Annotated in this window: 46 protein-coding genes, 3 pseudogenes and 1 riboswitch (2 of these 50 cut by a window edge); of the genes and pseudogenes, 30 read left to right on the forward strand and 19 right to left on the reverse strand. The window is 72.3% G+C overall.

What is annotated here, in order from left to right:
• A protein-coding gene (locus ACGFZQ_RS32345) for a SpoIIE family protein phosphatase (protein ID WP_393843304.1) crosses the window boundary here: on the reverse strand, positions 1–1,321 show its start. The gene continues 1,505 nt to the left of window position 1, outside the view; the window shows 1,321 of its 2,826 coding nt (coding positions 1–1,321); its start codon is at positions 1,319–1,321; its stop codon lies off the left edge, out of view.
• A 109-nt stretch (positions 1,322–1,430) separates the two neighbouring features.
• Positions 1,431–2,408: a cyclase family protein gene (locus ACGFZQ_RS32350; protein WP_393843305.1), complete on the reverse strand. Its 978-nt coding sequence runs from the start codon at positions 2,406–2,408 to the stop codon at positions 1,431–1,433.
• A 194-nt stretch (positions 2,409–2,602) separates the two neighbouring features.
• Between ACGFZQ_RS32350 and ACGFZQ_RS32355 the strand changes: the two genes are divergently transcribed.
• The 4 genes from ACGFZQ_RS32355 to ACGFZQ_RS32370 all read left to right on the forward strand — a co-directional run bounded on the left by ACGFZQ_RS32355 (position 2,603) and on the right by ACGFZQ_RS32370 (position 7,250).
• Positions 2,603–4,783: a SpoIIE family protein phosphatase gene (locus ACGFZQ_RS32355; protein ID WP_393843306.1), complete on the forward strand. Its 2,181-nt coding sequence runs from the start codon at positions 2,603–2,605 to the stop codon at positions 4,781–4,783.
• Positions 4,780–5,514: a hypothetical protein gene (locus ACGFZQ_RS32360; RefSeq protein ID WP_393843307.1), complete on the forward strand. Its 735-nt coding sequence runs from the start codon at positions 4,780–4,782 to the stop codon at positions 5,512–5,514. The genes ACGFZQ_RS32355 and ACGFZQ_RS32360 overlap by 4 nt, the downstream gene beginning before the upstream one ends.
• A gap of 27 nt (positions 5,515–5,541) precedes the next feature.
• Positions 5,542–5,970: an OsmC family protein gene (locus tag ACGFZQ_RS32365; protein WP_393843308.1), complete on the forward strand. Its 429-nt coding sequence runs from the start codon at positions 5,542–5,544 to the stop codon at positions 5,968–5,970.
• A 116-nt stretch (positions 5,971–6,086) separates the two neighbouring features.
• On the forward strand, positions 6,087–7,250 hold the full coding sequence (locus ACGFZQ_RS32370; protein WP_393843309.1) for a cytochrome P450: 1,164 nt from the start codon (positions 6,087–6,089) through the stop codon (positions 7,248–7,250).
• Between the two features lie 37 nt (positions 7,251–7,287).
• Here the strand turns inward: ACGFZQ_RS32370 and ACGFZQ_RS32375 are convergent, their stop codons facing one another.
• Entirely contained in the window at positions 7,288–7,650 is a 363-nt protein-coding gene (locus ACGFZQ_RS32375; RefSeq protein WP_393843310.1) for an iron-containing alcohol dehydrogenase, read from the reverse strand.
• Between the two features lie 143 nt (positions 7,651–7,793).
• A complete protein-coding gene (locus tag ACGFZQ_RS32380) occupies positions 7,794–9,485 on the reverse strand; it encodes a xylosidase (protein WP_393843311.1) in 1,692 nt (563 codons plus the stop codon).
• 235 nt (positions 9,486–9,720) lie between these two features.
• Between ACGFZQ_RS32380 and ACGFZQ_RS32385 the strand changes: the two genes are divergently transcribed.
• Complete coding sequence (locus tag ACGFZQ_RS32385; RefSeq protein ID WP_393843312.1) at positions 9,721–10,341, forward strand: hypothetical protein; 621 nt, start codon at positions 9,721–9,723, stop codon at positions 10,339–10,341.
• Positions 10,342–10,526: 185 nt separating this feature from the next.
• On the forward strand, positions 10,527–10,844 hold the full coding sequence (locus tag ACGFZQ_RS32390) for a DUF2218 domain-containing protein (protein WP_393843313.1): 318 nt from the start codon (positions 10,527–10,529) through the stop codon (positions 10,842–10,844).
• A gap of 1 nt (position 10,845) precedes the next feature.
• Here the strand turns inward: ACGFZQ_RS32390 and ACGFZQ_RS32395 are convergent, their stop codons facing one another.
• Entirely contained in the window at positions 10,846–11,655 is an 810-nt protein-coding gene (locus ACGFZQ_RS32395) for a hypothetical protein (RefSeq protein WP_393843314.1), read from the reverse strand.
• Between the two features lie 141 nt (positions 11,656–11,796).
• A complete protein-coding gene (locus ACGFZQ_RS32400; RefSeq protein ID WP_351703399.1) occupies positions 11,797–12,054 on the reverse strand; it encodes a hypothetical protein in 258 nt (85 codons plus the stop codon).
• Positions 12,055–12,214: 160 nt separating this feature from the next.
• On the opposite strand from ACGFZQ_RS32400, the gene ACGFZQ_RS32405 reads away from it, so the two are divergent.
• From ACGFZQ_RS32405 to ACGFZQ_RS32455, 11 genes and pseudogenes are all read left to right on the forward strand, one after another.
• Positions 12,215–12,346 carry a putative leader peptide gene (locus ACGFZQ_RS32405; protein ID WP_393843315.1) on the forward strand — a complete coding sequence of 44 codons (132 nt, stop codon included), beginning with the start codon at positions 12,215–12,217 and terminating at the stop codon, positions 12,344–12,346.
• A 129-nt stretch (positions 12,347–12,475) separates the two neighbouring features.
• Positions 12,476–13,348 (forward strand): glutathione S-transferase C-terminal domain-containing protein, encoded by an 873-nt coding sequence (locus ACGFZQ_RS32410; RefSeq protein WP_393843316.1) that lies wholly within the window; start codon positions 12,476–12,478, stop codon positions 13,346–13,348.
• 77 nt (positions 13,349–13,425) lie between these two features.
• A riboswitch (SAM riboswitch) is annotated at positions 13,426–13,549 on the forward strand.
• A gap of 390 nt (positions 13,550–13,939) precedes the next feature.
• Positions 13,940–14,920, forward strand: a complete 981-nt coding sequence (locus tag ACGFZQ_RS32415) for an amino acid ABC transporter permease (RefSeq protein WP_393843317.1) — start codon at positions 13,940–13,942, stop codon at positions 14,918–14,920.
• The gene (locus tag ACGFZQ_RS32420; RefSeq protein ID WP_393843318.1) at positions 14,917–15,699 is read left to right on the forward strand and encodes an amino acid ABC transporter ATP-binding protein; all 783 of its coding nucleotides are present in this window, start codon (positions 14,917–14,919) and stop codon (positions 15,697–15,699) included. The genes ACGFZQ_RS32415 and ACGFZQ_RS32420 overlap by 4 nt, the downstream gene beginning before the upstream one ends.
• Positions 15,700–15,782: 83 nt before the next feature.
• Positions 15,783–16,807, forward strand: a pseudogene (locus ACGFZQ_RS32425) (ABC transporter substrate-binding protein).
• Positions 16,808–16,831: 24 nt separating this feature from the next.
• Positions 16,832–17,545 (forward strand): GNAT family N-acetyltransferase, encoded by a 714-nt coding sequence (locus tag ACGFZQ_RS32430; protein WP_393843319.1) that lies wholly within the window; start codon positions 16,832–16,834, stop codon positions 17,543–17,545.
• A gap of 43 nt (positions 17,546–17,588) precedes the next feature.
• Positions 17,589–17,684, forward strand: a complete 96-nt coding sequence (locus ACGFZQ_RS32435; protein ID WP_351703418.1) for a putative leader peptide — start codon at positions 17,589–17,591, stop codon at positions 17,682–17,684.
• 66 nt (positions 17,685–17,750) lie between these two features.
• Positions 17,751–18,956, forward strand: a complete 1,206-nt coding sequence (locus ACGFZQ_RS32440) for an LLM class flavin-dependent oxidoreductase (protein WP_393843320.1) — start codon at positions 17,751–17,753, stop codon at positions 18,954–18,956.
• Between the two features lie 22 nt (positions 18,957–18,978).
• Positions 18,979–20,352, forward strand: a complete 1,374-nt coding sequence (locus ACGFZQ_RS32445; protein ID WP_351745791.1) for an NtaA/DmoA family FMN-dependent monooxygenase — start codon at positions 18,979–18,981, stop codon at positions 20,350–20,352.
• Complete coding sequence (locus tag ACGFZQ_RS32450) at positions 20,349–21,431, forward strand: LLM class flavin-dependent oxidoreductase (protein ID WP_393843321.1); 1,083 nt, start codon at positions 20,349–20,351, stop codon at positions 21,429–21,431. Before ACGFZQ_RS32445 ends, ACGFZQ_RS32450 begins: the two co-directional genes overlap by 4 nt.
• Positions 21,424–22,548, forward strand: coding sequence for an LLM class flavin-dependent oxidoreductase (locus tag ACGFZQ_RS32455; protein ID WP_393843322.1), 1,125 nt, complete (start codon positions 21,424–21,426; stop codon positions 22,546–22,548). Before ACGFZQ_RS32450 ends, ACGFZQ_RS32455 begins: the two co-directional genes overlap by 8 nt.
• A 3-nt stretch (positions 22,549–22,551) precedes the next feature.
• Here the strand turns inward: ACGFZQ_RS32455 and ACGFZQ_RS32460 are convergent, their stop codons facing one another.
• From ACGFZQ_RS32460 to ACGFZQ_RS32480, 5 genes are all read right to left on the reverse strand, one after another.
• The gene (locus ACGFZQ_RS32460) at positions 22,552–23,622 is read right to left on the reverse strand and encodes a phosphotransferase enzyme family protein (RefSeq protein WP_393843323.1); all 1,071 of its coding nucleotides are present in this window, start codon (positions 23,620–23,622) and stop codon (positions 22,552–22,554) included.
• Positions 23,619–24,380, reverse strand: a complete 762-nt coding sequence (locus ACGFZQ_RS32465) for an ABC transporter ATP-binding protein (RefSeq protein ID WP_393843324.1) — start codon at positions 24,378–24,380, stop codon at positions 23,619–23,621. Before ACGFZQ_RS32465 ends, ACGFZQ_RS32460 begins: the two co-directional genes overlap by 4 nt.
• Positions 24,377–25,141, reverse strand: coding sequence for an ABC transporter permease (locus tag ACGFZQ_RS32470; protein WP_382531818.1), 765 nt, complete (start codon positions 25,139–25,141; stop codon positions 24,377–24,379). The genes ACGFZQ_RS32465 and ACGFZQ_RS32470 overlap by 4 nt, the downstream gene beginning before the upstream one ends.
• Positions 25,138–26,175 (reverse strand): ABC transporter substrate-binding protein, encoded by a 1,038-nt coding sequence (locus ACGFZQ_RS32475; RefSeq protein WP_393843325.1) that lies wholly within the window; start codon positions 26,173–26,175, stop codon positions 25,138–25,140. Before ACGFZQ_RS32475 ends, ACGFZQ_RS32470 begins: the two co-directional genes overlap by 4 nt.
• Before the next feature lie 122 nt (positions 26,176–26,297).
• A complete protein-coding gene (locus tag ACGFZQ_RS32480) occupies positions 26,298–27,218 on the reverse strand; it encodes an ABC transporter substrate-binding protein (RefSeq protein WP_393843326.1) in 921 nt (306 codons plus the stop codon).
• 392 nt (positions 27,219–27,610) lie between these two features.
• On the opposite strand from ACGFZQ_RS32480, the gene ACGFZQ_RS32485 reads away from it, so the two are divergent.
• Positions 27,611–28,462, forward strand: coding sequence for a sulfurtransferase (locus tag ACGFZQ_RS32485; RefSeq protein WP_393843327.1), 852 nt, complete (start codon positions 27,611–27,613; stop codon positions 28,460–28,462).
• Positions 28,463–28,661: 199 nt separating this feature from the next.
• Here the strand turns inward: ACGFZQ_RS32485 and ACGFZQ_RS32490 are convergent, their stop codons facing one another.
• On the reverse strand, positions 28,662–29,741 hold the full coding sequence (locus ACGFZQ_RS32490; RefSeq protein ID WP_393843328.1) for a M12 family metallopeptidase: 1,080 nt from the start codon (positions 29,739–29,741) through the stop codon (positions 28,662–28,664).
• Positions 29,742–29,835: 94 nt separating this feature from the next.
• Between ACGFZQ_RS32490 and ACGFZQ_RS32495 the strand changes: the two genes are divergently transcribed.
• A complete protein-coding gene (locus ACGFZQ_RS32495; protein ID WP_393843329.1) occupies positions 29,836–31,563 on the forward strand; it encodes a LuxR C-terminal-related transcriptional regulator in 1,728 nt (575 codons plus the stop codon).
• 105 nt (positions 31,564–31,668) lie between these two features.
• On the opposite strand, the gene ACGFZQ_RS32500 is transcribed toward ACGFZQ_RS32495, so the two are convergent.
• Positions 31,669–34,233, reverse strand: coding sequence for a CHAT domain-containing protein (locus ACGFZQ_RS32500; RefSeq protein WP_393843446.1), 2,565 nt, complete (start codon positions 34,231–34,233; stop codon positions 31,669–31,671).
• Positions 34,234–34,382: 149 nt separating this feature from the next.
• On the opposite strand from ACGFZQ_RS32500, the gene ACGFZQ_RS32505 reads away from it, so the two are divergent.
• Genes ACGFZQ_RS32505 through ACGFZQ_RS32515 form a run of 3 tightly spaced genes read left to right on the forward strand, consistent with a single transcriptional unit; the run spans position 34,383 to position 36,933 of the window.
• Positions 34,383–35,822 carry a S8/S53 family peptidase gene (locus tag ACGFZQ_RS32505; RefSeq protein ID WP_393843330.1) on the forward strand — a complete coding sequence of 480 codons (1,440 nt, stop codon included), beginning with the start codon at positions 34,383–34,385 and terminating at the stop codon, positions 35,820–35,822.
• Between the two features lie 35 nt (positions 35,823–35,857).
• Positions 35,858–36,457: an RNA polymerase sigma factor gene (locus tag ACGFZQ_RS32510; RefSeq protein ID WP_393843331.1), complete on the forward strand. Its 600-nt coding sequence runs from the start codon at positions 35,858–35,860 to the stop codon at positions 36,455–36,457.
• Positions 36,454–36,933 carry a hypothetical protein gene (locus tag ACGFZQ_RS32515; protein ID WP_351745757.1) on the forward strand — a complete coding sequence of 160 codons (480 nt, stop codon included), beginning with the start codon at positions 36,454–36,456 and terminating at the stop codon, positions 36,931–36,933. The genes ACGFZQ_RS32510 and ACGFZQ_RS32515 overlap by 4 nt, the downstream gene beginning before the upstream one ends.
• A gap of 13 nt (positions 36,934–36,946) precedes the next feature.
• Here ACGFZQ_RS32515 and ACGFZQ_RS32520 read toward each other — a convergent pair whose 3' ends face one another.
• The 3 genes from ACGFZQ_RS32520 to ACGFZQ_RS32530 all read right to left on the reverse strand — a co-directional run bounded on the left by ACGFZQ_RS32520 (position 36,947) and on the right by ACGFZQ_RS32530 (position 41,563).
• Positions 36,947–38,170, reverse strand: coding sequence for a cytochrome P450 (locus ACGFZQ_RS32520; protein ID WP_393843447.1), 1,224 nt, complete (start codon positions 38,168–38,170; stop codon positions 36,947–36,949).
• Positions 38,171–38,303: 133 nt separating this feature from the next.
• On the reverse strand, positions 38,304–39,095 hold the full coding sequence (locus ACGFZQ_RS32525) for an N-formylglutamate amidohydrolase (protein ID WP_393843332.1): 792 nt from the start codon (positions 39,093–39,095) through the stop codon (positions 38,304–38,306).
• A gap of 251 nt (positions 39,096–39,346) precedes the next feature.
• Complete coding sequence (locus ACGFZQ_RS32530; protein ID WP_351745752.1) at positions 39,347–41,563, reverse strand: NADP-dependent isocitrate dehydrogenase; 2,217 nt, start codon at positions 41,561–41,563, stop codon at positions 39,347–39,349.
• Positions 41,564–41,766: 203 nt separating this feature from the next.
• Here ACGFZQ_RS32530 and ACGFZQ_RS32535 point away from each other — a divergent pair.
• Positions 41,767–43,343: pseudogene (locus tag ACGFZQ_RS32535) on the forward strand (M1 family peptidase).
• Between the two features lie 17 nt (positions 43,344–43,360).
• Here ACGFZQ_RS32535 and ACGFZQ_RS32540 read toward each other — a convergent pair.
• The gene (locus tag ACGFZQ_RS32540; protein WP_351745747.1) at positions 43,361–44,452 is read right to left on the reverse strand and encodes a mechanosensitive ion channel family protein; all 1,092 of its coding nucleotides are present in this window, start codon (positions 44,450–44,452) and stop codon (positions 43,361–43,363) included.
• 200 nt (positions 44,453–44,652) lie between these two features.
• On the opposite strand from ACGFZQ_RS32540, the gene ACGFZQ_RS32545 reads away from it, so the two are divergent.
• Genes ACGFZQ_RS32545 through ACGFZQ_RS32555 form a run of 3 tightly spaced genes read left to right on the forward strand, consistent with a single transcriptional unit; the run spans position 44,653 to position 48,559 of the window.
• Positions 44,653–46,098, forward strand: a complete 1,446-nt coding sequence (locus ACGFZQ_RS32545) for an FGGY family carbohydrate kinase (RefSeq protein ID WP_393843333.1) — start codon at positions 44,653–44,655, stop codon at positions 46,096–46,098.
• A complete protein-coding gene (locus ACGFZQ_RS32550; protein ID WP_393843334.1) occupies positions 46,095–47,477 on the forward strand; it encodes an FAD-dependent oxidoreductase in 1,383 nt (460 codons plus the stop codon). The genes ACGFZQ_RS32545 and ACGFZQ_RS32550 overlap by 4 nt, the downstream gene beginning before the upstream one ends.
• Positions 47,474–48,559, forward strand: a complete 1,086-nt coding sequence (locus ACGFZQ_RS32555) for an FAD-dependent oxidoreductase (RefSeq protein ID WP_393843335.1) — start codon at positions 47,474–47,476, stop codon at positions 48,557–48,559. Before ACGFZQ_RS32550 ends, ACGFZQ_RS32555 begins: the two co-directional genes overlap by 4 nt.
• Here the strand turns inward: ACGFZQ_RS32555 and ACGFZQ_RS32560 are convergent.
• The gene (locus tag ACGFZQ_RS32560) at positions 48,546–49,310 is read right to left on the reverse strand and encodes a crotonase/enoyl-CoA hydratase family protein (RefSeq protein WP_393843336.1); all 765 of its coding nucleotides are present in this window, start codon (positions 49,308–49,310) and stop codon (positions 48,546–48,548) included. The two genes, ACGFZQ_RS32555 and ACGFZQ_RS32560, sit on opposite strands and share 14 nt — an antisense overlap.
• Before the next feature lie 213 nt (positions 49,311–49,523).
• Here ACGFZQ_RS32560 and ACGFZQ_RS32565 point away from each other — a divergent pair.
• Positions 49,524–51,152, forward strand: a pseudogene (locus ACGFZQ_RS32565) (IS200/IS605 family accessory protein TnpB-related protein).
• Positions 51,153–51,158: 6 nt separating this feature from the next.
• On the opposite strand, the gene ACGFZQ_RS32570 reads toward ACGFZQ_RS32565, so the two are convergent.
• Positions 51,159–52,142, reverse strand: a complete 984-nt coding sequence (locus ACGFZQ_RS32570; protein WP_393843337.1) for a YbhN family protein — start codon at positions 52,140–52,142, stop codon at positions 51,159–51,161.
• A gap of 225 nt (positions 52,143–52,367) precedes the next feature.
• Here ACGFZQ_RS32570 and ACGFZQ_RS32575 point away from each other — a divergent pair, with 225 nt between their 5' ends.
• The 3 genes from ACGFZQ_RS32575 to ACGFZQ_RS32585 all read left to right on the forward strand — a co-directional run.
• Positions 52,368–54,233 carry an ABC transporter ATP-binding protein gene (locus tag ACGFZQ_RS32575; protein ID WP_393843448.1) on the forward strand — a complete coding sequence of 622 codons (1,866 nt, stop codon included), beginning with the start codon at positions 52,368–52,370 and terminating at the stop codon, positions 54,231–54,233.
• Between the two features lie 194 nt (positions 54,234–54,427).
• Positions 54,428–55,798: a lectin gene (locus ACGFZQ_RS32580; protein WP_393843338.1), complete on the forward strand. Its 1,371-nt coding sequence runs from the start codon at positions 54,428–54,430 to the stop codon at positions 55,796–55,798.
• Between the two features lie 20 nt (positions 55,799–55,818).
• Positions 55,819–57,671 carry the 5' portion of an RICIN domain-containing protein gene (locus ACGFZQ_RS32585; RefSeq protein WP_393843339.1) on the forward strand. 334 nt of this gene lie beyond the right edge of the window, so only the first 1,853 of its 2,187 coding nucleotides appear in the window; its start codon is at positions 55,819–55,821; its stop codon lies off the right edge, out of view.

The following is a 57,671-nucleotide window of genomic DNA, read 5'->3' on the forward strand; positions in this document are numbered from 1 at the left end:
CCTCGCCGCGCAGTACGGCCTCGGGCAGGTCGATCGTGATGTAGTCGGCGAGTCGCGGCACCGCCGTCCGGGCCAGTTCCTGGGCGGTGCGGCGCACGTCCAGGGTGGTGCCTATGCGGGTACTGGCCTCGGACAACAGCTCCAGCCGGCGTCGTGCGGCGAGGGCGTACCGTCCGACCTCCGGCTCCCCCACCAGCAGCAGTCCTCTCGACGGGGGCGCGGCGGCCTGCGCCGCCCCGACCGTGACGCCCCTGCCGCCCGAGGCGACCCGGCCGGGTGCGGCGACGGCCCCGGACGGCAGCACGATGCCGGGGGAGGCGGGCTCGGCGGGGAAGCCGGGCAGCTCGTCGAACTGCCAGGGGGCGACGAGGGGATCCCGTGGTGCGGGGCCGGGCAGGACTGCCTCGATGGCCACGCCCTCGACCCCGGTGGCACTCGTCATCGGTCGGCTGAGCAGCGTGACACGCCGGCCGTCGGACAGGCAGACGTGGAGAGCGGCCCGCTGCGCGCGGGACAGCAGCTCGGTGGCCTGCTCCATGAGGATCGCGCGGTCCTGCGGGTGCTGTTCGAGGGCCAGTTCGTCCAGCCCGACGGTGTGGTGACGGCCGACGGCGGCCTCGGCCTCGGTCTCCACGTACGCCCGCAGCAGCGCCCGCTCGCGTGCGGAACTCTGCCTCAGCAGCCGCCGTTCGATGGCGCGCGCCGCCTTGCGGATCACGGTGGCCAGCCGGGGGTCGTCGAAGGCGCGGGGATAGCCGAAGCACAGCACGCCCTCGATACGGCCGCTGAGCGGGTCGCGGACCGGGAGCGCACGGCAGGCGCTCGCCTGGGACCGCTCCGCGAAGTGCTCGGCGCCGTAGACCCGGATGAGCTGCCGCTCCGCCAGTGCCAGCCCGATGCCGTTCGTGCCGGCGACCTGCTCGGCGAACACGAACCCCGGCACGGACTGGATCGCCGGGAGACTTCTGGCCAGGGACGCCTCCCCGAAGCGGCGCAGCAGGACGGTGCCGTTCGCATCGGCGACGGATATGTTCAGCAGGCTGCCGGCGAACCTGTACTGCAGCCGGTCCAGCACCGGCACGGCCGCGCGGACGATCCGGGCGTCCCGCTCGAAATCGTCCCGGAAGGGGAGGTCGGACTGGTCCGCCGAGAGTCCCAGGGACCGGCAGCGCTGCCACGAGTTCAGGATCGAGGTGCGCACGCCCGCCGCGACGGGTTCGCCCCCCAGGAAACGCTCACGCGAACGCGTGGGCCCTGCGCCGTCTGTCGCGCGCCCCGTGGTCGTCGGTGCCCCACCGAACAGCACCACGCTTCGCCTCATTCGCGATAGTCCATTTTCGGTAAATATCCGGCATCAATGAGGATACGGACATTAGGGGCGCGAGTCACGGGGTGGCAATTTTGTCATGTACGAGCCGTTCGGTCGGTTGTCACAGGACCGCCACCGGGTTGACGGGCGAGCCGGTCCCGCCCGGGACCTTCAGCGGCGCCACGACCAGCAGGAACTCATACCGCCCGGCCTCCGCGGTGGCGGCCGAGAGGGCCTCCAGGTCGAGGTTGTCCAGCAGCGGGACGCCCATCGCGGCCAGGGCCAGGGCATGGACCGGCGAGTGCACACCCTCGACGGGCGAGGGCCGTACATCGCTGTCGCCGTCACCCCCGAGCAGCGCGATGCCGCGCTCCGCCAGCAGCGGTACGGCGTCCACGTGGAAGCCCGCGCTCGCGGTGTCCGGGTCCCAGGCGCCCAGCTCCGTACGGCGGCGGACCTGCCCGGACCGCAGCAGCACCGCGTCGCCCTCGCCGATCGTCACCCCGAGCGCCCGCTCCGCGTCGGTGACGTCCCGTGCGTGCACTGCTCGTCCCGGCTCCAGCCAGCGGGTCCCGAGGACGGCGGGAAGATCGAGGAGCACACCCCGGGTGACGAGGGGCCCGAGCGCCGACACCGCTCCGAAGCGGGCGCCCGCGGCGCCGACGACGTCGGCGGCCGTCCGGCCGTCGTAGAGCTGCCCCCGGTAGGCGATATGGCACAGGGCGTCGAGATGCGTGACGCCCTTGCCGTGGTAGTCGGCGGCGATGAAGTCCTTGTGGGCGGTGGGCTCCGGGCTCTCCACGTCACCGAGGTCGGTCATGTGGTGCAGCGCGGGCCTGCGGTTGTCGGGACCGGGCCGGGTGTTCCACGGCAGCGCCAACGGGACGACCACCCCGGACCGCACGCCCGCCGTGGCCCGCCGTGTCCGGTCGGCGGTCACCCGGTTCCAGGCACCGCGGTCGGCCGGGTCCCAGCGACCCCAGGTACGGACCGCCGCGAAGAGCGCGTCGAACTTCGGGCGGGAGACGGTAGGCCCGTTGCCGGTGACGGCTGATCCGGGCCCGGAGGGATCGGGGGCATCGGCGGACTTCGAGGTCATCGGGACTCACCGCTCTCCGCTCGCGGGCGGGACGCACGGGGAAGTGGCGCCCGTGATCGACTCCAGCTTCGCACAGCGGCTCGCGCGGGCAGGTCCGGATGTGGGCCGCTTCGGTCTGGGGCGACCATGGATGAAGACAGCACGCCCGCCGATGTGGCCCGAGCCAGGGCGCCGGGCGGGAGGGAAGATGAGGGATGGGCACGACGGACTCCTCCCGAGCAGCCGCCGGCCGGCCGACGGCCGGTCCGGCCGCGCCGCCCGGCGGACTGCTGGATCTGCTCGGCGTCGCCGCGGTGGTGCTGAACGCGGAGGGCCAGGTGGTCCTCTGGAGCCCGAAGGCCGAGGAACTGTTCGGGCACAGCGCGGCGGAGGCGCTGGGGCAGTACGCGGCCCGGCTGATGGTCCACGAGGAGCACCGGGACGAGGTCATCAAGCTGTTCACGCAGGTCATGGAATCCGGCCAGGACTGGGCCGGGGTCTTTCCGGTCCGGCACAAGGACGGCAGCACCCGCCTGGTGGAGTTCCGCAACATGAGGCTGCTGGACGACCTCGGCGGCTTCTACGCCCTGGGCCTCGCCGCCGACCAGGCCGCGCTGGAGCGGGTCGAACGGGATGCCGCCCTGGCCATGCGGCTGGTGTCCCAGTCCCCGGTCGGGCTGGCCATCCTGGACGCGGACCTCCGGTACCTCGCCGTCAATCCCGCCCTGGAACGCATCACGGGTCAGCCCGCCGCCGAGCGTCTCGGCCGGTCGGCCGGCGAGATCCTGACCTACCTGGACACGGGCCCCGAGGCGCGGCTGCGCCGTGTCCTGGAGACGGGCGAGTCGGTCGTCGACCGGGACATCGTCTGCCGTCCGCCCGGCGACCCGGACCACGACCACGCCTGGTCCGTGTCGTACTACCGGCTGGAGGACTCCGGCGGACGGGTGCTGGGCCTGGCCTACTCCGTCATCGACGTCACCGAACGCCATCGCGCGGCCGCCGAGGCGGCCGGCGCCCGGCAACGGCTGGCACTGATCGCCCGGGCCTCGGCCTCCGTGGGTACCACCCTCGATCTGGAGACGACGGCATGCGAGCTGGCCGACGTCGTCGTACCGGACCTGGCCGACGTGGCCGCCGTGGACGTGCTCGACAGCGCGCTCGACGGCCGGACCGCGCCGCACGAGGGCCCGGCGTGCTTCCGCACCCTCGCCGTCAGCGCGTTCCACGCCGGCGAGGCGGCCTGTGTCGCCGACCCGCCCGGGGCACTCGCCACCTACGACAGCGACCGCCTGATCACCCAGTGCGTGCGCACCCGTCAACCGGTCCTGCTGCCCCGCACCACGCGTCGGGACCTGGGCCGCATCGCCCGCGACGACACGGCGGCCGCCCTCCTCGCGGCGGTCGGCGTCCACTCCTACCTGGCCGTACCGCTGCCGGCCCGGGGCGAGGTCCTCGGCGCCCTGGCCCTCGCCCGCACCCGGAACAACCCCGCGCCCTTCGACGACGACGATGTGTTCCTCGCCAGTGAACTGGCCGCCCGGGCCGCGGTCTGCATCGACAACGCCCGTGGCTACCAGGCCCAGCGCCATGCGGCCCTCACCCTCCAGCGCAGTCTGCTCCCGCAGCTCCCGACGAACCTGCCGGGCCTGGAGGTGGCCTGCCGCTACCAGCCCGCCGGCGCCACGAGCGAGATCGGCGGCGACTGGTACGACGCCATACCCCTGCGGGGCGACAAGACCGCCCTGGTCGTCGGGGACGTCATGGGCAGCGGCATCAACGCCGCCGCCACCATGGGGCAACTCCGCAGCGCCGCCCGCGCCTTCGCCGAACTCGATCTCGCCCCGGACGAGGCCCTCTACCACCTCGACCACCTCACCGAGGGCGGCGAGCAGGCCATCACCACCTGCCTGTACTGCGTCTGCGACCCGCACCGGGGCGAGTGCCGGATGTGTCTCGCCGGGCACCTGCCCCCGGCCCTGCTGCGGGCCGGCCACCCGGCGCGGCTGCTCGACCTGCCGGCGGGCGTACCGCTGGGCGTCGGCGGGGTGCCCTTCGAGGCCGCCACCATCGCCTTCCGCCCCGGCGACGAACTCGTCCTCTACACCGACGGCCTGGTCGAGACTCGCAGCGAACCCATCGACGCCCGCCTGGACACCCTGCTCGACGCCCTCAATGCGACCCGTGGCCCCGATCTCGAAGAGACCTGCGAACGCATCCTGGAGACGCTGCGGCCGCCCGGCGGCGAGGACGACGTCGCTCTGCTCATCGCCCGAGCCCAGCCCCTGCTCCGGACGAGTCCGGCGAGTTCGGGGCCGGGGCCGGAGCCGGGGGAGAACCCCGATGCCGGACGGCCGTCGGCCGGCGAGCGGTCTCGGGGACAATCGTCGCCATGAACGACCGCATGAGCGAGGCCGAGAACCGGCTGGCCAGGATCGAGCGGCGGCTGGAGGACGGCGAGCGCGAAGTGCTACCCGCGTGGCGCAGGGCCACCCGGGGCGAGCCGCGGTGGGCCGTGACCGCGGTGATCCTGGTGGCCGTCGCGCTCCAGCTGGCGCTGCCGCACCGGCTCGCCCTCCAGCCGTACTGGGCCCTGCCGGCCCTCGAACTGGCGCTGCTGGCCGGCCTGATCGCCGGCAACCCCCGGCGGGTGGAGCCCCGCACCCGGTGGCTGCGCGTGCTGGGGCTGGTCCTGATGTGCGTGATCAGCCTCGCCAACGGCTGGGCGGCGGTCCGGCTGGTGGCGGGACTGGTGAACGGCACCGAGGGCGAGGACGCCGGACCGCTGCTGCTGACCGGCGGCGGCATCTGGCTGACGAACGTCATCGTCTTCGCGCTCTGGTACTGGGAGTGGGACCGCGGCGGACCGATGGCGCGGGTCCAGGGCCACCACCAGTACGCGGACTTCCTCTTCGTGCAGATGCAGAGCCCCGAGACCGCCCCACCGGACTGGGAGCCGACCTTCCTCGACTACCTGTACCTGTCCTTCACCAACTCCACCGCCTTCAGCCCGACCGACGTGATGCCGCTGTCGCGCTGGGCCAAGATGCTGATGATGCTGCAGTCCTCCGTCTCCCTGGTGACGGTGGTCCTGGTGGTGGCGCGGGCCGTGAACATTCTGCACTGACGGCCGGGCTGCCATAGGTTCGGCGGTATGAGCGAAGACTCCCTGCGCCTGGTGACGGTCGAGCGCACCGCGACCGGCAGCTTCACCGCGACGAACGCACGCGGCGGCACGATCGACTTCGGTACCGCCGACGGCGCGGAATTCACCCCGGTGGAGCTGCTGCTCGCCGCGATCGGCGGCTGCACCGCGGCCGACGTCGACGTGGCCACCAGCCGTCACGCGGAGCCGGCCGTCTTCACCGTCACCGTCAGCGGCCACAAGACCGGCGACGAGGGCGGAAACCGGATGACGGACCTCGCGGTCGCCTTCTCCGTCACCTTCCCGGACGGCCCGTCGGGCGATCGCGCCCGTGCCATCCTGCCCCGGGCGGTCGCCGTCTCGCACGACCGGCTGTGCACGGTCAGCCGCACGATCGAGGCCGGGACACCGGTGGCCGTGTCGGTCGAGGACGACTGATCTCACTGGGCGCTGTACCGGCGGTTCGTCATGTCCCGGGGCGGCGGACCGGGCGGCGGGGCGCCGTGCTTAGGTGGGAAGGTGAACGGAATCCCTCTCCCCGGCCGGACCACGCGATGAGCACCGTCGACGCCTTCCCGCTCGGCGCCTCGACCACGCTCGCCGAACTCGCCCGCGACCCGCACCCGCTCCTGGCACGGCTGCGCGCCGACGAACCGGTGTCCTGGCTGCCCGAGTTGAACGGCTGGCTGGTCACCCGCCGCGATCTCGCGCTCGACGTGATGCGGGACTCCGCCACCTTCACCGTCGACGACCCCCGCTTCTCCACCGCCCAGGTCGTCGGCCCCAGCATGCTCTCCCTGGACGGCGCCGCGCACACCCGCCACCGCGAGCCCTTCGCCGCTCCCTTCCGGCCCCGCGAGGTTCACGACGGGTTCGCCGCGTTCATCGAGCGGGAGACCGACCGCCTCATCACCGCCCTGGAACCGTCCGGCGCCGCCGAACTGCGCAGGACCTTCGCCGGACCGCTCGCCGTCGCCGTCGTCACCGAGGCGCTCGGACTGGCCGGGGCGACCACGGACACGGTCCTTGCCTGGTACGACGCGATCGTACGGTCCGTCTCCGACATCACCGAAGGACTGGAAGCGGGTCCCGCGGGTGCCGCCGCCTACGCGGAGCTGCGGGCCGCCGTCGAGGCCACGGTCGCCGACCGGCACGCGTCCTCGCTCCTCGTCTCCGCCGCCGGCCGGCTGACACCGCCCGAAGTGGCCTCCAACGCGGCGGTATTGATGTTCGGCGGCATCGAGACCACCGAGGCGATGATCACCAACGCGCTGCTCCACCTGCTCGGAGACCCCGGCCAACTCGCCCTCGTCCGGGCCGATCCGACCCTGCTGGACGGCGCGGTCGAGGAGTCGCTGCGCCTGGAGCCCGGCGCGGCGGTGGTGGACCGCTACGCCACCCGTGACACAGCCCTCGGCCCGGCCGCCGTCCGCCGCGGCGACCTGGTCACCGTCTCCCTGACCGGCGCCAACCGTGACCCGGCCGTCTTCCCCGACCCGGACCGTTTCGACGTCCGCCGGGGCAACGCCCGCCTCCAACTGGCCTTCGCCCACGGCCCGCACCACTGCCTGGCCGCCCATCTCGCCCGCCTGGAGACCCGCATCGCCCTCCAGCGCCTGCTCGAACGCCTCCCCGCACTGCGCCTCGACCCGGAACGGCCCGCCGCGCCGTACGGACTGGTGTTCCGCAAGCCGTCCAGCCTGCACGTGCGGTGGTGACGGCCCGGTCCGCCTCTCGCGGCCGGTGCGGCACCCCCTAGTACACCGCCTCCAGGATCCCGAGGATCTGCTCCTCGGTCGGCTGCCGTGGGGCGTTGGCGGTCACCGCGTCCGCTAGGGCGCCCGCGGCGACGGGGCGGAGCAGGTCCGGGCGGACGCCGAGGTCGCGCAGGGGCTGCTTGATGCCGAGCGCGCCGGAGATCTCGCGGACGGCGTCGATCGCGGCGCGGGCCCAGTCGCCGTCGGCGGGCGGGTCCAGGCGCAGCGCGCGGGCCGTCTGCTCGTAGGCGTCGCCGGCCGCCGGGGCACCGAACTCCAGGACCTCCTCCAGGACGGCGGCCAGCGCGACACCGTGCGGGGTACCGGTGTGGGCGGTCAGCGCGTGCCCGATGCCGTGCACGAGACCCAGCGGGCGCCGCCGCGCACGCTCGACTGGGAAACCCCAGCCGAGCGCCTCGCCAAGCTCCTGGCAACAGCCAGCTGATCACTTGTGTTGCAACGACCCCTGGAATCCGCCGGCACCCGCGGGGCCTCCACGCTGTCTCAGACCGTCGCCAGGTCGAACTGCTCCCAGGTCCCGATCGCCGTCCGGTTGGCGATCAGCGCGTCCGCACCGCCGTTCTCGGCGGTCACGTACTTGCCGTTGGCGGCGGCCAGCAGACTCACCGTGCCGTTGGAGTTCTTCACCAGCTGGAAGGTCTCGTAGCCGCCGATGGCGGTGCGGTTGGCGATCAGCGCCGAGGCGCCCGCGTCCTCCGCGCAGACGACCCGGCCGTTGGCCCGGGACCGCAGCGCGATGTCGCCGTCGCCCAGGTCGATCTGGTCGAACCGCTCCCAGGTGCCGGCCGTGTCGCGGTTGGCGATCAGGGCGGCGGCGCCCGCGTCCTCCGCCGTCACGAACTTGCCGTTGGCGCGCGCCTTGAGGGTGACCGTGGCGGTGGCCGGGGTGCCGGCCGAGGTGCCGTTGACGTAGGGCTGGGTGGGGCGGGTGGCGGTCAGGGCCAGGTCGCCCTTGAGCATGCGGCCGCCGTCGCCGGTCAGGCGCAGGTAGTAGTCCGAGGAGCAGGCGGTGCCGTCCTCGTCGAGGGCGAGCAGCCCCGAGTCGGCCGGCACCCAGGCCTGCGACTCGGCGGTCTTGGCGATCTGGTTGCCCTCGTTGTACTCGTCGTACATGGAGATGTAGATGCCCTGCGCCCCGGCCCGGACCATGTTGTAGAACTGCCGCCACATGAAGTCGCCGTGCGCGCGCTGGCGTTCGTTGACATCGCCGGGCAGCACGCACGGCTGGTAGTCGATGCCGCCCGCGGCGCAGTCGGCGAGGTCCGGCACGGTCGCGTTGGTGTAGAAGTTGTCCGCGTCGGAGGAGTTGCCGATCCGGCCGACCAGCCACGGCGAGATCATGTCGAGCGCGTGGTAGACGTCGGAGAAGCCCGAGCGGGAGTCACCGGTACCGGTCCGCCACCAGGTCGGCACCCCCCCGATCACGTAACAGCCCTGGTTCTTGAACCAGTTGATGACGTCCAGACAGGCGTCCGCGCTGAACGCGTGCTTGTCGTCGTTGAACCCGAAGCCCCAGATGCACACGACCGGCTTGCCGTTCTGCAGCGCGTACGCCGAACTCGCCGTGTGCGCCGACATCTTGTTCGTCCAGTCGGTCTTGATCTCCGACTGCATGTTCGTCCAGCCGCTGACGTCGTACATGACGTAGAACTTCCGGGCGTACGCCTCGGCGGCGTTGCGCACCTTCTGCGCCATGCCGTCCCGCGTCGGGCCCTCGCCGCCGGTCGGGTTGAAGCGCTGGAGCGCGGCGGTGTCGATGCCGTACTGCTGCATCCACAGGAAGTGGGTGTCCACGGTCTGCTGGTCGTACGACGAGAACAGCCCCGGGGTGCGGCCGTTGCCGAGGTTCGCGAACGCCGTCGCGTACGTCTTCGTGCAGTCGCGGACGTCCGGCCAGGCCTTGATGCCGTTGTTGGACGGCGAGGGGGTCGAGGCGCTGTTGGGGGCCCAGTGCCACCAGGCGTTGATCGGCGCGCCGTCGCCCTTGCAGGCGAACCAGCCCTGGTAGCCGACGGTGACCTTGCCGACGACGTCACCGGGGGCGCTCGCGGTGGTGGTCGCCGACGCGGTGCGGGTGACGGCGAACGTGCCGAGCGCGGCCGCCGCGGTGCCACCGGCGGTCGCGCCGAGCACCCTGCGGCGCGTCCAGGGTGAGGGGCGGTGGGACTTGGGCATGCGGGAACTCCGTAGACGGGGGGGAGAAGGGGGAGGTTGGGCCGGTGGGGGGTATAGCTCAAGACGTGAGTTAAGGGGTGAAGTCGGTGGGGGGTCAAGGCGAGTGTGCGGCATGCCTGCCATGTGCGGAATGGTCTAGTCCTGTTTTCAGGATGTCTTAAGACGCGCGTGAGCGTCATTAAAGGAACGGCTCGCAGGCTCGGTGGCAGCTACCCCCTACGAAAGGAGCGCCGTCATGGGCGCGTACGGCAGGAAATGGGTCATGGCCGCCGGGCTGACCGGTGCGCTGGTCGCCGTCACTCTGGGCGGCACGTCCGCCTCGGCGGCCCCCGCGGCCGGTCCGGCCGAGGGCGGTGCGACCGGCATCGTCGAGTCCACGTCCTCGTCGGGCTTCACCCTGACGACGGCGACCGGCGTCAAGGTGACCGTGGAAGAGACCTCGGCCACGAAGACCGTCGGAGGCCCGGCCAAGGCCGTGAAGACCGGTGCGAGCGTGCTCGTCCTCGGCACGGTGGACAGCGCGACCGTCACGGCGACCCGGGTCGTCGTGCAGCGTCACGGCGACGGCGGAGCGGCGGCCGCCGAGGCGGCCGGAGTGATCCCCTTCCAGCAGGGGACCCCGTCACCGGACAAGTCGGTCGGGCAGATCCCGGACTACACCGAGGGCGAAGGGACGATCATCGGCGGCAGGACCGCGGACAAGGCGGTCAAGGCCGCGCAGGCCGTCGTCCCCGGCGGCATCGACGACCGGGTCGTCCAACTGGCCGACGGCGAGTACGAGGTGCACAACATCAGCGTCAACTGGCCGCACCATGTGTTCGTCAGCAAGGACTTCGAGGTCGTCGGGTACGAGTAGGCCACGGGCCGCGGCTACGGCTTCCGGGCGAGCGCACTGACGTCGAGGCCGTCGGCGGACTCGAGCTGCGCAGGTGACGCGACCGGCATGCATAGCTTGCGGACTCCGGTACGGCGCCGCACCCCCCACCCGGACGTAGCGTGAGCCCGTCACCGTATGTCCGCCCGCAGTACCGGGAGTCCCCGATGGCCCGCTCCGAAGCCCGCGTCACCACCGACCGCCCCGCCCGCTACGCCAAGCAGCTCGCCGCACACCTCGGCCGCCGCTCCCGGACCAGCTGGGACGAGGAGACCGGCACCGGCGGGATCGTCTTCGAGAACGGCACCGGCACCCTCACCGCCATCGAGGGTGCCCTGCTGCTCACCGTGGAGACGGCCCCCGAGAACCTCGATCTCCTGGAGGGCGTCGTCGGCCGCCATCTGGTCCGCTTCGGCACCCGCGACGAACTCCTCGTCGAGTGGCACCGCGACAACGGCGAACCGGGCACCACCCAGAGCAACTGAGCTAGTCGAACTGGCTCGGCAGCGGTGCCGGGGTCTTGCCGGACAGGACGTCCTTGAGGCGCTGGGCGCCGGTCTGCACGGCCAGTGCGGTGCTGTCGTGGTCGACACCGGACAGGCCGCCGTTGGTGACCGCCGCCCCGGAGGCGCCGATGCGCAGCACCGCCACGTCCGTGGTGTAGGTGGCGGACTGGCCGTTGGCGTTGCCCTGGACGGTCACCGTCAGGGCCTCGCGCGCGTCCCCCGACTTCGGCACCTTCGCCGAGACGACCTGCACGGTCCGCTTGCCGCCGTCCTTGCCGGTGGCGGTGAACTGGGCGCACTCGTCCGGCAGGGTCTTCAGCCAGGCCAGCGTGGCGTCCAGGTTCGCCGAGCCGTAGTCGCCGACCTGGTACAGCATCCGGGCGTCCTCCGAGGTGAACCCGCGCAGCCCGGAGGCGCCGGAGGCGCGGCCGAGGAGGCTGTCGGAGTAGAGGCCGTCCAGGAGGTGCTGGCAGTCGGCGGCGTCGGACTTGGCGGTGAGGAAGCCGGCCACGTCGACCTTGCCGACCAGCATCGAGTTGCGCCAGGTCGCCGCGTCGGTGGCCGGCTGCCAGTTGTCCTCGATGTCGGCCGGCGTGATCAGCGCGGCCTGCGCGCCCGCCCTGGTGAGGGCGGGGGTCGCCGACGGGGACGCGGGGGAGTGCTCGCCGGCCGGCGAGACGGACACGGCCTCGGGGCCGCCGCTCTCGTCCGTACAGGCCGCCGTGGCGAGCAGAATCCCCGCCGCCAGGGCCGAGGCGAGAACACGCACGGGTCGGGACGGACGGATCATCGCGACTGCCTCCTCGGGAACGCGGTCCGTCACTGCGCGGGGCAGCGGTGCTGCGTCACTGCGCGGGCGACGGCGGTACGTCCCTCCACGCCACCATCCGGCACGGCCGCCGACCACCCGCGCGTGTCGTTCGGGTGAGCGTCATGATCCGGGAGCCGTGATCCGCACCTTCCGGCTGCCGCAGCGCGGGCACACCGCGTCGGCGAGCGGCGACCGCACGGCCCGGCCGGCCTCGTCGACGTACTCCAGGGTGCTCTGCAGGTCCGGGTCGGCGATCGGGTCGGTGAAGAACACCGCCTGGAAGGCCGCCTCCCAGGCCTTGCCGCACCGTCCGCAGCTGAACGCGAAGGTCTCGGGCACGGCGCCGGGCACGGGCCCGGGACCCGGGGGCTCGCTCATCGCATCCGGCTCCTGTCACTCGGCCTGCGTCTCCAGCGGACCGCCGCTCCCGCCCGGCGGCAAGCCGGGGCCGGGTGTCCCAGGCGTGGACGCCCCCTTGACGGCACGCGGAGGCCGATCGACACTCCAGGTGGGAATCCTAGTGAAAAGGTAGGGAAAGATGGGTCGGCTGCGCACGGTCACCGGCAGACAGCGCCGAGGGAGCCGTACGCCCTGCCCCGTCCCGCTGCTCACCTCCCGCCTGCACATCGACCTGCTGCGTGTGTGCAGCGCCATCAGCCGCACCGGCTGAGCCCCCGCTCCCGGCCGTACCAGCCGTACCGACCGAGCGCCCGCCGTCGGCCGCACCCGCCGACGCCCACCCACCGACGAACGCTTCCGCCGCGCGTACGTCCGCGCGTCCGCACCCCCGGGGAGACGTATGTCCATCACTCCGCTCGCCGCCCTCCCGCCCGTCCGGACCACCCCCGCCTTCCGGGGCCGCATCGGCCGGGACGCGCGCAGCGGCCACTACGCCGTGCCGCGCCGCTACCGCCTCCACCTCGCCACCGCCTGTCCCGACGGCCTCCGCATCGCCGTCGGTCACAGCCTGCTGGCCCTCGACGACTGTTGTCCGGTCACCTATCTGCCCGCCGTCCCGGACTGTCCGGACGGCAGCCACACGGCGCTGCGCCCGCTGTACGAGGCGAGCGCCCACCACTACTCGGGGCCGGCCCTCGCGCCGGTACTCAGCGACGACTGGTCCGGCCGTATCGTCTCCACCCACAGCCGGGACATCCTGCGTGACCTGGACCGCCACTTCGGCGACGGCGTCACCCGGCTGTACCCGTGCGGTGCCGAGGCCGAGATCGAGGCCGTCGAGCGGCTGTGCGCCGAGGGCATCGAGCAGGCGGCACAGCACGCCGGCCGAGCGGGTGGCGACCCGGGGGCGCTGGAGGTGCTGCTCGCCGCCCTGGACGAGCTGGAGCGCCGGCTGACCGGGGCGGAGTTCCTGGTCGGCGGTCAACTCACGGCAGCAGACGTCGAGTTGTGGGTGACCCTGGTGCAACTCGACACCGTGCACCGCAATCACCTGGACGCCGCCGCCGTGCACGCCGTCGCCGGCCACCCGGTGCTGTGGGCCTACGCCCGCCGGCTGGCCGCCCACCCGGCCTTCGGCGCCCACCTCGACCTCGACGGCATCGCCCGCCGCCACCACGGCCGTTGCCAGGGTCTGGAAGCCGCCGGCGCGGCCGTCCAGATCCTGGACTGGGCGGGCCACGCGGCGGACGCACCCGGCGTTCCGCGCAGGTGAGAGCGGCCCGAACCGTTTCGCCAGTCGGACAGGCGTTGACATTCGTTCGGGCAACTGCGTTACTTACGGACCAGAACGGTCAAGAGCGTCAGCGTCAAGCCCTGGCTTGCTGACCGGCAACCCTCGCATCGCGGTGGGGTGCCCCAGGTGACGACCGGACCGATGACGTTTCGGCAAGCGACGATTCGGTAAGCGCGAGGCCCCCCGGGGGCCAGCACGACAGTGACAGGTGACGGACATGTACGCAGCTTCCAGGACGGCCGAGCGCCGCACCTCGGGCTGCGTACGCCCGTATCCGAGCCCGCTCGTCGCCGACCGTGCCGTCGACCTGCTCCGTGTCAACAGCGCCCTGTGTAGCGCGTGTACCGCACCGGGCTGCGCCCGCTGTCGGGTCTGACCAGGCTCTTCCGCCGGCTTCCCGCAGCTTCGCGCCTCAGCGTCCCCGTCGAAGCACCGGCCGCCCGGTGTGCCGCCGTCCGCCCAGCCCCCCTGCCCCGCGCGCCCCCGTGCACCGTGCCGTCCGCCCGCATGCGGCCCGGTCGTGCGGTCCGGCCGTGGGACCCGGGGTGTCCGACTCCGCCGGAGCCCGCCATGACCGAACCCCCAGGCACCGTGTCCCTCGCCGAGGCACCGCCGCCCACTGACGAAGCGTCAAAACCCATCAAGGCACAGCGAGTTCAGCCACTGCGCCGCCCCGGCCGGTGGATCGCCACCGCCGTCGTCCTGGTGGTCGTCGCGCAGTTCGCGCACGGACTGGCCACCAACCCCTTCTACCAGTGGGACCGGTTCCGCTACTGGTTCCTGCGGCCCACCATCCTCGACGGCCTCGTCGTCACCCTCGAAGTCGCCGCGCTCAGCGCCGTGCTGGGCCTCCTCGGCGGCGTCGTGCTGGCCGTCGCCCGGCTCTCCGGCAGCCCCGTGCTGCGGGCGGTGAGCTGGACCTACACCTGGCTGTTCCGCTCGATCCCGCTGATCGTCCTGCTGATCTTCCTCTACAACTTCTCGGCCCTGTACCAGACGTTGAGCCTGGGCGTGCCCTTCGGCCCGTCCTTCGTCAGCTTCGACGAGTCGAAACTCGCCACCGACATGGTGGTCGCCGTGGTCGGCCTCAGCCTCAACGAGGCGGCCTACGCGGCCGAGGTGGTCCGCGGCGGCATCCTCTCCGTCGACCAGGGCCAGCACGAGGCGGCCGCCGCACTCGGCCTGCCCAAGAGCTACCAGTTCACCCGGATCGTCTTCCCGCAGGCCCTGCGCTCCATCGTGCCGAACTACGTCAACCAGCTCATCGGGCTGATCAAGGGCACGTCCCTGGTGTTCTACGTCTCGCTGCTCGACCTCTTCGGCTCGGTGCAGTCCATGGGCAGCACCTACCCCGGCGACATCGTGCCGCTGCTGCTCGTGGCCACCGTCTGGTACCTGATCCTGACCAGCGCCGTCTCCGTCGTCCAGTTCTACGTCGAGCGGTACTTCGCCCGCGGCGCCACCCGCACGCTGCCGCCGACCCCCCTCCAGAAACTCCGCACCGGCCTCGGCGACCTGCGGGAACGGATACGCCGGGAGGCCGCCGCATGACCACCGCACCGGACATCGCGCCCGCCGCCCTGGAGATCCACGACGTCCACAAGTCGTACGGCGCCCACCGCGTCCTCGACGGCATCGACCTGACCGTCCGCCCCGGCGAGGTCACCGTCATCCTCGGCCCGTCCGGCTCCGGCAAGTCCACGCTGCTGAGGGTGGTCAACCACCTGGAGAAGCCCGAGACCGGCTACGTCAGCGTCGGCGGCGAACTGGTCGGCGTGAAGCGCCACGGCGACCGGCTCAAGGAGCTGAGCGAACGCGCCATCCTGGCCCAGCGCAGCCGGATCGGCTTCGTCTTCCAGAACTTCAACCTGTTCCCGCACCTGACGGTCCTGGACAACGTCGCGGCCGCCCCCGTCGCCACCGGAAAGCTGACCAGGCCCGAGGCCCAGCAGCTGGCCAAGGAACTCCTCGAACGGGTCGGCCTCGGCGAGCGCGTCGGCGCCTACCCGCGGCAGCTGTCGGGCGGCCAGCAACAGCGCGTCGCCATCGCCCGCGCCCTGGCCCTGCGCCCCGGCATCATCCTCTTCGACGAACCGACCTCCGCGCTCGACCCCGAGCTGGTCGGCGAGGTCCTCGCCGTCATCAAGGACCTGGCCTCCGGCGGCACCACTTTGGTGATCGTCACCCACGAGATCGGCTTCGCCCGCGAGGTCGCCGACCGGATCGTCTTCATCGACGCCGGAAGGATCGTCGAACAGGGCCCGCCCGCCGACGTCCTCGACCACCCGCGGCACGAACGGACCCGGGACTTCCTCCGCAAGGTCCTCTGAACCACCCGCCTTTCACTGGAACCACCACCTCTTTCCCTTGAACCACCCCCCTTTCACTTGTCACTGAGACACGAAGGACGGCCATGCCCACGCTCCTCTCCCGACGCAGCCTGATCCGCGGCCTCACCACGGCGACCGCCGTAGCGACCCTCGCCACCGGGCTCGCCGCCTGCGGGGGCGACAGCGACGCCGCGACCACGACCGACAACGCCAAGAGCGGCGAGGTCGTCATCGGACAGGTCTCCAACGGCGCCGCCCAGCAGACCACCGTCAAGGTCTCCGAGGTCAAGTCCATCAGCGCCGAACTGCCCGCCTCCGTCCGCAAGAGCGGCAAGCTCGTCATCGGCGAGGGTGTCCTGCCCGCCGGATTCCCGCCGCTCGCCTACGTGGGCAGCGACCAGAAGACCCTCACCGGTTCCGAACCCGACCTCGCCCGGCTGGTCGCCGCGGTCTTCGGCCTCACGCCCGAGCTGAAGAGCTTCACCTGGGAGAACATGTTCGTCGGCATCGACAGCGGCAAGGTCGACGTGGCCCTCTCCAACATCACCGACACCGAGGAGCGCAAGAAGAAGTACGAGTTCGCGTCCTACCGGCAGGACAACCTCGCCTTCACGGTGCCGAAGAAGAGCACCTGGAACTTCGACGACGACTACGAGAACCTCGCCGGCAAGACCGTCTCCGTCAGCGCCGGCACCAACCAGGAGAAGATCCTCCTGGAGTGGAAGGCCAAGCTGGCCAAGGAGGGCAAGAAGCTCACGGTCAAGTACTACCAGGACAGCAACAGCGTCTACCTGGCCCTCAACAGCGGCAAGATCGATGCTTATCTCGGCCCCAACCCCGGCATCGCGTACCACAACAAGCAGACCGCCAACACGCCCAACGCCACCCGCACCGCAGGTACCTACTCCGGCGCGGGCGCCAGCCTCCAGGGCTGATCGCGGCCACCGCGAAGAAGGACAGCGGCCTTGCCAAGCCGCTCGCCGACGCCATCAACTACCTGATCAAGAACGGTCAGTACGCCAAGTGGCTGGCCGCCTACAACCTCTCCAACGAGGCCGTCGCCAAGTCCGAGGTCAACCCGCCCGGGCTGCCGCTGGACAACTCCTGACCGGTCGTCAGGGAGAACGCCACCATGACCGTTGAAGCATCCCGCGGCGTCCTGGACAACGCCGTCTGGTCCGCACTCGCCGGTCCGCACGCCCACCTCGCCGAGCGCTTCGGCCGGGCCGCCCGCTACCCCGACGACGTCTACGCCTACGCCGCTCTCGCCGACCCCACCGACCCGGAGGCCTGGGCCGACCTGCACACGCTCGTCGGCCCCGGCACCACCGTGAAGATCAAGCCGGTCGAGGAAGCACCGCCCGGCTGGGAGGTGGTCGGCGGCGGGGTGGGCGTCCAGTTCGTCGACACCGGGCTGCGGGCCGAGCCCGATCCCGAGGTGGTCCGGCTCGGCTCGTACGACGTGCCCGAGATGCTGGACCTGGTAGCCCGCACCGAGCCCGGCCCGTTCCGCAAGCGGACCGTCGAGATGGGCGCCTACCTCGGCATCCGGCACCGGGGACGGCTGATCGCGATGGCGGGGGAGCGGCTGCGGCTGCCCGGCTGGACGGAAATCAGCGCGGTCTGCACCGACCCCGGGCACCGGGGCCGGGGCCTGGCCACCCGCCTGGTGCGCGCCGTCGCCGCCGGCATCAGGGAACGCGGTGACACGCCGTTCCTGCACGCCGCTGCGGGCAACGCGACGGCGATCCGGCTCTACGAGTCCCTCGGCTTCACCGAGCGGCTGCGCACCCGCACCCTGCTGGCGCGCAGCCCGGGAACAACCCCGAACGCCGGGCTGTTGTGAGTCACGACGAGATGTCCACGGAGCAGGCCGGGAGGTGCGGGACGTGACACGTGTCCTCAGCCCCAGCCGCCGTACCGTCCTGCACTCCCGGCCGCACATCGACCTGGTGCGCGTGGCCGGCGCGCTCTGTTGTTCCTGACCCGTTGTCCTCGCCGCGCCCCTCTCCTCGGCGCGCCCTTGTACGGACCTCCAGGAAGGCACCACTGTGTCCTCATCTCCTTCATCCCCTTCATCTCGTTCTCCCCTGCATCTCGCCGTCGCCCTCGACGGCACCGGCTGGCACCCCGCCTCCTGGCGCGAGCCGGTCGCCCGCCCCCGCGACCTGCTCACCGCCGGCTACTGGGCCGGCCTGGCCGCCGAGGCCGAGCGCGGTCTGCTCGACTTCGTGACCATCGAGGACGGTCTCGGCCCGCAGTCCTCGCACTTCCTGGAGCCGGACGAGCGCACCGACCAGGTGCGCGGCCGCCTCGACGCCGTGCTCATCGCCGCCCGGATCGCACCCCTCACCCACCACATAGGTCTGGTGCCGACGGTGGTGGCCACCCACACGGAGCCGTTCCACATCTCCAAGGCGATCGCCACCCTCGACTACGTCAGCACCGGCCGCGCCGGCCTGCGCGTCCAGATCACCGCCCGCCCGAACGAGGCCGGCCACTTCGGCCGCCGTACGATCCCGCGCATCGAGGCCTACGACAGCCCGGTGGTGGCCGACCTGTTCGACGAGGCCGCCGACTACGTGGAGGTCGTACGCCGCCTCTGGGACAGCTGGGAGGACGACGCCGAGATCCGCGACGCGGCCACCGGGCGCTTCGTCGACCGCGACAAGCTGCACTACATCGACTTCGAGGGCCGCCACTTCAGCGTCAAGGGCCCCTCCATCACCCCGCGCCCGCCGCAGGGCCAGCCGCTGGTCACCGCGCTCGCCCATCAGACGATCCCGTACCGGCTGGTGGCCCGGCAGGCCGACCTCGGCTACGTCACTCCGCACGACTCCGGGCAGGCCCGCGCGATCGTCGCCGAGATCCGCGCCGAGCAGGCGGCGGCCGGCCGGGCCGTCGAGCCACTGCACGTCTTCGGTGACCTGGTGGTCTTCCTCGACGACACCGAGGCCCGGGCGACCGCCCGCCGGGAGCGCCTGGACGAGCCGGCCGGGACGCCGTACACGAGCGACGCCCGGATCTTCGCCGGTACGGCAGCCCAACTCGCGGACCTGCTGGAGGAGTTCGCGGCGGAGGGGCTCACCGGCTTCCGGCTGCGGCCCGCCGTCCTCGGCCACGACCTGCCGCGCATCACCGAGGGCCTGGTACCCGAGCTGCAACGCCGGGGCCGCTTCCGGACCGCCTACGAGGCCGACACCCTGCGCGGCCTGCTCGGGCTCGCCCGCCCCGCCAACCGCTATGCCGCCGCCTGAGCCGGAAGGGACCGCACCCGACATGAGCAAGCCCCTGAAGCAGATCCACCTGGCCGCGCACTTCCCCGGCGTCAACAACACCACCGTGTGGAGCGACCCGGCCGCCGGCAGCCACATCGAGTTCAGCTCCTTCGTGCACTTCGCGAAGACCGCCGAACGCGCCAAGTTCGACTTCCTGTTCCTCGCCGAGGGGCTCAGGCTCCGCGAACAGGGCGGGAAGATATACGACCTGGACGTCGTCGGCCGCCCCGACACCTTCACGGTGCTGACCGCGCTGGCCGCCGTCACCGAGCACCTCGGGCTGACCGGCACCATCAACTCCACGTTCAACGAGCCCTACGAGGTGGCCCGCCAGTTCGCCAGCCTCGACCACCTCTCCGACGGCCGGGCCGCCTGGAACGTGGTCACCTCCTGGGACGCCTTCACCGGCGAGAACTTCCGGCGCGGCGGCTTCCTGCCGCAGGACGAGCGCTACGCCCGCGCCAAGGAGTTCCTCGCCACCGCGCACGAGCTCTTCGACTCCTGGCGCGGCGACGAGATCCTCGCCGACCAGGCCACCGGCACCTTCCTGCGGGACGCCAAGGCCGGCTCCTTCGTCCACCAGGGCGAGCAGTTCGACATCCACGGGCAGTTCAACGTGCCGCGCTCCCCGCAGGGCCGCCCGGTGATCTTCCAGGCCGGCGACTCCGACGAGGGCCGGGAGTTCGCCGCCGCCGGCGCCGACGCGATCTTCAGCCGGTACGCCACCCTCGAAGGCGGCCAGGCCTTCTACACGGACGTGAAGTCCCGGCTCGCCAAGTACGGCCGCAGCCACGACCAGTTGCTGATCCTGCCCGCCGCCAGCTTCATCCTCGGCGACACCGACGAGGAGGCGGCGGAGCTGGCCCGCCACGTGCGCCGCCAGCAGGTCAGCGGGGCCACGGCCCTCAAGCACCTGGAGTTCGTCTGGAACCGGGACCTGTCGTCGTACGACCCGGAGGGCCCGCTGCCCGAGATCGACCCGGACGTCAGCGCGGAGCACATCTCGCGCGGCCGGGCGCAGGTGCGGATGTACCGCGACCCGCTGGCCATCGCCCAGGAGTGGCGGGAGCTGGCCGCGGCCAACAAGTGGTCGATCCGCGACCTGGTCATCGAGACCGGCAACCGGCAGAACTTCATCGGCACCCCGGCCACCGTCGCCCGCACCATCAACGAGTACGTCCAGGCGGACGCCAGCGACGGCTTCATCCTCGTCCCGCACATCACACCGGGCGGCCTCGACGTCTTCGCCGACAAGGTCGTACCCCTCCTCCAGGAACAGGGCGTCTTCCGCACCGACTACGAGGGCCCCACCCTGCGCGACCACCTGGGCCTCGCGCACCCCGACGCACCGCGGGGCGAGCGGGTGGCGTCGTGAGATTCCTGGCGATCACCCTGATCGTGCACCGCCCGGATCCGGTCACGGGGACCCAGAAGTCCACCCACGAACGGTTCCGCGAGGTCATCGACAACGCCGTGCTCGCCGAGGAACTGGGCTTCGACGGGTTCGGGGTGGGGGAGCGGCACGAGCGGCCGTTCATCTCCTCCTCGCCGACCGTGGTGCTCAGCCATGTCGCCGCGCTCACCCGGCGCATCCGGCTCTTCACCGCGGTGACCACGCTGAGCCTGCTCGACCCGGTCCGCGCCTACGAGGACTACGCCACCCTCGACCACCTCTCCGAGGGCCGCCTCGACCTGATCATCGGCAAGGGCAACGGCACCGCCCAGCGCGAGCTGTTCCATGTCACGCCCGAGGACCAGTGGGACCGCAACGCCGAGAGCTACGAGGTGTTCCAGCAGCTGTGGCGGCAGGACAAGGTGACGGCGAAGACCCGGTTCCGGCCGGAGCTGACGGACGCCGAGGTCTGGCCGCGCCCCTACCAGCGGCCGGTCCGGGTCTGGCACGGCAGCGCCACCAGCCAGGAGTCCGTCGACCTCGCCGCCCGCTACGGCGACCCGCTGTTCTCCGCGAACGTCACCAACCCCATCGAGCCCTACGCCGAGTTGATCCGCTACTACCGGGAACGCTGGGAGCACTACGGCCACGACCCGGCGGACATCGCCGTCGGCGCGGGCACGGCGGGCCTCCTGGTGGCGCCCTCCACCCAGCAGGCGCTGGCCGCCTACCGCCCGGTGTTCGAGGCCAACCTGGCCTTCTTCCGGCGGGCCGGACTGCCGGTGGTCTTCGAGACCCTGGAGGACTTCGTCGAGCGCAGCTCGGCGCTGATCGGCAGTCCGCAGCAGGTCATCGAGAAGGTGCACCGCTACCACGAGCAGTTCGGGCACACGGTCCTGCATCTGCACGCCGACGCGGGCGGGCTGACGGACACCCAGCACCGCGACTCGCTGGAGCTGTTCCAGTCGGCGGTGGCCCCGGTCCTGCGCAAGGACATCCCCGACCCACCGTTCCCGTGGGCACCCGTACTCCCGGCCGCCGAGGAGCCCGCACATGTCTGACATCCCCCTCGGCGTCCTCGACCTGGTGCCGGTCCCGAGCGGTGCCACGGCTGCCGACGCCCTGCGCAACTCCATCGAACTCGCGCAGCGCACCGAGGAGTTCGGCTACTCCCGCTACTGGTTCGCCGAGCACCACCTCAACCCGGGCGTGGCCGGCACGTCCCCCGCGGTCGTCCTGGCGCTCACCGCCGCCGCGACCTCCACCATCCGGCTCGGCTCCGGCGCCGTACAGCTCGGACACCGCACCGCGCTCGCCACCGTCGAGGAGTTCGGCCTCCTCGACGCCCTGCACCCGGGCCGCCTCGACCTGGGCCTGGGCCGCTCCGGCGGCCGGCAGCCCGGGGAGAAGACGGAGAGCCCGACGACGACCCCGGTGGTCGACGGCCGGGCTCCCAACGGCCTGGTCGTCCCGCCCCGCTTCTCCTTCGCCCGCCTCCTCGGCTCCCCGCGGATCGCGCTCCACCGCAAGCTGCTTCTGCTCCCGGGCGCCGAGTCCCAGGACTACACCGAACAGATCGACGACATCCTCGCGCTGCTCGCCGGTACCTATCGCACCGAGGACGGCGCCGAGGCGCACATCGTCCCGGGGGAGGGCGCCGACCTCGAACTGTGGATCCTGGGCAGCAGCGGCGGCGAGAGCGCACAGGTCGCGGGTGCCCGGGGCCTGCGCTTCGCCGCCAACTACCACGTCAGCCCCGCCACGGTCCTGGAGGCGGTGGACGGCTACCGGTCGTACTTCCAGCCCTCGGACGTCCTCGACAAGCCGTACGTCAGCGTGTCCGCCGACGTCGTGGTCGCCGAGGACGACGCCACCGCCCGCGAACTCGCCACCGGCTACGGCGCCTGGGTCCGCAGCATCCGCACCGCCGAGGGAGCCATCCCCTTCCCCACCCCCGACGAGGCCCGGGCCCACGCCTGGACGGACGAGGACCGGGAGCTGGTCCAGGACCGCCTCGACACCCAGTTCGTGGGCAGCCCGCAGCATGTCGCCGACCGCCTGGAGCAGCTCCAGGAGGCCACCGGCGCCGACGAGTTGCTCATCACGACGATCACCCACGACCAGGCCGACCGGGTGCGCTCGTACGAACTCCTCGCGGCGGAATGGCGTCGGCGCTGAGCCTCACACCTGCGCGGCCACCAGCTCAAGGAGCCGGTGGCCGACCGCTCCCGAGAACCACTCGGCATGGCCGACGTAGTACTCGTACGCCAGCCGGGCGTTCGCCCGGGACCGGGTGACCCCGTGGAAGTAGTCCAGCTCGGACAGGGCGAACTCGGCGTGCACGAGCGGCAGGAGGGCGGGCAGGGCCGCTGATTCGGCCGCGGTGAGCGGGCGTACCGACTGGTATCCGTGCAGCAGCCCGATCGCGTGCTTCGCCTGGACCGGGCGGTCGGGGTCGAGCCACTGCACGGTGTTGCGTTCCAGGGCCGTGGCCAGGTCGTGCACCGCGGTGGTGCGGTCGCTCATCCCGAAGTCCAGGACCGTGGCGACCTCGCCGTCCTCGCCCCACAGGAGGTTGGAGGCGTGCCAGTCGTTGTGGGTCCACAGAGGGTCGAGACCCGGGAGGTGGGGTGCTAGGCGTTCGTGGAGCGGGAGCAGGACGCGACGGGTGTCCTCGCGCCACGGGAAGTCCGCCAACGCCCTTTCCAGGCACGGGCGTTCGGCCACGTAGGTCCGCAACGCGGGCCACGGGTCCGGGGCCGCGAACACCGTGAACGACGCGACCAGCGGCTGCGGTGACCGGCGCGGTGCCGCGAAGCCCTCCGCCGCCAGGTGCAGCCGGGCCAGCGCCTCGCCCGCCGCCCTGGCGTGGGCCGTACTGCGGAACGGCGACCAGGACAGCGCGTCCCGGTACAGATCCGTGCCCCTCCCGGCCGAGTGCACCTCGTACGTCCACTCGCCGCGCTCCACCAGGTCCAGGACCTCCACCACCGGCGCCCCGCGCTCCCGCAGATGGCGCAGGAAGGCGTGTTCCTCCGCCAGGCCCCGCGGGGTGCGTACGGAGACATGGTGCCGTTTCACGAACAGCCGCCGCCCGTCCCGTTCCACCACGGCCGCCGCCGACAGCGGACGCGGGCTGCGCCACACCACCCGGGCCGGGCCGGTCACGGCGGTCACCTCGGCGTCGGTCAGCGGCGGCCAGTCCGGCTCCACCGGCTCGGTGCCCAGACTGTGGGCGAGATGCGCGGTCACGGAGCCGTCACCGCCGTCGTCCCCCGCAGGGCGTCCAGGATCCGTCGTTCCGTCGCCGCGAACTCCGGTGCCGTGAAGTCGTCGGCGCCGCGCGGGCGGGACAGCGGGACCTCGACGCGGTCGACCACGGTGGCCGGGCGCGGGGACAGGACGTGGACGGTGTCGGCGAGCAGCACCGACTCCCGGATGTCGTGGGTGACCAGGACGATCGTCCAGCGGTGGCGCTGCCACATGCCGGCCAGCCACAGTTGCATCTCGGTGCGGGTGAGGGAGTCCAGCGCGCCGAACGGCTCGTCGAGGAGCAGCACCGGCCGCTCCAGCACCACCGTGCGCAGCAGCGCGGCCCGCTGCCGCATGCCTCCGCTGAGCTGGGAGGGATACGCCTGCTGGAAGCCGTCGAGGCCGAAGTCGGCGAACAGCGCGTCGGCCCGCGCCCGCGCCACCTTCTTGCGCACCCCCTGCGCCTCCAGGCCCAGCGCGGTGTTGTCGAGGACCGTCCGCCAGGGGAAGAGCAGGTCCTTCTGCGGCATGTAGGCGACCTTGCCGGAGGCCACCCCGGCCGGCTCGTCCTCCACCAGCACCTGGCCGGAGGTGGGCCGGTCGAGGCCGGACACCACGTTGAACAGGGTGCTCTTGCCGCTGCCGCTCGGCCCGATGACGGCGGCGAACTCGCCCGGTTCCACGGTGAGGTCGAGGTCGCGCAGGACTTCGAGGTCCCCGAACGACTTGCTCACCTTCGCGACGCTGAGACCGCTCATGGCCGCCGCTCCTTCCGTTCCCAGGGCAGCACCAGCCGCTGCAGCAGATAGGTCGCCCCGAACAGCGCGATGCTCAGCACGGCCGTCACCGCCACCGCCGCGAAGACGAGGTCGGTCCGGAACGCGCTCTTCTGCGCCTGCATGTAGATCCCGAGCCCCGACTCGGCGCCCGCGTACTCGGCGAACACCGCACCGACCACGGCGTAGGTGATGCTCACCCGCAGCCCGGCGAAGAAGTACGGCATCGCGCTCGGCACCCGCACCAGCCGGAACGCCCGCCGGCGCCCGGCGCCGAGCGAGCGCAGCAGCCGCATGGCCTCCCGGTCGGTCGCCGCGAAGCCCGCCGCCAGATTGGCGGCCAGCGGGAAGAACGTCGTCAGCGTCACCACCAGCATCTTCGGCAGCAGGCCGAAACCGAACCAGATGATCAGCAGCGGGGCGACCGCCACGATCGGGATCGTCTGGGATGCGACCAGCAGCGGGTACAGGCCCCGGCGGGCGGCGGCGGAGAAGTCCAGCACCACCGCCACCAGCCAGGCCGCCGCGAACGACAGCGCGAAGCCGAGCAGGGTCTCCTGGAGGGTGGGCAGCGTCTGGTCCCACAGGTCCTGTCGGTTCAGCCAGCCCTGCTCCACCACCCGCGCGGGGGAGGGCAGGGTGGTCGGATCGACCCCGGCCGCCGTCACGTACAGCTGCCAGCCGCCGACCACCACGGCGAGCACCAGCAGGGGCGGCCACAACGACCGCAGTACGGACCTCACTTGGTGTCCGGGAGGTAGGCGTCGGTGAAGAACGTCGAGGTGTCCGGAGCCTTGGTCAGCTTCTTGCCGTTCGCGTCGACGAGCAGCCCGGCGCCGTACTCGAAGTCGGCGAAGGCCTTCCAGCGCGCGGCGCTCTGGGTGCCGGTCGTGCCGTCGGCCGCCTTGTAGTACTCCTTGGCCAGCAGCTCCGAACTCTCCTTCACCAGCTTCGTGTTGGTGAGCACGCTCTTGTTGGCGGCGATGAGCAGGTCGGCGGCCCGGTCGGGGTCGTCCGCCGCGTAGCGGTAGCCCTTGTCGACGGCGGCCAGGAACTTCTTCGCCACCGCCGGGTTCTTCTTCAGGAACTGGTCGGAGGACGCGATCAGCGTGGAGTAGATCGCCGGGAAGCCGTAGTCGGAGAGCTGGAAGTCCTTCAGCGGCTTCCCGCTGAGCTTGGCCTCCAGGCCCTCCCAGGTCGGCATCGGCATCGCGAAGTCCGCCTTGCCCGCGTACAGCGCCGCGTACGCCGAGGTGTTGAGGGTGACCTGCTTGAAGTCACCCGTGCCGCCCGCGTTCTTGATCACCTTCTGGAGCAGCGGCTTCTCGTAGGGGGCGCCGAACCCGGCGTACGTCTTGCCGTCCAGGTCCTTCGGCGAGGTGATGTCGGTGCGGTCGGCGCGCACCGAGACGGTCACGTCCGTCTTCTGGGTGACGGCGTAGGCGGAGGTGATGTCCTGGCCGGCGGCGCGGGCCGTGGTGACACCCTCCTGGTAGGAGATGCCGAAGTCGGCCTTGTGGTTGGCGATCAGGGTCTCGGGCGCGGTCGAGCCGTAGGGGATGATCCTCAGGTTGATACCGGCGTCCTTGAACCAGCCCTTGGCCTGGGCGACGTAGATCCCCGTGTGGTTGGTGTTGGGGGTCCAGTCCAGGGCCAGGGTGACGGTGGTGGTGCCGTCCTTGGCGGCGGCCGAGGAGTCGGCGTCGGCCGAGCAGGCGGTGGTGACGGCGAGCAGTGTCGTGGCGGCCAGGGCCGACAGCGCGGTGCGGCGGAGCATGCTGGAGGGGTCCTTCGTACGGGGAGGGGAGGGAAGCCGGGCGGCGGTGCGGGGCGGTCAGGCCCGACACAGCGCGCTGTCCACCCGCTTGAAGTCGACGGCGAGCCGCCGGGTGAGCAGGGTCATGCGGTCACGTCCAGCAGGCTGTTGGTGAACGACCGGTGCCAGTCGTGGTCGTGCGCGATGGCACCGTTCTCGGCGAGCCAGTGCGCGTAGGGACCCATACGGCTCTCGTCGATCACACCCCAGCGCCCCTGCGGATCGGTCCACGTGGGCGCGATCAGGGCGAGGGAGCGGGCGATGAGCGGGCGCGGGAAGTACGGGATGACCCGCTCCAGCATCTCCAGGGTGGCGTCGGGCTCCCCGGCGGCGGTGGCGTATCCGCGGGCCGTCACGGTCAGGAAGTCCCGCACCAGGGCCGGCTGCTCGTCGCGCAGCCGCTCGCTCGTGCCGAGCAGATAGCTGTGGTAGCGGGGTGCGCCGATCTCGTCGACCGGCCAGGTCAGGCGCCGCCGCTCGGGCAGGTCGCCGCGCAGGGCGTCCCAGGACCAGTAGTTGCCGAAGGTCGCGTCCGCCTCGCCCGCCTCGATGTCGTCCACGGTCAGCTCGCGGGCGCCCGCGTCGACCGTGATCACCGCGTCCGGGTCGCCGCCGTCCGCCGCCACCAGATGGCGGACCATGGCCCGCCCGCGCGGGGTCGGGTTGAAGGCGAGACGACGGCCGGCCAGGTCGCGGGGGCGGCTGATGCCGGTCGAGGTCGTGGTCTGGATCGCCTCCAGACCGCGGTGGTTGATCGCGGCGACCGCGACCAGCGGCTGGCCGAGCGCCGCCCGGCGGTCGAGCAGCCGGTTCGGCGGGAAGATCCCGAAGTCCACCTCGCCCCGGGCCAGGTACTCCAGCGTGTCCCCGCGCCCCGGATCCTGCACCACCAGTTCGACGTCAAGCCCCGCGGCCGCGTACCAGCCGTGGGCACGGGCGACGTAGAGACCGGCGGAATTGGGCCATGGATGGAAATAGTCGAGCATGACCCGTATGTGCGGCATGGGGGTACTCCGAAGATGGCGTGCGCGGGCGCGCGGGGATGAGCGGGATGCGGGAGGCGGCGGTCAGCGGGACCGGCGACAGCAGGTGCGACAACAACAGGAGCGGGCAGCGTGGTCGGGCACCGGGGACTGCGGCTCTACTGCTGTGGACACGTGGACTCCTACGCGGGGCGCAAAGCGCTTCTGGTGCGGTCGGCGTCCCCATGGGGATCGCGCCCGCGCTCGGCGAACGGATCCCAGACGCCCTCTCAGCCCGGTCGGGGAGGGGCTCCCGCGTAGATGGCCGAAACCATAACCGCAGCTCCCGCATGCCGCGCAAGCCGTATCCGAAATGTGGGACCCCGTTGCCCAGTAAGTGAGACATCCAGGTCACAGGCGTACGATCGGCGGCCATGACCACCCTGCTCCCCGGCCCCCTGGTCGACGCCGACTGGCTCGCGACCCACCTGGACGACCCGCGGCTGGTCGTCCTCGACGCCACCGCGCTGCTGCCCTCGCCCCGCCACGACGGCGACCACCGCTCCGCCTCCGGCCGCGCCGGCTGGGCCGAGCGCCATGTCCCCGGCTCCCGCCACGCCGACCTCACCGGCGACCTCTCCGACCCCGGCGCGCCGTACCACTTCGCCGTTCCGGCACCGGACGCGCTGGCCGCCGCGCTGGCGCGGCTGGGCGTCGGGGAGGGGGCCGAGGTCGTCGCCTACGACACCGGCGGCGGTATCTGGGCCGCCCGGCTGTGGTGGATGCTGCGCGCGATCTCGGTCCCGGCCGCGGTACTGGACGGCGGCCTGGCCGCGTGGGAGGCCGCGGGGCGGCCGGTGGCCACGGGGGACGACGTCTCCGAGCCCGCGGTCGCCGTACCGGTGACGCCGGTGCCGAGGGCCGAGCTCTGGTCGGACATCGAGGAGGTGGCGGCGATCAGCAGGGGGGAGCGGCCCGGGGTGCTGGTGTGTGCGTTGCCCTCCGGGGGTTACGCCGGGAACGTGCCCACCCGGTACAGCCGGCGGGGGCATATTCCGGGGAGTGTGAGCCTGCCTGGGCGGGGGCTGCCGGCCGCCGAACTCGAAGCGAAGGTGCGGGAGTTGGGTGATGCCTCGCCGGTGGTGCTCTACTGCGGCGGGGGGATCTCGGCGGCGGGGGCGGCGCTTGCGCTCACGCTGCTGGGCCGTGAGGACGTGTCCGTGTACGACGGTTCGCTGGAGGAGTGGTCCAAGGACCCTTCGCGGCCGCTGGAGTTGGGCGGCTAGCGGGAGGGGTGGGGCGGTGCGCTGCCGGGCGCGGGTGCGTGGGGGCTGGTCGCGCAGTTCCCCGCGCCCCTGCGTGGGTATCCGGAGCGTGTCCGGTATGGCCGCGGCACGTATCCCTCCCCCGAAGGCTACGTGCCGCGACCGCTTCCCCCGGTGTCGGACAGTGGTCCGACCTCCGCGTCTCGGTCGTGTGCCGGTGTCACCAGCACATGACCGCTGTCTCCCCCGACCCCCACGTGGAATGGAGACGGACGCGGACGAAGTAGCGGCGGCCCTTGACGAGCCGGACCCTGATCCCGGTGTTGTGCGGGGTGCCCCCGTCGTCGTGGCCGGCGAGGTAGCGCGGTTCCCCGTCGCGCTCCTCGAAGACCACGACGACGGAGTCGCTCTCTCCGAAGGTGCCCACGCTGTACACGCGGGTCTCCGGCGGCTCCACGGCGAAGTCCGCCTGCTCGCCCGGGCCGAGGCCGAGCGGCGCCGAGCGGAACGGCACCAGCGTGGCCGGGGCCTCGGCGGGCGGGTACCAGCGGAGCACGAACTCCTTGTCGGCCGGGGACAGCGAGCCCGGCGGGTACAGACCGCTGTGGTACTGCTCCGGCTCCAGGATCAGCCCCGGGCCGAAGGGGTACTGCATCACGGACTGCGGGTCCCACACCGAGCCGTTGGCCTCGGCCGGGTCCAGCCTGCGCAGGATGTTGAAGTCCGTCCTGTCCCGGCTCCAGTGGTTCGGCGGTCCGGCGAGGTCGGTGTAGACCGCCTCGTCGTCCCAGTGGACACCGGCGAACGGACTCTGGTGCTCGTGCCGCATCCCGAGCGCGTGCCCGATCTCGTGCAGGGCCGTCCAGCGCCCGCCGGGCTCGGTCAGGTCCCAGCCCAGGTTCATGGTGCGCTCGCCCGCGCCCACCGAGAGCGCGTCCCGGCCGACCGCCGACCAGGAGCCGTCGCCCAGCTGGAAGCCGATCCGCAGCTCGGCCTCGCACCGGTCGGAGACCTCGGCGAACATCACCCCGATGCCCAGGTCCCGCCACTCCCGGAAGCACTCGCGCACCACGTCCCGCTGCTCCTTGGCCCCGGCCCACGGCACCCGGCGGGTCTCCCCGGTCCCCGGGACCGGAATCACCGAGGCGTCGGTGTCGGCGTCGAAGAAGTAGTAGTGCAGGGTGGTGCCGTTGACCCACATCCGCCGCCCGCCGACCAGCGCGCTCAGCCGCTCGGCGGCCAGCCCCGGGGCGAACGCCGGGTCCGACTGCCGCGGAAGCGAGCAGTAGCGTCGGGTCATGCGCCCAGACTGCCGTTCCGCCCGGCCGGACGCCTGAGTCGGGAGCTACTCAAGTCCCCCTGTATCAGAGCTGAGTAACGCGACTCATACTCACGTGACGAGTTACGAACAGGACGCGCGGACCCTCGAACTCCCTTGGCCGTTCACCGGCCGGGAGGACGAACTGGAGCTGGTCAGGCGGTCACTGGGCATCGGCCGGCAGGGTGTCGTGGTGACCGGCCCGGCCGGCGGCGGCAAGACCCGGCTGATCACGGAGGCGGTGCGGGGCACCGACTGTGTCCGCGTGACCGGCACCCCCGAGACCTCCGCCCTACCGTTCGCGGCGTTCGCGCACCTGCTCCCCGGCCGGCTCTCACTGCCCGGCGCGATCCAGCACCTCGCGGGGGTACGGCTCCTCGTCGTCGACGACGCCCACCTCCTCGACGAGGCCTCGGCCGCCCTCGTCCACCAGCTCGCCGTGCACGGCCGGACCCGGCTCGTGGTGGCCGCCGCCGACCCGGCACCCCGCCCCGGCGCGGTCTCCCGGCTGTGGACCGGGGAACTGCTCACCCATCTCGCCCTGGAGCCGCTCCCGTACGACGAGACGGCCCAACTGCTCGCCGGCGGCGGCCTGGAGCCGCTCACCGTGCGCCGGCTGCACCGGGTGTGCCGGGGCGATCTGCGGCTGCTGCGGGAGCTGCACGGCGCGCTGCGCGAGTCCGGTGCGCTGACCCGGGTGCCGGACACCGGCGCATGGGCCTGGCACGGCCCGCTGCCGCTGACCGCGACCGTACGGGACCGTATCGCGCCCCTTCTGGACCGTTTGGACCCCGGCGAACGCGACGCCCTCGAACGGCTCGCCTTCGCCGAGCCGCTGCCGCCCCACCTCGACGAGGGCCTCGACCTCGGCATCCTCGAACGGCTGGAGACGGACGGCCTGATCCATGTCGACGACCGGGGCGCGGTCCGCCTGGCCCACCCGCTGCACGGCCCCGCCCTGCGCGCCCGAGCGGGCCGGCTCCGGTCTCGCCGCCTGGCCCGCACCCCGAGCCAGTGCGAGCCCGCCCTGAAGGACGAGCAAGAGCAACTCGCGACATCCGTGGACCAGTTGAACGTACGGGAGGTGCCGGCCCCGGTGGGGGAGTGGCTGGCGTCGGGAGGCCTGCCCGTACCGCCCGGGTACGCGGCCGTGCGTGCCCGGTACTCGCGGCTTCGGGGGGAGCTGCGAGAGGCGGCGGCGTGGGCGAGGGAGGGACTGCGGACGGCGCCGGGCGACGCCTCCTGCCGTACCGAACTCGCCTGTGCCGCCGCCGAGGCGGGAGAAGCTGCCGTAGTGCGCGGGGACGGGGGTCTCGCGCACTACGGCGCAGTACGGCTGGGGGAGCCGGCGGGGGCCGCCGGGCGGCTGGACGGCGTCCTGGCACGGCACGCGGAGGCCCTCGCGCGGGGCGACGGGCCCGCCCTGGACCGGGCCGCCGAGGCGCTGGCCGAGCGCGGACTGCTGCTGTTCGCGGCGGAGGCGCACGCCCAGGCGGTCCGCGCGCACCGGGACCCGCGGGCCGCCCGGATGTCCCGCACCCGCGCCGTCGCCCTCGCTCGCCGCTGCCAGGGCGCCCGCACCCCGGCCCTGTCCGGCCTGGTCCTCGGTGAACTCACCGCCCGGCAGCGGCAGATCGTCACGCTCGCCGCGACCGGCCTGAGCAACCGCCAGATCGCCGAGCGGCTGACCCTGTCCGTACGCACGGTGGGCAATCACCTCTACAGCGCGTACACCCGCCTCGGCGCGAGCGACCGGGCGGCACTGCCGTGGCTGGTGGAACAGCCCGAGCAGAAAACGGCGTGAACGCTCCAGCGCCCCAAAGGGGCGCGGGGAACTGCGCGACCAGCCACGACGGCGCCGCACGACGGTCCTTCGCCGCGCCCCCGCCGAGCCGCAACCGCGGTCCGCTCACGCCGCCCCGAAGGCCGCGAACGCCCACCCCGTCGCCTGGTGGACCGTGTCGCCCGGCAGGGCGGCCCGGGCGTCCCGCAGTGCCTCCGCCAGTGACAGGCCGGCGCCCAGGCCCTTGTGCAGGCCCAGCATCAGAGGGACCACGGCCGCGTCGTTGACGGGCGCACTGCTCGCCACCACGCCGGCCGTGCCCAGCGGCAGCAACGCCGTGACCAGGCCGAGGAGTTCGTCGGCGCCGACCGAGGCGAGGCGGGCGGTGTCGCAGCTGGAGAGGATGATCCGGTAGGGGCTGCGGGCGAGGCGCTCGAAGTCGTGGACGATCAGCGGGCCGTCGGCCATGCGCAGCGAGGAGAAGAGCGGGCTGTCGGCGCGGAAGGTGCCGTGCGCCGCGATGTGCGCCAGCGTCGCCCCGTCCAACTCTTCGAGCACACGCGGGACGTGGGCCTCGTCGTGTTCAAGGATCCGTGCCGTCGCGTACCGGCCCGCCACCTCGGGCACCTCCGCGCCCCCGGTCGCCAGTCCCGGCCCGCGGACCAGCACATGGCGGCCGCCCGGCGGCGGCTCGGTCTCCCGGGCCCGCAGCCAGCTCCCCGCCGACGGCGACACGCTGAGCACCCGCTCCCGCAGGGACGGCAGCAGGGCCCACGGCACCCGGTGCAGCGCCCCCGGCGGGACGATCACCACCGGCCCCGAGCCGAGTTGGTCCGCGGCCGCGCCCAGCAGCAGCTCCTCCAACCGCCGCCCGGCGGCCTCGACCACCGCGAGCCGCCCCTCCGCCCCCGGATGCGCGAGCCGCCGCAGCCCCGCCTGGACGTGCTCCGCCTCGGCGACGGCCTCCGCCAGCGGGCCGCCTTCGAAGCGCCGTACCCGGCCCTGCCCGCACAGCAGGATGTGCACCCGCCCGTCCAGGACGGCGAGTTCGGCCAGGCGGGCGTCGCCGAGCCGGTCGAGCAGCCGGGCCGTATCGAAGCGGTCGCCCTCGCCGGGCGCGTCGCCGCGGATGTGGTGGGTGCGGGAGCGTATCTCCCTTTCCAGACGGCGCTGTTCGCGTTCCAGGGCGGGCACCGGGCGGCCCTGCCTGCGGGCGTCCTCCGCGCGGGACGCGATCTCACGGAACGCGGTGAGCGAGGTGAGCAGGGCCGGGTCGGCGGGCGGCCGGGTCGGGGGAGTGGACAGGACCGTGGCCCGCCAGCGTTCGCTCCACTCCAGCAGCCGGCGCGGTCCGCCGTGCGCCAGGCTCGCCTGCTGGGCCAGCGCGGCAAGCTCCGCGCCCTGCGCGGTGGCCCGGGCCCGCAACTCCGAGGCGCCCAGCGTCATCCGGTGGTCGTCGAGGACGTCCAGGCCGCGCCGGCAGGCCTCCAGCACGCCCCGCCGGGAACCGGCCGCCCGGGCGCGCAGCGCCTGCGCCGCCCAGCCGGTCATCCGCGCCAGCGGCGGTCCGCCGTGCCTGCTGCGCGCGGCCACCGCGAGATGCCGTTCCGCGTCCGCCGTCCAGCCCAGCGCCAGCGCGATCCGCCCGGCGAGCAGCGAGGCCTCCGGCGCGGCCGGCGCCCCGAAGGACGCCAGCTGCTCGGCGACCGCCGCCGCGTCCTGCACCAGCCGCCCCGAAGCGGCGCCGCCCGCCACCCGCGCCTCGATCAGCACCAGCCGGGCATGCGTCTCCCACCAGCTGCGCCGCTGCCCCGAGAAGAGCCGAACGGCGACGGCGGCACGGGCGATCGCGGTCTGGGCGTCCCCCGCCGAGCGCGCGGCCCGGGCGGCGGTCAGCAGCAGCTCGGCCTTGCGGGTGGACTGCCCGCCGATCCGGTCCAGGGCCGCGATCGCCGCGTCCGCCTCGGCCAGCGCCTCGGGGGCGAGCCCGGCCGCCATCAGCACCTCGCAGCGCGTGATGTAGAGCATGAACGGCGGGGTGTCCAGCTCGGCGTACCGCTCCTTGGCCGCGGCCAACAGCCGCAGCGCCGCCGGGATGTCGCCGGACCGGTACGCGGCCAGGCCCCGGTTCTCCACGGCGACCGCCTTGTCGTGCTCCTGGCCCGTCGTCTCCCACAGCAGCTCCGCCGCCGTGAAGTCCGCGTCCGCCCGCTCCACCGCACCCACCGCCAGATGCACGGTGGCCCGCACGCTCAGCGCCCGCGCGGTCCAGATGACGTCATCGGCCTGCCGCAGCACCGGTATCGCCCGCCGCAGGTCCTCCAGTGCCTCCTTGTGACGGCCCAGCACCCACGAGGCGAACGCCCGCCGGTACAGCACCCGCGCCCGGGTGTGCCCGTTGCCCCGGGCCACCCCCCGGTCCAACGCGGCCAGTCCCTGTCGCGTGCGCCCCGCATGCACCAGGGCGACTCCGAGGGTGCCGAGGACATCCGCCTCCCGCTCCGCCGAGTCCGCTCGGGCCGCGAAGTCCCGGGCGCGCCGCAGATGGCCGAGGGCCACGGCAAGGTCCCCGAAGTCCCGCTGCCAGATGCCGATGACCTGGTGGGCGACGGACGCGTCCAGCGGCGACGGATCGGACTGGAGGACGCGTTCGGCCCGCGCCAGGGCCTCACCGGGGGCGGCGAACACCATCGGCAGGAGCTCCGTTACCGATTCGCTTCGCGCAGTCACCCCTCGGATGGTAGTGGCCTGGGCATACATGCCCCACAGGTTTGACGCTGTATCAAGCGGCGGGCCCGTGAATCTGACTGAAGAACGCCGTTACCGGGGGAGGACAGGCCATGGCACCTCAGCGATTCCATGAGCAGTTCGATCAGATCCAGCGTTCCATGCCGGACGTACCACTGGCGATGGGGCCGGACGACGCCGCCGAGTTCCTGTACGAGAAGGGGGTGGTCCTCGCCCGCGACGGCGAGGAGGCACGGGTCGTCGAGGACACCGTGCGGGCCCACTTCACCGCGACCACGGGCCTGGTCGCCGACCACGTGCTCAGGGCGGGCCCGGAGACCAACCGCACCGGCGTCACCCGCATCCGGGTCGGCGACCCGAACCACGGCGACCGCACCGGCGACCGCGCCGTCGGGCACGCGCTGCGCGCCCTGCGGGAGGCGGAGGGCCGTACCGGCCGCCGCCTGGTCAGCCGCAACCACGTGGTGTCCACCACGAACGCCAACTCCTGCAACCCCTGCGAACCGCTCCCGGCTCTGCTCACCCAGACCCCCAACCCGCAGCCCGTGGCGGGGAGTTACGACCCGGACACCGCCGTCAGCGTCCTGGTGATGGACACCGGTCTGGTGCACGACTACCGCTCCTACCCGCTCCTCGACCGCGTCCAGGGCGACCCGCAGCTCGCCGAGACCGGCGCCGACGGTGTCCTTCAGCAGTACGTCGGTCACGGCACGTTCATCGCCGGTCTCATCGCCGCCCTCGCCCCGAACACGGACATCACCGTCACCAACACCATGAACGACGCGGGCGCCATCCTGGAGTCCGAGTTCGGCGGCAAGCTCTTCGAGGCGGTCGACCAGCACGGCTGGCCGGACGTCATCAGCCTCTCCGCCGGCACCCCGAACGGCAGCGCCGACGGACTGCTCGCCGTCGAGGCCTTCATGGACGCCCTGCGCGAGCAGTCGACCCTGCTCGTCGCCGCCGCCGGCAACAACGGCAGCGCCACCTCCTTCTGGCCCGCCGCCTGTGCCGGCCTGTCCGGCTACGGGAACGCCGTTCTCTCGGTCGGCGCGCTGCGCAGCGACGGCGAGTACGGCGCCTGCTTCACCAACCACGGCAGCTGGGTCAAGGTCTACGCCCCCGGCGAGCAGCTCATCGGCGCCCTGGCCGGCTTCGACGCACCCGTGCCGTACGTGTACCAGCACACCACCTACGAGGCCTGCCGGTTCGGCTTCACCTACGCCTGCACCTGCCAGTACCCGCGCCACACAGGCGTGTTGACCGACACCGGGACGACCGGCCCCGGCAAACCGGACCAAGTGATGTTCGAAGGGTTCGCACAGTGGAGCGGAACATCGTTCGCCACCCCCATCGTGGCCGGCCTCGTCGCCGACCGGATGACCACGCACAAGGAGTCCGACCCGCGTACGGCGGGCACCCGGCTCCTGGAGAACATCTCGGAGTACGCCGAGGTGCGTGGCACCGCCGTACCGGCGCTCCGCCCGGCGAGCTGGCAGCCGGTCCCGGTCGTCAGGCTGGCTACGACGGCCTGAGTTCCGGAACACTCCCCTCCACGGCGTACGATGACTTGCCGTACACGAGGGGTGGGACCGTGGACCGAGCAGAGGTCGGCGCGCTGGTCCAGTCCGCCGTCGACGGCGACGCGGCGGCCTGGAAGGCGCTCGTGGAAGGGCTGAGCCCACTGGTGTGGTCAGTGGTGCGCGCGCATCGGCTCTCCGACGCCGACGGGCACGAGGTGTACCAGACCGTGTGGTTCCGTTTCGCCCAGCACCTGGGCCGGATCCGGGAGCCCGACAAGGCGGGCTCCTGGCTGGCCAGCACGGCACGCAACGAGTGCCTGAAGGTGATCCGCGGGCTGACCCGGCTGCTGCCGACCGACGATCCGCAGGTCCTGGACCGGGTCAGCGACGACCGTACGCCCGAACAGTCGCTGATCGACGCGGAGGACCGGGCGGACGAGGCCGAGCGGATCCGTCTGCTGTGGCAGGAGTTCGAGGAACTCGGCGACCGGTGCAGGCAGTTGCTGCGGGTCCTGATGGCCTCACCGCCGCCCAGCTATGTCGAGGTGTCCGTGGCGCTGGGGATCGCGGTGGGCAGTATCGGCCCGCTGCGCCAGCGCTGTCTGCGCCGGCTGCGGGCCCGGCTGGACGCGAGGGGGGCGGTATGAGCGACGACGGGTTCCCGGTGGAAGAGGACCTGGACGGCACCGACTTCGACGCGGACCTCCTGGAGGAGGAGCTGCGTCAGGCGGCCGCAGTCCTCGACCCGCTCCCGGCCGGGCTGCTCCAACTGGCCATGGACGCCTATGTGCTGCACGACCTGGACGCCCGGGTCGCCGAGCTGACCTTCGACTCCCTGGTCGACGCCATCCCGGTCAGAGGGGCCGAGGCGCCACCGCGGATGCTGACCTTCCAGGCGGGCGATCTCACCGTGGACATCGAGGTCACCGACGAGGGACTGCTGGGCCAGGTGCTGCCCCCGCAGTCCGCGCGGATCGAGGTGCTCGGCGGTCCGGCGGCGGTCCGCCCGCTCACGGCCGACGGCATGGGCCGCTTCGCCAGTGACACCCCGCCCGCCGGCCCGTTCGCGCTCCGGCTGCGGACCGGCGGGGACGTGATCGTCACGGAGTGGCTGCGGGCCTGAGCCCGGCGCCGTCTCACCAGGCGACGGGCAGGGTCCGCGGCCCCCGGATCATCGTCCGGCGGCGCCACTCCACGTCCTCGGCCGGCACCGCGAGCCGCAGCCCCGGCAGCCGGTCGAGGAGGGTGTCGACCAACAGCTCCGTCTGCAGCCGGGCGAGGACCGCGCCCGTGCAGTAGTGCGGGCCGTTACCGAAGGCGAGATGCGGATTGGGCTCGCGGTCCGGGACGATACCGTCCGGATCGGGGAAGACGGCCGGGTCGCGGTTGGCGGCGAGGTAGGAGACGTACACCGGATCGCCGGCCGCGATCCGGGTGCCGTCACCCAGCTCGACGTCCTCCAGGGCGATCCGGGCCAGCCCGACCGTGCTGCGGTGCGGGATCCAGCGCAGCAGCTCGTCAAGGACCGGCCCGCGCTCACCCGGCCGCTCCCGCAGGTGTGCCAGCAGCTCCGGCCGGGTGAGCATCAGGTACAGCATCTGGCCGCAGTTGTGGGTGACCGCCTCACCGCCGATCTGCAGCGGACCGGCCAGCCCGACGGCCTCCTCCTCGCCGATCTCGCCCCGGGCCACCGCACCCCCGAGCAGCGAGTACACGTCGGCGCCCGGGCTGCCGGCCCGCGCGCGTACCGTCTGGGTGATCCACCCGTACAGCCCCTGCTTGGCCGCTTCGGCGGCCTCGACCCCGCCCGAGGTGGAGATGATCTGCCGGGTCCAGGCGTGCACCCGCTCCCGGTCGGCCTCCGGCACCCCCATCACCTCACTGACCACGGTGATCGGGAACGGCTCAAGGACCCGCTCGACCAGATCGGCGGGCGGCCCCTCCCGCACCACCCCGTCGACCAGTTCGTCGAGGATCTCCTGCGCCCGGGGCCGCAGCCGCCTCATCGCGCCGACCGTGAAAGCACCGGCGACCGGCTTGCGCAGCCGGTTGTGGTCGGGCTGGTCGGCCCAGGCCAGCGAGCCCGGACGGGGCTGGAAGTGCGGGGCGAGCCGGGTCACCTGGCGCCGGGTGACCTCGGTACGGCTGAACCTCGGGTCGTTGGTGACGGTCCGGACGTCCTCGTACCGGGTGGCGAGCCACGCCCAGCCCTCGCCGAACGGCAACCGGATCCGCGTCACCGGCGCTTCCCGCATCAGCGCGGCGAGGATCGGGTCGAACTCGGTCCCCTCCAGGTCGTACGCGGGCCAGTCCCGTACGGGCGGCGCCGCCGGGCACACGGGCGGGGCCGGCTCCGTCATGGGGGGCGGGGGCGGTTCCGTCGTCGTGAGCTCGGCCGGCTCCGTGGTCGTGGGCGCGGTCATCTCCGTGGTCATGCCTCCACGGTCGTACGGCCCTCACCACGTGTCCTGCGGGAATGCTCCAGCCGGAGGGTCAGCCGGCGACGGAGTCCACGAGCACGGCGAGGGCGGTGGCGAGCCGGTCGGCTCCCGCCCCCGCCGGACCGCCCGGCTCGGTCATGTAGAGGTCCCGCCGGATCTCGATCATCAGGGCGCCGACCCGCGCGTCCGCCCCGTAGAACTCCAGCGGCACGTAGGCCCCGCCGAACGGGCTGTCCAGCCCCGTCTCCCCGCACCCCGCGAAGGCCTCGCGGGCCGCCGCTGTCAGCTCGGCCGGCGTGTGGAAGCCGTCCGTGCCCAGACACACCGGCGGCCGCGGCCCCGCCCCGTGCAGCTCGTAGGGCAGCGCCCGGCTCGGATAGGAGTGCACGTCGATCACCACCGCCCGCCCGGTCGTCGCCAGCCGCCCGGCGACCGCTTCCGTCATCGCCCGGGCGTACGGCCGGAAGTACCGCGCGACCAACGGCCCGGGATCGAACGGCTCGTCCCGCAGCACGCCCCGGTGCGTGGTCCGCGTGTACACGGCCCCCATCCCGACGGCGAGCATCTCCTCCCGCTCGTCCGGAAACCGCTCCGGATCCACCACCAGCCGGGACAGCCGGTTGACGAACCGCCAGGGGGTCACCCCGGCGAGCCCGGCCGCCGCCTCCGCGAGCTCGGCCGTGTGCGCGTCCGTGATGTGGTCCAGCTCCCGCTCCAGCGCCGCGTCGTCGAGCACGATGTCCGCGCGCACGCCGGCCGGGACCGCCCGCGCGGAGTGCGGCACATGCAGGATCACGGGCGACTCGGCGGCGCCGGGCAGCAGTTCGTACGACGGCTCGGACACGGGCGGCTCCCGGGGTGTGGTCGGTGGCGGGGTGCAGGATCAAGGTGTCACATCGACGACGGGCCCAGCAGCTCCCGGATCAGGCCGCCCACCTGTCCGGTCCCGATGGACCGGCCGCGCGCCGCACGAGACACGCGGACTTCACGAACGACATACGCGCGCCACGGGGGCCGGACATGGCTCCGCCCCGGCGGGCGGGCGCCTGCCGGGGCGGAGACTTCATCCGGGCCCCTGGGGACCGGGAGGTCGGCTCAGAGGGCCGCGAGCGCCGCGTTCCAGGTCGCCGACGGGCGCATGACCGCGTCCGCCTTGGCCTTCTCGGGCTGGTAGTAGCCGCCGATGTCGGCCGGGGAGCCCTGGACGGCGAGCAGCTCGTCGACGATCTGCTGCTCGTTGGCGGTGAGCGTCTCGGCGAACGACGCGAACGCCTTGGCGAGCTCGGCGTCGTCGGTCTGCTTGGCCAACTCCTGCGCCCAGTACAGGGACAGGTAGAAGTGGCTGCCGCGGTTGTCGATGCCGCCGACGCGACGGGTCGGGGACTTGTCCTCGTTGAGGAAGGTCGCCGTGGCGCGATCGAGGGTGTCGGCGAGCACCTGGGCGCGGGCGTTGCCGGTGGCCGTGGCGTACTGCTCGAAGGAGGGGACCAGCGCGAAGAACTCGCCGAGCGAGTCCCAGCGCAGGTAGTTCTCCTTGACCAGCTGCTGGACGTGCTTCGGCGCGCTGCCGCCGGCACCCGTCTCGAACAGGCCGCCGCCCGCCATCAGCGGGACGACCGAGAGCATCTTGGCGCTGGTGCCCAGCTCCAGGATCGGGAAGAGGTCGGTCAGGTAGTCACGGAGCACGTTGCCGGTGACGGAGATGGTGTTCTCGCCGCGGCGGATGCGCTCCACCGACAGCTTGGTGGCCTCGACCGGCGCCAGGATCCTGATGTCCAGGCCCTCGGTGTCGTGCTCGGCCAGGTACTGCTTGACCTTGGCGATGAGCTGCGCGTCGTGCGCACGGCCCTCGTCCAGCCAGAAGACGGCCGGGTCGCCGGTGGCGCGGGCGCGGGTGACGGCCAGCTTCACCCAGTCCTTGATCGGCGCGTCCTTGGTCTGGCAGGCGCGGAAGATGTCACCGGCGGCGACCGGCTGCTCGATCACGACGTTGCCGGCCGCGTCGACCAGGCGGACCGTGCCGGTGGTGGCGATCTCGAAGGTCTTGTCGTGGGAGCCGTACTCCTCGGCCTTCTGCGCCATCAGGCCCACGTTCGGGACCGAGCCCATGGTGGACGGGTCGAAGGCGCCGTTGGCGCGGCAGTCCTCGATCACGGCCTGGTAGACACCGGCGTAGGAGGAGTCCGGGATGACCGCGAGGGTGTCGGCCTCCTCGCCGTCCGGGCCCCACATGTGGCCGGAGGTGCGGATCATGGCCGGCATCGAGGCGTCGATGATGACGTCGGAGGGCACGTGCAGGTTGGTGATGCCCTTGTCGGAGTCGACCATCGCCAGGGCCGGGCCCTCGGCGATCTCGGCGTCGAAGGAGGCCTTGATCTCGGCACCCTCGGGGAGGTTCTCCAGGCCCTTGAGGATGCCCCCGAGACCGTCGTTCGCGCTGAGGCCGGCCGCCTTGAGGGTCTGGCCGTACTTCGCGAACGTCTTCGGGAAGAAGACGCGCACCACGTGACCGAAGATGATCGGGTCGGAGACCTTCATCATCGTGGCCTTGAGGTGCACGGAGAACAGGACGCCCTCCTGCTTGGCGCGGGCGATCTGTGCGGCCAGGAAGTCGTTGAGCTGGGCGACGTGCAGCACCGAGGCGTCGACGACCTCGCCCGCCAGGACCGGTACGGAGTCCTTGAGCACGGTGGTGGTGCCGTCCTCGGCGACCAGCTCGATCTTCAGGGCGCCGGCCTCGGAGATCACCACGGACTTCTCGGTGGAGCGGAAGTCGTTCTCGCCCATGGTGGTCACATTGGTCCTGGACTCGGAGGTCCAGGCGCCCATGCGGTGCGGGTGGGTCTTGGCGTAGTTCTTCACCGAGGCGGGGGCGCGGCGGTCCGAGTTGCCCTCACGCAGGACCGGGTTCACGGCGGAACCCTTGATCTTGTCGTAGCGGGCGCGGATCTCGCGCTCCTCGTCGGTCTTCGGGTCGTCCGGGTAGGCCGGCAGCGCGTAGCCCTTGCCCTGGAGCTCGGCGACGGCGGCCTTCAGCTGCGGGATCGACGCCGAGATGTTCGGCAGCTTGACGATGTTCGCCTCGGGCGTCTTGGCCAGGTCGCCCAGCTCGGCCAGGGCGTCCGGGACGCGCTGGTCCTCGTTCAGGTACTCCGGGAAGTGGGCGATGATGCGCCCGGCCAGCGAGATGTCGCGGATGTCCACGGCGACACCGGCCTGCGAGGCATACGCCTGGATCACCGGCAGGAACGAGTGCGTCGCCAGGGCCGGGGCCTCGTCTGTGTAGGTGTAGAAGATGGTCGAGTCAGTCACCGGGTGCTCCGCTCCACGTCTGCAACATTGCTCGACATCAAGATATCTCGTGAACGACCCGGGCTCGACAGGGGTCCGCGACTCGGAAGATCCGATGGTCATACGACGGGCAACCGGATCGGTCGAAAGGGTGGTCATGACAAGCGAGCCACCATCGACCGGCGGCCGGACCGACCAACCGGCTGCCCGAGCGAAAGCGGACGATGAGAAATCGCACCAGAGTGACGGCCCCGGCGGCTGCCCTGCTCGGCACGGCGACCGTACTGGCCACGGGCGCCCCGGCCCTCGCGCGTCCCTTCTCCGCGGGGGAGAAAAGCGGCGACGCGGGGGCCGGGGGCAGGACGCCCGCCCCGGGCCCGGAGACCCTCGGCGACCCCGTCTACCCGGCCCTCGGCAACGACGGCTACCGGGTGCTCGCCTACGACCTCGACCTCGCCTACGACGCCACGACCCGCCTGGTCGACGGCACCGCGACGCTGCGCGTCCGCACCACGCGGAATCTGTCCCGCTTCTCCCTGGACGCGCTCGGCCTCGACATACGCTCCGTGCGCGTCGACGGCCGCGGCGCGCTCTTCGAGCAGGCCGACGAGAAGCTGCGGATCACCCCGGCCCGCCCGCTGCGGGAGCACGATCGTGTCACGGTGTGCGTGGAGTACGGCGCCGATCCGCGCCGCACCCTCCCGCACACCGCCTGGGTGCCCACCCCGGACGGCTTCGCCGTCTGCCCGCAGCCGAACTCCGCGCACACCGTCTTCCCGTGCAACGACCACCCCTCGGACAAGGCGGACTTCACCTTCCGCATCACCGTCCCGAACGGACTGCGCGGTGTCGCGAACGGCCTGCCGACCTGCACCGAGTCCCTCCCCGGCGACCGTACGGCGTACTCGTACCGGTCCCGCGCGCGCCGATCGCCACGGAATTCGTCCAGATCACGGTCGGTGGCTGTGGGGTCAGGATCGGCAGGGCCGAATCCCGGCTTTGCGCTGCGGGCCGACATGCGCGCACGGCAGTGTCGCGGTGTCAGGCGGTGACAGTCAAGCTGCCGGGACAAGGCGGGTCGCTGACCTGCTCGGCGGTCGGGAGGATCGTCGCCGGACGGACATAAGTGCCGTCAAATCCGCCGGAGCGATCCAGGCGGGAGTCTCACGGGGCACCCGGGAGAGAGCTCCAAAAGCCGAACCTCCTGCACCATCAGGAAGAAAGCGACGGCTTGCATGTGCTGCAGAGCACGGCCTGCTCCTCGTTCGGCTAGGGACCGGCCCCATTTACCTGGGTCGACCCCTAGCCGAACGAGGGCCACGCCGGCTTCTACGGGCTGCTCTACCGCTACGAACGCGGCTGGCCGGACTCCCTGGGCATGGCCACCATGGAGGCGCGGATGAAGGACACCTACGCCCGCGGCGACCAGTGGCGTCACGACTCCGGCCCGGTGGCCGCCCCGAACGAGGCCGACCTCTTCGACGACCAGCGCTACCTCGGCGGCGTCCTGGTCCTCTACGCCTTCCGCGAGCTGGTCGGCGAGGACGCCTTCCACGCGGTGGAGCGCGCCTTCCTGGACCGCATCCGGCACCGCTCGGCGTCCACCGAGGACTACCTCGCCGTCGCCGCCGAGGTATCCGGCCAGGACCGCTCCGGATTCCTCCGCGACTGGCTCTACGGCACCACGACCCCGCGGATGCCCGGCCACCCCGACTGGACGGTCACCCCGGTGACGCCGTCTCCGGCCACCCCGCCCAGCCTGCGCGGCGGCCACCACCACGACAACTCGGCCACGCTGTAGGCGCGATGGGCAGGGGGCTAGTCGGTGTGCGGCAGGCCCGACGGCAGGTTGTCCGGGACGCGCTGCTGCGGGATCACCACGGCCCCCTGCTGGAGCGCCACCGTGCGGGTCGGGGCCGGGATGCGGATGCCCTCCTCGCGGTAGCGGCGGTGCAGGCGCTTGATGAACTCGTGCTTGATCCGGAACTGGTCGCTGAACTCCCCGACGCCCAGGATCACCGTGAAGCCGATCCGCGAGTCGCCGAAGGTGTGGAAGCGGATGGCCGGCTCGTGCTCGGGGAGGGCGCCGGTGATCTCGGTCATCGTCTCGGCGATGACCTCGTGCGTGACCCGCTCGACGTGGTCGAGGTCGCTGTCGTAACTCACGCCCACCTGCACCAGGATCGTCAACTCCTGCTCGGGGCGCGTGTAGTTGGTCATGTTCGTCTTCGCCAGCTGGCCGTTGGGGACGACCACCAGGTTGTTGGAGAGCTGACGGACCGTCGTCTGCCGCCAGTTGATGTCCACGACATAGCCCTCCTCGCCGCTGCTGAGCTGGATGTAGTCGCCCGGCTGCACGGTCTTCGAGGCGAGGATGTGGATGCCCGCGAAGAGGTTGGCCAGGGTGTCCTGGAGTGCGAGCGCGACCGCGAGGCCGCCGACGCCCAGGGCGGTGAGCAGCGGTGCTATGGAGATGCCCAGCGTCTGGAGCACCACCAGGAAGCCGATCGCCAGGACCAGCACCCGGGTGATGTTCACGAAGATCGTGGCCGAACCGGCCACCCCGGAGCGGGACTGGGTGACCGACTGCACCAGGCCGGCGATCACCCGCGCCGCCGAGACCGTCACCGCGAAGATGAGCAGCACCTTCAGGCACTGGTTGGTGTGGTGCTGGACCGTTCTCGTCAGCGGCAGCACCGCCGCGGCGGCCGCCGCGCCGCCCGAGAGCGCCGCCCACGGGACCACCGTGCGCAGCGCGTCCACGATGACGTCGTCACCGCTCCAACGGGTCCGCTTCGCGTGCTTGGCCAGCCAGCGCAGCATGCCGCGTGACAGAAAGGCCAGCAACAGGCCCGCCGCCAGGGCGATGCCGGCCAGGACCAGGTCATCGACGGTGAGCGCTCGGTCCACCGGTTACCTCCCATTCGGTTGTGCAACCGCTCATCCTGCCGTATCCGCGGAACCGAATCCGCACAGAGGTTCGCACCGCGGCTCCGTCCGCCGGGACCGCACTGAATCTGTCCGGCTCGAACTGCCGCCACACCGCGCCTGGTTGACGTGGCCCGCCGTACGACGGCAGGCTGTCGCGCAGTGATCACCAGGGAGGCTCGATGACAGGTCCGGTGCTCGCCGTCGACCAGGGCACGTCCGGCACCAAGGCCCTGGTGATCTGCCCCGAACGGGGCGTCATCGGCACCGGATTCGTCGCCATAACACCCCGGCACCTGCCCGGTGGCCTGGTGGAGGCGGACCCCGAGGAGCTGTACGACTCGGTGCTCGTCGCCGGCCGCCGGGCGCTCGCCGAGGCCGGCGAACCGGTCACCGCGCTGGGCCTCGCCAACCAGGGCGAGACCGTCCTGGCCTGGGACCCCGGTACCGGGCGCCCGCTCACCACCGCGATCGTCTGGCAGGACCGCCGGGCCGAGACCGTCTGCACCGAACTCGCCGAACACGCGGCCGAATTACGGGAACTCACCGGACTGCCCCTCGACCCCTACTTCGCCGCGCCCAAGATGGCCTGGATCCGCCGCCACCTCACCACCGAGGGGGTCGTCACCACCACCGACGCCTGGCTGGTCCACCGGCTCACCGGCGCCTATGTCACCGACGCCGCCACCGCCGGCCGCACCCAACTCCTCGATCTGGACCGGGTGCAGTGGTCACCGCGCGCCCTCGACCTCTACGGACTGTCCGCCGAACACCTCCCCGAGATCGTCGACAACTGCCAACTCATCGGCACGACGAAGGAGTTCGGGCGCGAGATCCCACTCACCGGCCTTGCCGTGGACCAGCAGGCCGCCCTCCTCGCCCAGCGGATCACCGGTCCGGGCGGCGCCAAGTGCACCTACGGCACTGGGGCGTTCCTGCTCGCGCACACCGGCGACACCCCTCGGCACAGCACCTCAGGACTGGTCAGCTGTGTCGCCTGGCGCCTCGCCGGGGAGACCGGCTACTGCCTGGAGGGCCAGGTGTACACGGCCGCCTCCGCCGTACGCTGGCTCACCGACCTCGGCGTGATCTCCGGCGCCGCCGACCTCGACCGGGTCGGCGGCACCGTCCCCGACACCGGCGGGGTCACCTTCGTCCCCGCGCTGGCCGGGCTCGCCGCTCCCTGGTGGCGCGGCGACCTGCGCGGCTCGCTCACCGGGCTGGGCCTCGACACCGGCCCCGGGCACCTGGTGCGCGCCCTGTGCGAGGGCCTCGCCGCCCAGGTGGTGGAACTCGCCGAAGCCGCCGAGACCGACCTCGGCACCTCGCTGACCGCGCTGCGCGTCGACGGCGGACTCACCCGCTCGGCCCTGCTCATGCAGATCCAGGCCGACCTGCTGCAACGCCCGGTCGAGGTGTCCACGCTGCCCGACGCCACCGCCCTCGGGGTGGGCGCCCTGGCCTACCTCGGCACCGACCCCACCGACTTCCTGCCGGACGGGGGACCGTCCGCCGTCTACGAGCCGCGTATCTCGCCGGGCGAGGCCGCCGACCGGCTGGGCACCTTCCGGGCAGCCGTCGCCGCCTTGCTCGCACGCGCCGGCGCCGGCGCCGGAGCACCCGGGTGACGGTCACCGCCGACGGGCCGCTGCCCACCGCCCCCTACGACGTGACGGTCGTCGGCGCCGGGGTCGTCGGCAGCGCGATCGCCCGTGAACTGGCCCGTCACCCGCACCTCAAGGTCGCCCTGGTGGAGGCCCAGGACGATGTCGGCCAGGGCACCTCGAAGGCCAACACCGCCCTCCTGCACACCGGTTTCGACGCCCACCCCGGCACCCTGGAAGCCCGCCTGGTCCGTGCGGGCTCCCGGCTCCTCGCCGCGTACGCCGCCGAGTCCGGCATCCCGGTCGAGCCGGTCGGCGCCCTGCTGGTGGCCTGGGACGAGGAGCAGCGGTCCGCGCTGCCCGGCCTCGCCCGGCAGGCCGTACGCAACGACCACCACGACACCCGCCTGTTGACCGCCGCCGAGCTGTACGCCCGCGAACCCCACCTCGGCCCCGGCGCGCTCGGCGCCCTGCACGTACCCGGCGAGAGCATCATCTGCCCCTGGAGCACGACCCTGGCCTACGCCACCCAGGCCGTGCGGGGCGGCGTCGACCTCCACCTCAACTCCCGCGTGGCACAGGTGAGCCGGCACGCCGGCGCGCACACCCTGACCACCGCGCGCGGCCCCCTGCACACCCGCCACCTCGTCAACGCGGCCGGCCTGCACGCCGACACCCTCGACCGTCACCTCGGCCACCGCGCCTTCACCGTCACCCCGCGCCGCGGCCAGCTGATCGTCTACGACAAGCTCGCCCGCGACCTGGTCCGGCACATCCTGCTGCCGGTCCCCACCGCCCTCGGCAAGGGCGTCCTGGTCGCCCCCACCGTCTACGGCAACGTCCTGCTGGGCCCCACCGCCGAGGACCTGGACGACAGGACCGCCACCGGGTCGACCGCCGAGGGGCTGGCGGTCCTGCGCGAGAGCGGCCGCCGGATCCTGCCCGCGCTCCTCGACGAGGAGGTCACCGCCGTCTACGCCGGTCTGCGCGCGGCCACCGAGCACGACGACTACCGCATCTCCGCCCACCCCGAACAGGCGTACGTCACCGTCGGCGGCATCCGCTCCACCGGCCTCACCGCCTCGCTCGCCATCGCCGCCCATGTCACCGGACTGCTGCGGGACTCGGGCCTCGACCTGAACGACCCCGTCGACCTGGAACCGGTCCGGATGCCGAACCTCGGCGAGGCCTTCCCTCGTCCGTACCAGCAGGGTTCTCACGTCGTCGTCTGCCATTGCGAGCACGTCACCCTCGGCGAGATCCGGGACGCCCTCGCCGGGACCATCCCGCCACGCAGCCTGCCGGGCCTGCGCCGCCGCACCCGGGCCGGGGCGGGCCGCTGCCAGGGTTTCCACTGCGGGGCCACGGTGCGGGAGCTGTTCGAGAGGGCGGGCAGACCGTGACCACGGAACGCCAGGTCGACGTCCTGGTCGTCGGTGCCGGCCCCGCCGGTCTCGCGGCCGCCGCCCGGCTCGCCGCCGCCGGAGCCGGCCTGGTCGAGGTGCTGGAGCGGGAGCCGGAGGCCGGGGGAGTGCCGCGGTACTGCGTCCACGGCGGATTCGGCACCTGGACCCGGCCGTTGACCGGACCGGCGTACGCCGGTCTGCTCGTCGAGGCGGCCGCGCGGGCGGGAGCGGTGGTCCGTACCGGGGTGACCGTACTGGACTGGGCCGGGACGCCAAGCGGGTCCGGCGAAGTTCGCTGCGGTTCGGCAGCGCCCCGAAGGGGCGCGGGGAACTGCGCGACCAGCCACGACGGCGCCGCAGTCGACACACGGCATATCGCGGTACTTCCAGCGGAGCGCTTAGGCCTCGCCACCGTCGGCGTGCGCGGCCCGGAGACGGTCACCGCACGGGCGGTGGTCCTCGCCACCGGCGCCTACGAACGCCCCCGCACGGCACGGCTGATCCCGGGCACCCGGCCCGCCGGGGTCTACACCGGAGGAGAACTGCAGCAGGCGGTGCACCGCTACCGGCAGCCGATCGGCGGGCGGGCGGTGGTGGTCGGGGCCGAGGACGTGTCGTACGCGGCCGCCGAGACGGTACGCGCCGCGGGCGCCGAGGTCGTCGCTATGCTCACCGACCGGCCGCGCGCCGCTGTTGTCCGTGCCGTCACCGACGTGACGCGCGCCGCCTCCGTCCGTGCCCTGGACGCCCAGCTCCGCTCCCGTGTCCCGCTGCTCACCGGCACCACGGTCACGGAGATCCTCGGCCACGGACGGCTGTCCGGCGTCCGGATCCGGCACCTCGACGGGCGTACGGGAGTCCTCTCCTGCGACACGGTCGTCTTCACCGGGGACTTCGTCGCCGAGGACGAACTAGCCCGCCGGGCCCGGATCACCCTCGCCCACGGGCCGGGCACCGACCGCCCGGGGGTCTTCGCCGTCGGCGGTCTGCCGCACCCGGGCCGGGACGCCCGGACGGCGGCCCGGGAGGGGGTCCTGGCCGCCGGTGCGGTGCTGGAGTGGCTGCTCAGCCGCCCGTGAAGGACCCGTGCCGGCCCGCCCCCGCCGCGAAGCGCGCCGCGCCCTGCAGACCTTCCGGCAGCACGTCCATGCCGTACTGGATCTCACCGAGCATCGCCGTCGGTTCGTCCAGCCCCTCCTGGTCCAGCACCGACGCCCGGTCGCTGCGCAGGCAGGCCTGCGGGAAAGCGGCTATGGACGCGGCCAGTTCCTCGGCCGCCTCGCGGGACCGGCCCGGCGGGACCAGGCGGTTGGCCAGGCCCATCTCGTACGCCTCGGGGGCCGGGACCGGGCGGCCGGTCAGGATCAGGTCCATGGCCCGGCCGGTGCCGATCAGCCGGGGGAGCCGTACCGTGCCGCCGTCGATCAGGGGCACGCCCCAGCGGCGGCAGAAGACGCCGAACACCGCGTCCTCCTCGGCGACCCGCAGATCGCACCACAGGGCCAGTTCCAGGCCCCCCGCCACGGCGTGCCCGGCGATCGCCGCGATCACCGGCTTGGAGAGCCGCAGCCGGGTCGGGCCCATCGGGCCGTCCCCGTCCTCCGCCACCCGGTTGCCGCGCTCGCCGCCCATCGCCTTCAGGTCCGCGCCCGCGCAGAAGGTGCCGCCCTCACCCCACAGCACCGCCACCCGGGCCGCGTCGTCCGCCTCGAACTCCCGGAAGGCGGCGGCCAGTTCGGCTGCCGTCGGCCCGTCCACCGCGTTGCGCGCCTCGGGCCGGGAGAGCACGACCGTGGTGACAGGACCCTTGCGTTCCAGGCGGACCGGCATGCGTTTCCTTCCGTCGGAGAGCCATCCGGGGTTGTGAACAGGTGGTGATCGACAGTACGTGAGCGCGTTCTGGTACGAATGAGTGAGTCTTCGGGCGGTGGCGGGCGCACGTGCCGGGTGGAGAACGAAGTTTCTTGTCTCGAATGCGTGACCTTGGCGAGTGCTGGTCGTTGGGTGGGTGGCGGAATTCGGCGGCACCGGGGGGTGCGTGCGTTGAGCGGACTGGGGGAGGTGGCGGCGCCGTTCGTGGTGCCCGGCCCTTCGGGGGTCGCGGTCCGTACCCGCCTCAAGGGTCTGACCGCCGAGGACGAGAGGGTACTGGGCCTGGTCGGTGATCACCTCGCATCGCTCGCCTCCCGTGATCTGAAGGCCAGGTGTGCGGCCGGGCTGGACCACGACGGTGAGCAGTGGGCGCAGCGCAAGCGTGTCCTGACCGGGGAGTCCTCCTCCCGCTGGGCCGGGTCCATCACGAAAGCCACCCACGACCAGTGGGCGCTGGCCCGGCGCGGCCGGCTCGCGCACATCCACAGCCTTCAGGCGGGGATCGCGACGATCTCCCACCGTCTGTCTTTGCCCCTGGGTGAGAAGGGTGCCAGGCATGCTCCGGGCGGCTACCGCTCGCGCAGGGAGTGGCACGCCAAGTCCCGCCGTCTGCAGGTCCTCGAGGACCGGCTGTAGGCGGCGCGGGCCGACTGGCAGGCAGGTGTCGTGCGTGTGGTGCGCGGCGGGAAGCGGCCGCTGAACAGCCGCCACCACCTTGACACGGCCGGGCTTACCGAGGAGCAGTGGCGCACGCGGTGGAGGGCCGAACGGCGGTTCCTCCAGGCGGACGGCGAGTCCGGGAAGCGGTACGGCAACGAGACCGTCCGTGTCACCCCCGGGGGCGAGGTCTCGATCAAGCTCCCGGCGCCGCTGGCGCATCTTGCCAATGCCCCGCACGGCCGGTACGTCCTGGCCGCGACGGTGTCGTTCGCGCACCGGGGCGAGCAGTGGGCCGACCGGATCACCACCAACCGGGCGGTGGCCTACCGCATCCATGAGGACACCGTTCGGGGCCGCTGGTACCTGACCGCCTCCTGGACCATCCCGCCGGTACAGACGCTGCCGTTGGAAGCGGCCCGCGCGAGGGGTCTGATCGGTGTGGACACCAACGCCGACCACCTGGCCGCCTGGCGCCTGGACCGGCACGGCAACCCCGTCGCCCAGCCGTGCCGGTTCGGCTACGACCTGTCCGGTACCGCCGAGCACCGCGATGCCCAGGTGAGGCATGCGCTGATCCGGCTGCTGCACTGGGCCAGACGCCACGGCCTCGCGATCGCCGTGGAGGACCTTGACTTCGCCGCGGAGAAGACCCGGGAGAAGCACGGCGGCAGGAAGCGGTTCCGGAAACTGATCTCCGGCATGCCCGTGGCCAGGCTGCGGGCCCGGCTGGTCAGCATGGCGGCCGAACTCGGCATCCCCGTCATCGCCGTTGATCCCGCCTACACCAGCAGGTGGGGCGCCCAGCACTGGCAAAAACCCCTCACCACCACTACTCGTAAGACCACTCGCCACGACGCAGCCGCCGTGGCGATCGGAAGGCGCGCCCTGGGGCACCCGATCCGGCGTCGGACGGCACCGCCCCCACACGACCAGAGCGATCGTGTGGGGCATCGGACCGTCCAGGCCAGACCGGGAACCCCGGGGCGTGAGGGACACCGCCTCCGCGTCCCCGGACCACGGACACGATCCGTCGGCGCCGGACGCGGAGCGAACGCGGTCGACCAGAACGCCCAACACCGTCCGGGGCGCTCGGCTGAGCATGAATCCTCGCAACAGGACTCACTCCCGCTCAGTCTCTAGGAACGGTCAGATGACCTTCAGTCGCACCAGCGCTCCCAGTGTCAGTGCTCCCGGCAGCAACGGCACCCACACGGTGATGATCCGGTACGCGAGGACGACGGCCGTGGCGACCGCCACCGGGCCGCCCGCGGCCACCAACGCCACGATCAGCGCCGCCTCCACGGAACCCAGACCGCCCGGCGTGGGGATCAGCGCGACGGCCACCGTGGCCGCCAGGTACGCCAGCGCCATGTGCGCGGGCGGCACCGGCAGGCCCAGCGCCTGCCCCACGGCCACCAGACCGGCCGCCTGGAGCGCGGGGAAGGCGAGCGAACCGCCCCACAGGGCCAGCGCCCGGGACGGACGCGTGTGCACCGAGCGGGCCTCGTTCAGGGCGGAGCGCACGAAACGGAACACGGGCTCGCGCACCCGCCGTACGAGGAACAGCGCGGCCAGCGCCACGGCGGCCAGCGCGCCGGCGACGGCCACGATCGGGCCGGCCGTCCCGTGCGGGAGCAGGCCGCCGAGATGCAGCGCGTCCGGGAAGGCGACGAAGAACACGGCCATCAGGCCCACCCGGGCCACCGACTCGGCGAGCAGGTACAGGGCGAGCGCGGCTGAGGAGGTGGCCAGCGGCACCCCGCACACGGTCATGAACCGCAGGTTGACCGCGCCGGAGCCCAGGCCCGTCGGCAGCAGATGGTTGGCGGAGCCGGCCGCGAGCTGGGTCGCAAGGAGCCGCCAGCGGGGCAGTTGCTGGACCACCGCGCCCTGCCGGGTGAAGGCCGCGGCCACCCAGGTCAGACAGGTGGCGGCGCCCGCCGCCAGCAGCCAGGGCCAGGAGGCGTCACGGAGGTGGCCGAAACCCTCGACGAGGACCGACCAGTGCTGCACCGTGATGACCGCGACGAGCAGGAGCGGAATCAGGGTGAGGATGTGCCGCCAGGGGACATGGCGGGCGAGCCGGGGGAGACGGCCCTCACGGAAGCCGGGGATTCTTACCGCTGTCACACCGGGAGAGGTTTTCCGCGCCGCGCCAACGGCGGGTGGCGGAAGGGGAGACGCCGGATGACGGACGGGAAGCGGGTGAGGGGGGAGGCTCATCTGGGCTTTCGCGTGGGCTTTCGCGGAGCCGGGCGGGGCCTTCGGGAGGCTCATCGGGTCCTTCGTACGAGGGGACGGCGAGCGGACATTGACCTCAACGAAGCTTGAGGTCCTACGTTCTCTCTCATGAGTATGGAGACCACCGCCTGGGCGCAACTGCACAGCGTGATGACCGCCCAGCAGGAGCGCCGCCCGTTCGACCGGGCCACCCTGCGCCGTATCGCCGCCTTCGCCCGCCCGCACCGGCGCGGCATAGTCCGTTTCGTCCTGCTCGGGGTGGTGACGGCCCTGCTCGCCGTGGCGACCCCGGTGCTCGCCGGCCATGTCGTCGACGCGATCGTGTCGGGGCACGACACCGGCACGGTCGTACGGCTGTCGTTGCTGATCGCCGGTGTCGCGGTCGCCGAGGCTGCGCTCGGGGTGCTCGGGCGGCGGCTCTCGGCGACGCTCGGCGAGGGACTCATCCTCGACCTGCGAACGGCTGTGTTCGATCATGTGCAGCGCATGCCCGTCGCGTTCTTCACACGTACTCGTACGGGAGCGCTGGTCAGTCGTCTCAACAACGACGTGATCGGCGCCCAGCGCGCCTTCGCCAACACCCTCTCCGGCGTGGTCAGCAACCTGGTCACGCTGCTGCTGACCCTCGTGGTCATGCTGACCCTGTCCTGGCAGATCACCCTGCTCGCGCTGGTGCTGCTGCCGCTGTTCGTGGTGCCCGCCCGCCGGATGGGCGGCCGGATGGCCAAGATGCAGCGCGAGGCCGCCGCGCTCAACGCGGCCATGGGCACCCGCATGACGGAGCGCTTCTCCGCTCCGGGTGCCACCCTGATCAAGCTCTTCGGCCGGCCCGAGGAGGAGTCGGCGGAGTTCTCGGCACGTGCCGCCCGGGTCCGGGACATCGGGGTGCGCACCGCCACCGCCCAGTCGGTGTTCATGACCGCGCTCACCCTGGTCTCCTCGCTGGCGCTCGCCCTGGTCTACGGCCTCGGCGGCTGGTTCGCGCTGCGTGGCACCCTGGAGCCGGGCGCCGTCGTCTCCCTCGCCCTTCTCCTGACCCGGCTGTACGCCCCGCTCACCGCGCTCGCCGGCGCCCGTGTCGAGGTGATGAGCGCCCTGGTCAGCTTCGAGCGGGTCTTCGAAGTGCTCGACCTGAAGCCCCTGATCGAGGAGAAACCGGACGCCCGCGAGGTCCCCGAGGGCCCGGTGGCCGTCGAGTTCGAGGACGTCCGCTTCGCCTACCCGGCCGCCGACCAGGTCTCCCTCGCCTCGCTCGAAGAGGTCGCGACCCTGGACGGCCGCGGCGGCGCCGAGGTCCTGCACGGCATCTCCTTCCGCGCCGAACCCGGCCGCACCGTCGCCCTGGTCGGCTCCTCCGGCGCCGGCAAGTCCACCATCGCCCAGCTGCTGCCGCGCCTGTACGACGTCGACGGGGGCGCCGTGCGCATCGGCGGCGTCGACGTCCGCGACCTGACCGCCGGCTCCCTGCGGGCCACCCTCGGCATGGTCACCCAGGACGGCCACCTCTTCCACGACACCGTCCGCGCCAACCTGCTGCTCGCCCGGCCGGCGGCCGGCGACGAGGAGTTGTGGGACGCCCTCGGGCGGGCCCGCCTCGACGAGGTCGTACGGTCCCTGCCGGACGGCCTGGACACGGTGGTCGGCGAGCGCGGCTACCGGCTCTCCGGCGGCGAGCGGCAGCGCATGACCATCGCCCGGCTGCTGCTGGCCCGCCAGCGCGTGGTCATCCTCGACGAGGCCACCGCCCACCTGGACAACACCTCGGAGGCGGCCGTCCAGGAGGCCCTTACCGAGGCGCTGGAGGGGCGCACGGCCGTGGTCATCGCCCACCGGCTGTCCACGATCCGGGCCGCCGACCAGATCCTGGTGGTCGAGGCCGGCCGGATCGTGGAGCGCGGCACCCATGAGGAACTCCTGCGGGCGGACGGGCGGTACGCCGAACTGCACCGCACTCAGTTCGCGGAAGTGACCACGCCCTGACGGAGCGTTCACATCACCGTCACGTTTTCCTGTGAGTCGAGGAGGGGAGCGCTCCCCTACTTGACGACTGTGGTCCGGACCTTTAGTTTCACGCCTTAAACAAAGCCTCACGTGTGTAGCCAACACCCACCTGACCAACGGGTGTTGGGCCACACCGTGCTGCCACCCCCCGCGTGAAAGGCCACCCCCCGCATATGGCCAGACCTCTGCCCACGGCTGTCACGGCTGCCTCCATAGCCGCGCTGACCCTCTCCGCAGGCCTGCTCACCGCCGCTCCGGCGCAGGCCGCCACCGGCACCATCACCGGTCTCGCCGGCAAGTGCCTCGACGTCGCCGGCGCCAGCTCCGCCGACGGCACGGCCGTCCAGCTCTACGACTGCAACGGGACCTCTGCCCAGCAGTGGACCCGCGGCAGCGACGGCACCCTCCGCGCCCTCGGCAAGTGTCTCGACGTGACCGGCAATTCGACCGCCGACGGCGCCAAGCTGCAACTGTGGACCTGTAGCGGCGGCGCCAACCAGCAGTGGACCGTCTCGTCCGCGAACGACATCGTCAATCCGCAGGCGAACAAGTGCATGGATGTCACCGGCAACACCTCCGCCAACGGCACCCGGATACAGATCTGGACCTGCGCGGGCACCGCCAACCAGAAGTGGACCGCGCCCGCGGCCGACGGCGGCACCACCCCGTCCTCGCCGATGGCCGTGGCGCCGTACCTGTACAACGGCTGGGGCGACCCGCCGAGCCCGACCACGATCACCAACGCGACCGGCGTGAAGTACTACACGCTCGCGTTCGTCCTCAGCAACGGCTACTGCAACCCGCAGTGGGACGGCAGCCGGGCGCTGACCGGCGGGGTCGACCAGAGCACCATCAACACCGTGCGCGCCAACGGCGGTGACGTCATCCCGTCCTTCGGCGGCTACAGCGGCAACAAGCTGGAGAGCTCCTGCTCCAGCGCGGGCGAACTGGCGGCGGCCTACCAGAAGGTCATCAACGCCTACGGCGGTCTCAAGGCCATCGACATCGACCTCGAAGCCGACGCCTACAGCAACGGGACCGTGCAGCAGCGGACCGTGGACGCGCTGAAGACCGTGAAGGCCAACAACCCCGGCCTGAAGGTGTACATCACCATCGGCACCGGCCAGAGCGGCCCCGACACCAGCCTGATCAACCGGGCCGCGTCCTCCGGGCTGACCGTCGACGCCTGGGCCATCATGCCGTTCGACTTCGGCGGCGCGGGCCAGAACATGGGCAACCTCACCACCCAGGCGGCCGAGGGGCTCAAGAACGCGCTGAAGAACGCGTACGGCTACAGCGACGACACGGCCTACCGGGACATGGGCATCTCGTCCATGAACGGCATCACCGACAACAGCGAGACCGTGACGGTCGCCGACTTCCGGACCATCCTCGCCTACGCCCAGCAGCACCACCTGGCCCGGCTCACCTTCTGGTCCGCCAACCGCGACCGGCCCTGCACCGGCGGCTCCGCCGACAGCTGCTCGGGCGTGAGCCAGTCCAACTGGGACTACACGCGCGTCTTCGCCGGCTACACCGGCTGAACCCCCGAACAGGAGAACCAGTGCCCAGCCTTCCCCGGCGCCGCAGAGCAACGGCCGCCGCAGCGGTGGCCGTTGTCGCCGCCTCCCTGCTGACCGCGGCCGGCGCGGCCGCGCCCGCGTCCGCCGCCACGCTGCCCACCGGCAACGTCACCCTGCTCAACGCGGCGAGCGGCAAGTGCGTGGACGCCAAGGCGGCCGCCACCGCCGACGGCACCGTCGTCCAGCAGTACGCCTGCAACAACTCCACCGCCCAGCAGTGGAGTTTCACCACCACCAGCGACGGCTACGTCCGCATCAACAACGCCAACAACACCAACGAAGTCCTGGACGTCACCGGCGTCTCCACGGCCGACAGCGCGGCCGTGCAGCTGTGGACCTACGGCGGCGGCACCAACCAGCAGTGGCTGCCGGTGGACGACGGCGGCGGCGCCTACCACTTCGTCAACCGCAACAGCGGCAAGTGCCTGGACGACCCCGCTGCTTCCACCGCCGACAGCGTGCAGTTCGTGCAGTACACCTGCAACGGCACCGCCGCCCAGCGTTTCCAGGTCGTGCCCGTGGCTCAGACGAGCAACCCTGATCTGGGCTCCAACGTGGTGATCTTCGACCCGTCGATGTCCGCCTCGACCATCCAGAGCAAGCTGGACTCGATCTTCCAGCAGCAGCAGACCAACCAGTTCGGCTCCCAGCGCTACGCCGTGATGTTCAAGCCGGGCGCCTACAGCGCGGACGTCAACGTCGGCTTCTACACCCAGGTCCTCGGCCTCGGTCTGTCCCCGGACGCGGTCTCGGTCAACGGCGCGGTGCATGCCGAGGCCGACTGGTTCCAGGGCAACGCCACCCAGAACTTCTGGCGCGGCGCGGAGAACCTCTCCGTCAACCCGACGAGCGGCAGCGACCGTTGGGCGGTCTCGCAGGCGTCCGCCTACCGCCGGGTGCATCTGCGCGGCAACCTCGCCCTGGACGACGGCGGCTGGTCCAGCGGCGGCCTGATCGCCGACAGCCAGATCAACGGGCAGGTCAACTCCGGCAGCCAGCAGCAGTGGCTGACCCGCAACTCGCAGCTCGGCAGCTGGACCGGCTCCAACTGGAACATGGTCTTCGTGGGCAGCACGGGCGTGCCGTCCACCACCTTCCCCAGCCCGCCGGACACCACGGTCGCGCAGAGCCCGGTGACCCGTGAGAAGCCGTTCCTGTACGTCGACGGCTCCGGCAACTACCAGGTGTTCGTGCCGTCCGCACGGTCCAACACCAGCGGCACCAGCTGGAGTTCGGGTTCCGCCTCCGGTTCGTCGCTCTCGCTGGACAGCTTCTACATCGTGAAGCCGGGGGCCACCGCCTCCCAGATCAACTCGGCCCTGACGGCGGGCAAGAACCTCCTGGTCACCCCGGGTGTCTACCACCTCGACCAGACCCTGCAGATCAACCGCGCCGACACCGTCGTCCTCGGCCTCGGCCTCGCCACCTTCGTCCCGGACAACGGCGTCACCGCCATGAAGGTCGCGGACGTCGACGGCGTCCAGATCGCGGGCCTGCTCTTCGACGCCGGCACCACCAACTCGTCCACCCTGGTGGAGGTCGGCCCGAGCAACTCCTCGGCCTCGCACGCGGCCGACCCGACCTCGCTGCACGACGTGTACTTCCGGGTCGGCGGCGCGGGCGTCGGCAAGGCCACCACCAGCCTGGTCGTCAACAGCGACAACGTGATCGGCGACCACATGTGGATCTGGCGCGCCGACCACGGCAGCGGAGTCGGCTGGACCAGCAACACCGGCGACACCGGCCTGGTGGTCAACGGCGACAACGTGACGATGTACGGCCTGTTCGTCGAGCACTTCCAGAAGTACCAGACCATCTGGAACGGCAACGGCGG

The sequence above is a fragment of the Streptomyces sp. NPDC048254 genome, from assembly GCF_043201895.1.
GTDB lineage: Bacteria > Actinomycetota > Actinomycetes > Streptomycetales > Streptomycetaceae > Streptomyces.

Bases quoted from the DNA above. Each gene is read 5' to 3' on its own strand.
- ACGFZQ_RS32350 (WP_393843305.1), bottom strand. From the start codon at position 2,408: ATGACCTCGAAGTCCGCCGATGCCCCCGATCCCTCCGGGCCCGGATCA.
- ACGFZQ_RS32355 (WP_393843306.1), top strand. From the start codon at position 2,603: ATGGGCACGACGGACTCCTCCCGAGCAGCCGCCGGCCGGCCGACGGCC.
- ACGFZQ_RS32360 (WP_393843307.1), top strand. From the start codon at position 4,780: ATGAACGACCGCATGAGCGAGGCCGAGAACCGGCTGGCCAGGATCGAG.
- ACGFZQ_RS32365 (WP_393843308.1), top strand. From the start codon at position 5,542: ATGAGCGAAGACTCCCTGCGCCTGGTGACGGTCGAGCGCACCGCGACC.
- ACGFZQ_RS32370 (WP_393843309.1), top strand. From the start codon at position 6,087: ATGAGCACCGTCGACGCCTTCCCGCTCGGCGCCTCGACCACGCTCGCC.
- ACGFZQ_RS32380 (WP_393843311.1), bottom strand. From the start codon at position 9,485: ATGCCCAAGTCCCACCGCCCCTCACCCTGGACGCGCCGCAGGGTGCTC.
- ACGFZQ_RS32385 (WP_393843312.1), top strand. From the start codon at position 9,721: ATGGGCGCGTACGGCAGGAAATGGGTCATGGCCGCCGGGCTGACCGGT.
- ACGFZQ_RS32390 (WP_393843313.1), top strand. From the start codon at position 10,527: ATGGCCCGCTCCGAAGCCCGCGTCACCACCGACCGCCCCGCCCGCTAC.
- ACGFZQ_RS32395 (WP_393843314.1), bottom strand. From the start codon at position 11,655: ATGATCCGTCCGTCCCGACCCGTGCGTGTTCTCGCCTCGGCCCTGGCG.
- ACGFZQ_RS32400 (WP_351703399.1), bottom strand. From the start codon at position 12,054: ATGAGCGAGCCCCCGGGTCCCGGGCCCGTGCCCGGCGCCGTGCCCGAG.
- ACGFZQ_RS32405 (WP_393843315.1), top strand. From the start codon at position 12,215: ATGGGTCGGCTGCGCACGGTCACCGGCAGACAGCGCCGAGGGAGCCGT.
- ACGFZQ_RS32410 (WP_393843316.1), top strand. From the start codon at position 12,476: ATGTCCATCACTCCGCTCGCCGCCCTCCCGCCCGTCCGGACCACCCCC.
- ACGFZQ_RS32415 (WP_393843317.1), top strand. From the start codon at position 13,940: ATGACCGAACCCCCAGGCACCGTGTCCCTCGCCGAGGCACCGCCGCCC.
- ACGFZQ_RS32420 (WP_393843318.1), top strand. From the start codon at position 14,917: ATGACCACCGCACCGGACATCGCGCCCGCCGCCCTGGAGATCCACGAC.
- ACGFZQ_RS32430 (WP_393843319.1), top strand. From the start codon at position 16,832: ATGACCGTTGAAGCATCCCGCGGCGTCCTGGACAACGCCGTCTGGTCC.
- ACGFZQ_RS32445 (WP_351745791.1), top strand. From the start codon at position 18,979: ATGAGCAAGCCCCTGAAGCAGATCCACCTGGCCGCGCACTTCCCCGGC.
- ACGFZQ_RS32455 (WP_393843322.1), top strand. From the start codon at position 21,424: ATGTCTGACATCCCCCTCGGCGTCCTCGACCTGGTGCCGGTCCCGAGC.
- ACGFZQ_RS32465 (WP_393843324.1), bottom strand. From the start codon at position 24,380: ATGAGCGGTCTCAGCGTCGCGAAGGTGAGCAAGTCGTTCGGGGACCTC.
- ACGFZQ_RS32475 (WP_393843325.1), bottom strand. From the start codon at position 26,175: ATGCTCCGCCGCACCGCGCTGTCGGCCCTGGCCGCCACGACACTGCTC.
- ACGFZQ_RS32480 (WP_393843326.1), bottom strand. From the start codon at position 27,218: ATGCCGCACATACGGGTCATGCTCGACTATTTCCATCCATGGCCCAAT.
- ACGFZQ_RS32485 (WP_393843327.1), top strand. From the start codon at position 27,611: ATGACCACCCTGCTCCCCGGCCCCCTGGTCGACGCCGACTGGCTCGCG.
- ACGFZQ_RS32490 (WP_393843328.1), bottom strand. From the start codon at position 29,741: ATGACCCGACGCTACTGCTCGCTTCCGCGGCAGTCGGACCCGGCGTTC.
- ACGFZQ_RS32500 (WP_393843446.1), bottom strand. From the start codon at position 34,233: ATGGTGTTCGCCGCCCCCGGTGAGGCCCTGGCGCGGGCCGAACGCGTC.
- ACGFZQ_RS32505 (WP_393843330.1), top strand. From the start codon at position 34,383: ATGGCACCTCAGCGATTCCATGAGCAGTTCGATCAGATCCAGCGTTCC.
- ACGFZQ_RS32515 (WP_351745757.1), top strand. From the start codon at position 36,454: ATGAGCGACGACGGGTTCCCGGTGGAAGAGGACCTGGACGGCACCGAC.
- ACGFZQ_RS32520 (WP_393843447.1), bottom strand. From the start codon at position 38,170: ATGACGGAGCCGGCCCCGCCCGTGTGCCCGGCGGCGCCGCCCGTACGG.
- ACGFZQ_RS32545 (WP_393843333.1), top strand. From the start codon at position 44,653: ATGACAGGTCCGGTGCTCGCCGTCGACCAGGGCACGTCCGGCACCAAG.
- ACGFZQ_RS32560 (WP_393843336.1), bottom strand. From the start codon at position 49,310: ATGCCGGTCCGCCTGGAACGCAAGGGTCCTGTCACCACGGTCGTGCTC.
- ACGFZQ_RS32575 (WP_393843448.1), top strand. From the start codon at position 52,368: ATGGAGACCACCGCCTGGGCGCAACTGCACAGCGTGATGACCGCCCAG.
- ACGFZQ_RS32580 (WP_393843338.1), top strand. From the start codon at position 54,428: ATGGCCAGACCTCTGCCCACGGCTGTCACGGCTGCCTCCATAGCCGCG.